General features: G+C 58.7%; 53 protein-coding genes, 1 other RNA gene and 2 pseudogenes (1 of these 56 running past the window's edge). 33 read left to right on the top strand and 23 right to left on the bottom strand.

The window, feature by feature from the left end:
* From AACY18_RS15420 to AACY18_RS15405, 4 genes are all read right to left on the bottom strand, one after another.
* Window positions 1–252, bottom strand: partial view of a BON domain-containing protein gene (locus AACY18_RS15420; protein ID WP_166221262.1) — the beginning only. Its footprint begins 327 nt before the window's first position; the window shows 252 of its 579 coding nt (coding positions 1–252); it begins with the start codon at window positions 250–252; the stop codon falls past the left edge of the window.
* A complete protein-coding gene (locus tag AACY18_RS15415; protein WP_008082788.1) occupies window positions 249–842 on the bottom strand; it encodes a phosphoheptose isomerase in 594 nt (197 codons plus the stop codon). The genes AACY18_RS15420 and AACY18_RS15415 overlap by 4 nt, the downstream gene beginning before the upstream one ends.
* Before the next feature lie 101 nt (window positions 843–943).
* Window positions 944–1306, bottom strand: coding sequence for a YraN family protein (locus AACY18_RS15410; protein ID WP_150592666.1), 363 nt, complete (start codon window positions 1304–1306; stop codon window positions 944–946).
* Complete coding sequence (locus AACY18_RS15405) at window positions 1306–3117, bottom strand: penicillin-binding protein activator (protein ID WP_339465305.1); 1812 nt, start codon at window positions 3115–3117, stop codon at window positions 1306–1308. Before AACY18_RS15405 ends, AACY18_RS15410 begins: the two co-directional genes overlap by 1 nt.
* Window positions 3118–3294: 177 nt before the next feature.
* Here AACY18_RS15405 and rsmI point away from each other — a divergent pair, with 177 nt between their 5' ends.
* The 18 genes from rsmI (at window position 3295) to lpxC (ending at window position 22832) form a co-directional block, all read left to right on the top strand.
* Entirely contained in the window at window positions 3295–4200 is a 906-nt protein-coding gene (gene rsmI, locus AACY18_RS15400; RefSeq protein WP_339465304.1) for a 16S rRNA (cytidine(1402)-2'-O)-methyltransferase, read from the top strand.
* 73 nt (window positions 4201–4273) lie between these two features.
* Window positions 4274–4627: RNase P RNA component class A (gene rnpB, locus AACY18_RS15395), an RNA gene on the top strand.
* Between the two features lie 402 nt (window positions 4628–5029).
* Complete coding sequence (gene mraZ / locus AACY18_RS15390; protein WP_221731512.1) at window positions 5030–5485, top strand: division/cell wall cluster transcriptional repressor MraZ; 456 nt, start codon at window positions 5030–5032, stop codon at window positions 5483–5485.
* Window positions 5482–6429 carry a 16S rRNA (cytosine(1402)-N(4))-methyltransferase RsmH gene (gene rsmH / locus AACY18_RS15385; protein WP_445261957.1) on the top strand — a complete coding sequence of 316 codons (948 nt, stop codon included), beginning with the start codon at window positions 5482–5484 and terminating at the stop codon, window positions 6427–6429. Before mraZ ends, rsmH begins: the two co-directional genes overlap by 4 nt.
* Complete coding sequence (gene ftsL / locus AACY18_RS15380) at window positions 6426–6719, top strand: cell division protein FtsL (RefSeq protein WP_339432158.1); 294 nt, start codon at window positions 6426–6428, stop codon at window positions 6717–6719. The genes rsmH and ftsL overlap by 4 nt, the downstream gene beginning before the upstream one ends.
* The gene (locus AACY18_RS15375) at window positions 6719–8458 is read left to right on the top strand and encodes a peptidoglycan D,D-transpeptidase FtsI family protein (RefSeq protein ID WP_339465336.1); all 1740 of its coding nucleotides are present in this window, start codon (window positions 6719–6721) and stop codon (window positions 8456–8458) included. The genes ftsL and AACY18_RS15375 overlap by 1 nt, the downstream gene beginning before the upstream one ends.
* A complete protein-coding gene (locus AACY18_RS15370; RefSeq protein ID WP_339465303.1) occupies window positions 8458–9921 on the top strand; it encodes a UDP-N-acetylmuramoyl-L-alanyl-D-glutamate--2,6-diaminopimelate ligase in 1464 nt (487 codons plus the stop codon). The genes AACY18_RS15375 and AACY18_RS15370 overlap by 1 nt, the downstream gene beginning before the upstream one ends.
* Window positions 9914–11281, top strand: a complete 1368-nt coding sequence (locus tag AACY18_RS15365; protein WP_339465302.1) for a UDP-N-acetylmuramoyl-tripeptide--D-alanyl-D-alanine ligase — start codon at window positions 9914–9916, stop codon at window positions 11279–11281. Before AACY18_RS15370 ends, AACY18_RS15365 begins: the two co-directional genes overlap by 8 nt.
* Window positions 11281–12363, top strand: coding sequence for a phospho-N-acetylmuramoyl-pentapeptide-transferase (gene mraY / locus AACY18_RS15360; protein WP_103306215.1), 1083 nt, complete (start codon window positions 11281–11283; stop codon window positions 12361–12363). The genes AACY18_RS15365 and mraY overlap by 1 nt, the downstream gene beginning before the upstream one ends.
* Before the next feature lie 5 nt (window positions 12364–12368).
* Window positions 12369–13715, top strand: coding sequence for a UDP-N-acetylmuramoyl-L-alanine--D-glutamate ligase (gene murD / locus AACY18_RS15355; protein WP_339465301.1), 1347 nt, complete (start codon window positions 12369–12371; stop codon window positions 13713–13715).
* Window positions 13712–14929, top strand: a complete 1218-nt coding sequence (gene ftsW / locus AACY18_RS15350) for a putative lipid II flippase FtsW (protein ID WP_401162174.1) — start codon at window positions 13712–13714, stop codon at window positions 14927–14929. The genes murD and ftsW overlap by 4 nt, the downstream gene beginning before the upstream one ends.
* Window positions 14919–15989, top strand: a complete 1071-nt coding sequence (gene murG / locus AACY18_RS15345) for an undecaprenyldiphospho-muramoylpentapeptide beta-N-acetylglucosaminyltransferase (protein ID WP_339465300.1) — start codon at window positions 14919–14921, stop codon at window positions 15987–15989. Before ftsW ends, murG begins: the two co-directional genes overlap by 11 nt.
* The gene (gene murC / locus AACY18_RS15340; protein ID WP_339432153.1) at window positions 15982–17442 is read left to right on the top strand and encodes a UDP-N-acetylmuramate--L-alanine ligase; all 1461 of its coding nucleotides are present in this window, start codon (window positions 15982–15984) and stop codon (window positions 17440–17442) included. Before murG ends, murC begins: the two co-directional genes overlap by 8 nt.
* A complete protein-coding gene (locus AACY18_RS15335) occupies window positions 17439–18398 on the top strand; it encodes a D-alanine--D-alanine ligase (RefSeq protein ID WP_339432152.1) in 960 nt (319 codons plus the stop codon). Before murC ends, AACY18_RS15335 begins: the two co-directional genes overlap by 4 nt.
* Before the next feature lie 4 nt (window positions 18399–18402).
* The gene (locus tag AACY18_RS15330) at window positions 18403–19269 is read left to right on the top strand and encodes a cell division protein FtsQ/DivIB (protein ID WP_339432151.1); all 867 of its coding nucleotides are present in this window, start codon (window positions 18403–18405) and stop codon (window positions 19267–19269) included.
* Between the two features lie 15 nt (window positions 19270–19284).
* Window positions 19285–20544 carry a cell division protein FtsA gene (gene ftsA / locus AACY18_RS15325; protein WP_047303071.1) on the top strand — a complete coding sequence of 420 codons (1260 nt, stop codon included), beginning with the start codon at window positions 19285–19287 and terminating at the stop codon, window positions 20542–20544.
* A 67-nt stretch (window positions 20545–20611) separates the two neighbouring features.
* Window positions 20612–21808: a cell division protein FtsZ gene (gene ftsZ / locus AACY18_RS15320; protein WP_221731503.1), complete on the top strand. Its 1197-nt coding sequence runs from the start codon at window positions 20612–20614 to the stop codon at window positions 21806–21808.
* 112 nt (window positions 21809–21920) lie between these two features.
* Window positions 21921–22832: a UDP-3-O-acyl-N-acetylglucosamine deacetylase gene (gene lpxC, locus AACY18_RS15315; RefSeq protein WP_007916984.1), complete on the top strand. Its 912-nt coding sequence runs from the start codon at window positions 21921–21923 to the stop codon at window positions 22830–22832.
* Window positions 22833–22900: 68 nt separating this feature from the next.
* On the opposite strand, the gene AACY18_RS15310 is transcribed toward lpxC, so the two are convergent.
* The 3 genes from AACY18_RS15310 to AACY18_RS15300 form a co-directional block, all read right to left on the bottom strand.
* Window positions 22901–24406, bottom strand: coding sequence for a sensor domain-containing diguanylate cyclase (locus tag AACY18_RS15310; protein WP_339432150.1), 1506 nt, complete (start codon window positions 24404–24406; stop codon window positions 22901–22903).
* Window positions 24407–24449: 43 nt separating this feature from the next.
* Window positions 24450–25766, bottom strand: coding sequence for an OprD family porin (locus AACY18_RS15305; protein ID WP_339465298.1), 1317 nt, complete (start codon window positions 25764–25766; stop codon window positions 24450–24452).
* 195 nt (window positions 25767–25961) lie between these two features.
* Window positions 25962–26183, bottom strand: coding sequence for a hypothetical protein (locus AACY18_RS15300; protein WP_339432148.1), 222 nt, complete (start codon window positions 26181–26183; stop codon window positions 25962–25964).
* 265 nt (window positions 26184–26448) lie between these two features.
* Between AACY18_RS15300 and AACY18_RS15295 the strand changes: the two genes are divergently transcribed.
* Window positions 26449–26754 (top strand): type 1 fimbrial protein, encoded by a 306-nt coding sequence (locus AACY18_RS15295; protein WP_339465296.1) that lies wholly within the window; start codon window positions 26449–26451, stop codon window positions 26752–26754.
* Window positions 26755–26865: 111 nt separating this feature from the next.
* Window positions 26866–27105, top strand: a complete 240-nt coding sequence (locus AACY18_RS15290; RefSeq protein ID WP_339432146.1) for a hypothetical protein — start codon at window positions 26866–26868, stop codon at window positions 27103–27105.
* Window positions 27106–27179: 74 nt separating this feature from the next.
* Here AACY18_RS15290 and AACY18_RS15285 read toward each other — a convergent pair whose 3' ends face one another.
* The 5 genes from AACY18_RS15285 to norR form a co-directional block, all read right to left on the bottom strand.
* Window positions 27180–27929, bottom strand: coding sequence for a YkgJ family cysteine cluster protein (locus AACY18_RS15285; RefSeq protein WP_339432145.1), 750 nt, complete (start codon window positions 27927–27929; stop codon window positions 27180–27182).
* Between the two features lie 83 nt (window positions 27930–28012).
* On the bottom strand, window positions 28013–28339 hold the full coding sequence (locus tag AACY18_RS15280) for a hypothetical protein (protein WP_339432144.1): 327 nt from the start codon (window positions 28337–28339) through the stop codon (window positions 28013–28015).
* Between the two features lie 87 nt (window positions 28340–28426).
* On the bottom strand, window positions 28427–28885 hold the full coding sequence (locus tag AACY18_RS15275) for a GNAT family N-acetyltransferase (protein ID WP_339465335.1): 459 nt from the start codon (window positions 28883–28885) through the stop codon (window positions 28427–28429).
* A 27-nt stretch (window positions 28886–28912) separates the two neighbouring features.
* Window positions 28913–29815: a chemotaxis protein CheV gene (locus tag AACY18_RS15270; RefSeq protein WP_221731499.1), complete on the bottom strand. Its 903-nt coding sequence runs from the start codon at window positions 29813–29815 to the stop codon at window positions 28913–28915.
* A 125-nt stretch (window positions 29816–29940) separates the two neighbouring features.
* Window positions 29941–31500, bottom strand: coding sequence for a nitric oxide reductase transcriptional regulator NorR (norR, locus tag AACY18_RS15265; protein ID WP_339465294.1), 1560 nt, complete (start codon window positions 31498–31500; stop codon window positions 29941–29943).
* 163 nt (window positions 31501–31663) lie between these two features.
* On the opposite strand from norR, the gene hmpA reads away from it, so the two are divergent.
* The 9 genes from hmpA (at window position 31664) to AACY18_RS15220 (ending at window position 40482) form a co-directional block, all read left to right on the top strand.
* The gene (gene hmpA, locus AACY18_RS15260; RefSeq protein WP_339432142.1) at window positions 31664–32845 is read left to right on the top strand and encodes an NO-inducible flavohemoprotein; all 1182 of its coding nucleotides are present in this window, start codon (window positions 31664–31666) and stop codon (window positions 32843–32845) included.
* A gap of 166 nt (window positions 32846–33011) precedes the next feature.
* Entirely contained in the window at window positions 33012–33572 is a 561-nt protein-coding gene (locus tag AACY18_RS15255; RefSeq protein ID WP_221731496.1) for an ester cyclase, read from the top strand.
* Window positions 33573–33597: 25 nt separating this feature from the next.
* Window positions 33598–34107, top strand: coding sequence for a disulfide bond formation protein B (locus tag AACY18_RS15250; protein WP_277759198.1), 510 nt, complete (start codon window positions 33598–33600; stop codon window positions 34105–34107).
* 825 nt (window positions 34108–34932) lie between these two features.
* Entirely contained in the window at window positions 34933–35874 is a 942-nt protein-coding gene (gene cyoA / locus AACY18_RS15245) for a ubiquinol oxidase subunit II (RefSeq protein WP_339432141.1), read from the top strand.
* 3 nt (window positions 35875–35877) lie between these two features.
* A complete protein-coding gene (cyoB, locus tag AACY18_RS15240) occupies window positions 35878–37908 on the top strand; it encodes a cytochrome o ubiquinol oxidase subunit I (RefSeq protein WP_339465291.1) in 2031 nt (676 codons plus the stop codon).
* Window positions 37909–37911: 3 nt separating this feature from the next.
* The gene (cyoC, locus tag AACY18_RS15235) at window positions 37912–38535 is read left to right on the top strand and encodes a cytochrome o ubiquinol oxidase subunit III (RefSeq protein WP_221731492.1); all 624 of its coding nucleotides are present in this window, start codon (window positions 37912–37914) and stop codon (window positions 38533–38535) included.
* A complete protein-coding gene (gene cyoD / locus AACY18_RS15230) occupies window positions 38535–38870 on the top strand; it encodes a cytochrome o ubiquinol oxidase subunit IV (RefSeq protein WP_221731491.1) in 336 nt (111 codons plus the stop codon). The genes cyoC and cyoD overlap by 1 nt, the downstream gene beginning before the upstream one ends.
* 11 nt (window positions 38871–38881) lie before the next feature.
* Window positions 38882–39769, top strand: coding sequence for a heme o synthase (gene cyoE, locus AACY18_RS15225; RefSeq protein WP_332766113.1), 888 nt, complete (start codon window positions 38882–38884; stop codon window positions 39767–39769).
* 221 nt (window positions 39770–39990) lie between these two features.
* Entirely contained in the window at window positions 39991–40482 is a 492-nt protein-coding gene (locus AACY18_RS15220; RefSeq protein ID WP_339432139.1) for a RidA family protein, read from the top strand.
* A gap of 69 nt (window positions 40483–40551) precedes the next feature.
* Here AACY18_RS15220 and AACY18_RS15215 read toward each other — a convergent pair whose 3' ends face one another.
* The 3 genes from AACY18_RS15215 to AACY18_RS15205 form a co-directional block, all read right to left on the bottom strand.
* Window positions 40552–41256: a hypothetical protein gene (locus AACY18_RS15215; RefSeq protein WP_339432138.1), complete on the bottom strand. Its 705-nt coding sequence runs from the start codon at window positions 41254–41256 to the stop codon at window positions 40552–40554.
* A gap of 118 nt (window positions 41257–41374) precedes the next feature.
* The gene (locus AACY18_RS15210; protein ID WP_339465289.1) at window positions 41375–42895 is read right to left on the bottom strand and encodes a sensor histidine kinase; all 1521 of its coding nucleotides are present in this window, start codon (window positions 42893–42895) and stop codon (window positions 41375–41377) included.
* The gene (locus AACY18_RS15205) at window positions 42892–43602 is read right to left on the bottom strand and encodes a response regulator transcription factor (protein ID WP_339432136.1); all 711 of its coding nucleotides are present in this window, start codon (window positions 43600–43602) and stop codon (window positions 42892–42894) included. Before AACY18_RS15205 ends, AACY18_RS15210 begins: the two co-directional genes overlap by 4 nt.
* Before the next feature lie 150 nt (window positions 43603–43752).
* Between AACY18_RS15205 and msrB the strand changes: the two genes are divergently transcribed.
* From msrB to msrA, 3 genes are read left to right on the top strand one after another with little or no spacing between them, the layout of a single operon-like run.
* On the top strand, window positions 43753–44271 hold the full coding sequence (msrB, locus tag AACY18_RS15200; protein WP_339465287.1) for a peptide-methionine (R)-S-oxide reductase MsrB: 519 nt from the start codon (window positions 43753–43755) through the stop codon (window positions 44269–44271).
* A gap of 43 nt (window positions 44272–44314) precedes the next feature.
* Entirely contained in the window at window positions 44315–46123 is a 1809-nt protein-coding gene (locus AACY18_RS15195) for a cytochrome c biogenesis protein DipZ (RefSeq protein ID WP_339465285.1), read from the top strand.
* Between the two features lie 15 nt (window positions 46124–46138).
* Complete coding sequence (gene msrA, locus AACY18_RS15190; protein ID WP_339432133.1) at window positions 46139–46843, top strand: peptide-methionine (S)-S-oxide reductase MsrA; 705 nt, start codon at window positions 46139–46141, stop codon at window positions 46841–46843.
* Window position 46844: 1 nt separating this feature from the next.
* On the opposite strand, the gene AACY18_RS15185 is transcribed toward msrA, so the two are convergent.
* Both AACY18_RS15185 and AACY18_RS15180 read right to left on the bottom strand, forming a co-directional pair.
* A complete protein-coding gene (locus tag AACY18_RS15185; RefSeq protein ID WP_339465283.1) occupies window positions 46845–47360 on the bottom strand; it encodes a hypothetical protein in 516 nt (171 codons plus the stop codon).
* Between the two features lie 233 nt (window positions 47361–47593).
* Entirely contained in the window at window positions 47594–48499 is a 906-nt protein-coding gene (locus AACY18_RS15180; protein WP_339465281.1) for a LysR family transcriptional regulator, read from the bottom strand.
* Window positions 48500–48601: 102 nt separating this feature from the next.
* Here AACY18_RS15180 and AACY18_RS15175 point away from each other — a divergent pair, with 102 nt between their 5' ends.
* Complete coding sequence (locus AACY18_RS15175; RefSeq protein WP_339465280.1) at window positions 48602–49777, top strand: aspartate aminotransferase family protein; 1176 nt, start codon at window positions 48602–48604, stop codon at window positions 49775–49777.
* A 25-nt stretch (window positions 49778–49802) separates the two neighbouring features.
* Here AACY18_RS15175 and AACY18_RS15170 read toward each other — a convergent pair.
* The 6 genes and pseudogenes from AACY18_RS15170 to AACY18_RS15145 form a co-directional block, all read right to left on the bottom strand.
* Window positions 49803–50012, bottom strand: a pseudogene (locus AACY18_RS15170) (transposase); the annotation flags it as partial.
* 301 nt (window positions 50013–50313) lie between these two features.
* The gene (locus tag AACY18_RS15165) at window positions 50314–51213 is read right to left on the bottom strand and encodes a hypothetical protein (protein ID WP_339465334.1); all 900 of its coding nucleotides are present in this window, start codon (window positions 51211–51213) and stop codon (window positions 50314–50316) included.
* A gap of 164 nt (window positions 51214–51377) precedes the next feature.
* On the bottom strand, window positions 51378–53456 hold the full coding sequence (locus AACY18_RS15160) for a hypothetical protein (protein WP_339465279.1): 2079 nt from the start codon (window positions 53454–53456) through the stop codon (window positions 51378–51380).
* Between the two features lie 85 nt (window positions 53457–53541).
* Window positions 53542–55179: a hypothetical protein gene (locus AACY18_RS15155; RefSeq protein WP_339465278.1), complete on the bottom strand. Its 1638-nt coding sequence runs from the start codon at window positions 55177–55179 to the stop codon at window positions 53542–53544.
* Entirely contained in the window at window positions 55176–55970 is a 795-nt protein-coding gene (locus AACY18_RS15150; RefSeq protein WP_339465276.1) for a DUF4123 domain-containing protein, read from the bottom strand. Before AACY18_RS15150 ends, AACY18_RS15155 begins: the two co-directional genes overlap by 4 nt.
* Window positions 55967–56792 (bottom strand): annotated as a pseudogene (locus AACY18_RS15145) (type VI secretion system Vgr family protein); the annotation flags it as partial. The gene AACY18_RS15150 and the pseudogene AACY18_RS15145, both read right to left, overlap by 4 nt.

The following is a 56792-nucleotide window of genomic DNA, read 5'->3' as shown; positions in this document are numbered from 1 at the left end:
GCCGGCCAGCAACACGACGCCGTTGAAGCTGGTGACGACGATGTGCGAATCGTTATCCAGGGCCGGGTCGGCCTTGGCGACGTTCACGCCCACTTTGGTTTCGATCAGCGAGTCGTCGATCTTGCTGCCGAAGGTGCGGGTGCCGCGGTCGTCTTCAATCGGCGCTTCACGGCTGGCATTCACCACTGAGGTGCAGCCGCTGATGCCGAGGCATAGAGTCAAGGCCAGAAGGCCAAGGCGATTAGGGGTCATTCTTCACTCCCGAACAGTTGGCTGTCGATCAGATCGCAAAGGCAATGGATCGCCAGCAAGTGGACTTCTTGAATGCGTGCAGTGACATTGGCCGGTACGCGAATCTCTACGTCCTCGGGCAACAGCAGCGACGCCATGCCGCCGCCATCGCGTCCGGTCAAAGCTACGACAATCATTTCGCGATCATGTGCGGCCTGAATCGCTTGAATAATGTTCGCCGAGTTACCGCTCGTCGAAATCGCCAGCAATACATCGCCTGGTTGACCGAGCGCACGGATCTGCTTGGAGAACACTTCGTTGTAGCTGTAGTCGTTGGCAATCGAGGTGATCGTCGAGGTGTCGGTGGTCAGGGCTATGGCTGGCAAGCTCGGGCGCTCGCGCTCGAAGCGGTTAAGCAGCTCCGAGGAAAAGTGCTGGGCGTCGCCCGCAGAGCCGCCATTGCCGCACGAAAGCATTTTGCCTTCGTTGAGCAGGGCATTGACCATGATCTGGCTGGCTTGCTCGATGTGCGGTGCAAGTACGTCCATCGCCTGTTGCTTGGTGTCGATACTGGCCTGGAAAAGCTGGCGAATTCGGGATTGCATGTCCATCTGTGTGACCTTAAGTAGCGCGGCTGTTCGGCACATGAATGTGCAGCCCGCAAAGCAAAGAGCAAAATGTGTCGGGTGAAAAACGGGTCGGGTGCAGGTGATCAACTGTCGAAAGCATTCTGCAACCAGTTCAGCTGACTCGGATGGCTGTCGATGGCCACCACGTCGAAGCGGCAGGGGGAGTTGGCCCAACGCGACTCGCGCTGAAGAAAATACTGCGCAGCGAAAATCAGTTTCTGCTGCTTGCGCCCATCGATACTAGCGAGCGCTCCACCCCATTGAGTGTTTTTTCTGTAGCGAACTTCAACGAATACTACTGTATCGCCATCAAGCATGACCAGATCAAGCTCGCCGCGTTTACATAACCAGTTCTGCGCCAGCAGGCGCAGACCTTGGTTCTGTAGATGCTCGAGCGCTTGGCGCTCGGCATCTTTACCGCTTTGCGAGCGTGACCTGTCGGGCATCAGCGCGGGGTATCCGGCAGACGTTGGACCTGACCATTGACGAACTGCGCCCAAGGCAACTGACGCACAACGCGTTGAGTCTGGGTCATGCCGAGGCTGCCCGACTGGCCTTCGATGCGGCTGTCCGGCAGGGCTTTGAGCTGGCTCAGGCGCGGAGCCAGGCGATAAGCGTCAACGCCCATGGCGTACAGACGCCCCAGACTGCCGGCCGCTTGCGGCCACTGTGCGGTGACTTGTTGGCGCAGCGGATCGCTGGTTTCCAGCAGCCATGGGGTTTCGCAGAAGCGAATGCCGTTCATGTCGTTGTACTGGTTCACATCGCCGCTGGCGCTGTACACATGGGAGGTCGCATAGACCGGAACGTCACCGGCGTACTGGAAGTTCAGGGTCGGCTTGATCTGCTGTGCCTGTTGTGGTGTCGAGGCGAGGAAGATGAATTCGATGTCCTGACTGCGCGACGGTTGTGCGGCTACGTTGGTGCCGGCAGCATTTTGCAGGCTCTTGGCGCGGGCTTCGCTCTGGCGCAGCCGGAACATATCAGCGATCTGCTGAGCCAGTTGCACAGGTTGATCAATGTGCTCGATGGCGACAACGCTGCCGCCATTGGCTTGCCAGTCCTGGCTGAACGCGCGCATTACGCGGTCGCCCCATTCGCCTTTCGGCACCATGATCGCAGCGCGGTGCAGGCCGTCGGCGCGTGCGCGGCGGGACACTTCGCGGGCTTCGTCTTCAGCCGCCAGACCAAACTGAAACAGCTGTGCCGGACCTTGATCGCCTTCGCTGTAGTTCAGTGCCAGGGTGGTGATAGGCAGTTGTGGGCGAGTGCTCAGTTGTTTGACCAGTGGTTTTTCCAGCGGTCCGACCACCAGTTGCACGCCATTGGCTTGAGCCTTGCGATAGAACTCATCCATCGAGGTCAGCTTCGTGCTGTCGTAAAACTCGATGGCTGGCGGCTTCTGCCCGGCCTGTTGAGCCTGATAGTGCGCAGCCATGAAGCCTTCGCGTAGCGCTTTGCCGACAGCAGCCAGTTGACCATCTTGTGGCAGCAGCAGGGCAATCTTGCTCAGGGGCTGGCTGGTCAGCTCCTTGAGTTTGGCCAATGGCAATGGCAGCTTGATGGCGGCCGGATGCTTTGGATTTTGTGCACGCCAGGTGTCGATGGCGGCTTGCTGTTGTTCCAGGGTGCCGGCGGTTTTTACGGCCAGTGCCAGGCCCATCCAGCCACCGAGATCGTCGGTGGTGTTGGGTTGCAGTTGATCGGTCGGCAGCGAGGCGATCAGGCTCCAGATGGCTTCGTGGTTCTTGCTGGCGGCTTCACCTTGCAGCATCGGGGCGATGAAGACGCGCTCACGGGCAGCGGCGAGCGTCTGGCCATCGGCTTCCAGGGCGCGGGCGTGCACGGTGCCGGTGCGTATCTGCTGATCTTCCGGCATTTCACCCAAGTGTTGCAGGCTCGGATGGCTCAGCGCGGTCAGCGCCGCTTTTGGCTGATTGCGCGTCATGGCCAGTTCCGCTGCCAAGGTGCTGGCGAAAATCTGCTGGCCTGGCTTGAGTTGCTCCAGTGGCACTTGTTGCAGGATCTGTGCGGACTGTCCGGCATTGCCCTGGCGATAAGCCAGATCTGCGGCGCTCAGGCGCAACAGGGCAGCTTTTTCCGGGGTTTTAGCTTGGGTAGCCTGTTCGAGCATTTGCTCGATGCTGGCATCCGGAGTCCGTGGAAGTTCGCCAAGGCTGGAGGAAGGGGAGCTGGCGCAAGCCGCCAACAAGGCAGCGAGGCAAAGGGCAGTGAACAGCCGCAGGCAAGCGATCATGTAAATGTTCCTGATACTCGATCAAATTAGCGTGGAATTGTACCCAAGCGCTGGCCGGGGCGCGATGTTACTGGCATGAATCAGTCAATTTAGCTGAAGGAAATGTTGCCGCAGCGCACAGTTACGCACAAAACCCAAGGATGCCTGAACGCATCGCGAGCCTCGTGACGCGTTACAATGCCGGCTTTTACCGATCATGAGGTGTGCGCTTTGACTGCTCCAGGTCCTTTGAATTCCGCTGCTGGCTCGCTTTATGTGGTGGCGACGCCCATCGGCAACCTGGACGACATCAGCGCCCGGGCACTGAAAATTCTCCGTGAAGTGGCACTGATCGCGGCGGAAGACACGCGTCACTCGCAACGATTGATGCAGCACTTTGGTATTTCCACACCGCTGGCCGCCTGCCACGAACATAACGAACGAGATGAAGGTAGCCGCTTTATTACCCGTTTGCTGGCGGGTGACAACGTGGCGTTGATCTCTGATGCAGGAACACCGCTGATTTCCGATCCGGGGTATCACTTGGTGCGTCAGGCACGGGCCGCCGGGATCAATGTGGTGCCGGTGCCAGGCGCCTGTGCGCTCATTGCTGCGCTATCGGCGGCGGGGCTGCCGTCTGACCGGTTCATCTTCGAAGGTTTTCTGCCGGCCAAGTCAGTCGGACGCAAGGCGCGCCTGGAAGCCGTCAAGGAAGAGCCGCGCACGTTGATTTTCTATGAGGCGCCGCACCGTATCCTTGAATGTTTGCAGGACATGGAGGCGGTTTTCGGTGGCGAGCGTCAGGCGTTGCTGGCCCGTGAAATCACCAAGACGTTCGAAACCCTTAAAGGTTTGCCGTTGGCTGAGCTGCGCGCATTTGTGGAGTCCGACAGCAATCAGCAGCGCGGCGAGTGTGTGGTGTTGGTGGCAGGCTGGACCGCGCCGGAGTCCGAAGACGCTGTCAGCAGCGAGGCGATGCGCATCCTTGATTTGTTGCTCGAAGAGATGCCGCTCAAGCGTGCGGCGGCGCTTGCAGCGCAAATCACTGGTGAGCGTAAAAACGTGTTGTATCAAGTCGCGCTGGATAAACAGAAGGGTGAGTAACCCATCGCACAGAGCGGGTTTGCGGCTATTAAGGCTTGTTCTTCAGTCGCTCTGCCGTTAACCTTCGCGGCGGAGAGTCGATCGGACAGTCGCTGCCCTCTATGAAAATTAGGGGGGGGAGGAAAGTCCGGGCTCCATAGGGCGAAGTGCCAGGTAATGCCTGGGAGGCGTGAGCCTACGGAAAGTGCCACAGAAAATAACCGCCTAAGTGCTTCGGCACCGGTAAGGGTGAAAAGGTGCGGTAAGAGCGCACCGCACGTCTGGCAACAGTTCGTGGCTAGGTAAACCCCACTTGGAGCAAGACCAAATAGGGTCCCAAGGCGTGGCCCGCGCTGGGACCGGGTAGGTTGCTAAAGATGTCCAGTGATGGCCATCGTAGACGAATGACTGTTCAAGACAGAACCCGGCTTACAGATCGACTCTCCACCTTTTTCTTTCCCTGCTTGAATCAATGGCATCAGGGCTGTGTATTATCAGCAGGCCCTGGCTGAACGTTCGGCAGCGGCAAATGCAGTAATAGCCATTTCCCACCTTGCTTCAATCAACAGCAGAAGCGCATTTGTAATACCGAAAAAATCTTACTCTTAACAAATTACTTTAACTTTCGATCGCAGCTTTCAGTGCGGCATCAAGTTATGGGTCAAAAGTAGTCGCCAGATTCTCGTTGCACCTCCTTTTATGCTCCTAAATCTCCGTTCTGTAAGGGTTTTCCTTTAATCCGCGCCTTGACGGTGTGGTGGGCGCATTCCTATAGTGTGCGCAAGTGGCGGAAAGTGGCATGAAGTGGGTTTTTTGAGCTCAAAACGATAAAAATTGGAGAAACGCAGACGTGTTTCGCGGAGCTAACGCTATCAGTCTCGACGCAAAGGGCCGTCTCGCTATGCCGAGCCGGTACCGTGACGAGCTCGAATCGCGTAGTTCCGGCCAGTTGATTGTCACGATCGATGCCGTTGATCCATGTCTGTGTGTTTACCCGCTCGATGAGTGGGAAATCATTGAAACCAAGTTGCGCGCGCTCCCTTCGCTTCGCGAAGAGAACCGTCGCCTGCAGCGTTTATTGATTGGTAATGCCGTCGACCTCGAGCTCGATGGCAGTGGTCGTTTTCTGGTTCCGCCGCGTCTGCGCGAATACGCCAAATTGGATAAGCGCGCAATGCTGGTAGGCCAACTGAACAAGTTCCAATTGTGGGACGAGGATGCATGGAACGCGGTATCTGCCGCCGACCTTGCTGCCATTCAACAACCGGGCGCGATGCCTGATGAACTGCGTGATTTGATCCTGTGACTATTGATAGCGGCTTTAACCACATCACCGTACTGCTTGACGAAGCCGTCGAGGCTCTCGCCGTACGTCCTGATGGCTGCTATCTGGACGGCACGTTCGGGCGCGGCGGGCACAGTCGGTTGATCCTCAGTCAGCTCGGGCGGGACGGTCGACTCATCGGGTTCGACAAGGATCCCCAAGCGATTGCCACCGGGCAAGCGCTAGCGGCCGAAGACGGCCGCTTTGTCGTTGTGCAGCGCAGCTTTGCCGAGCTCGGTTCAGTCGTCGCCGAACGGGGGCTGGACGGCAAGGTCAGCGGTATTCTGCTCGATCTGGGCGTGTCGTCGCCGCAACTCGACGACGCAGAACGCGGCTTCAGCTTTCTCAATGACGGCCCGCTGGACATGCGCATGGATCCGTCCCGAGGCATCAGCGCCGCCGAGTTCGTCAATACCGCACCGGTTGAAGAAATCGCCCGAGTGTTCAAGGAGTACGGCGAAGAGCGTTTCTCCGGGCGCATGGCCCGTGCCGTCGCCGAGCGTCGCGATATCAAACCGTTCGAGCGCACCGCTGATCTGGCCGAAGTGTTGAAAGTCGCCAACCCGGCATGGGAGAAGGGCAAGAACCCGGCTACCCGTGCATTCCAGGGTTTGCGCATTCACGTCAACAACGAATTGGGTGACCTGGAAGCTGGCCTCGAAGCGGCGCTGCAAGCTCTGGAAGTGGGCGGCCGTCTGGTCGTGATCAGTTTTCATTCGCTCGAAGACCGTATCGTCAAGCTGTTCATGCGCAAACTGGTGAAAGGCGAAGCCGACAACCTGCCGCGCAACCTGCCGGTTCGCCACGTTGCGTTCGAACCGAAAATCAAAATCCATGGCAAAGCGCAGGCGGCCTCCGACGCCGAACTCAAAGCCAACCCACGTTCCCGTAGCGCCGTCATGCGTGTCGCGGAGAAGTTGCGGTGAGCAAGCTTTTCGCCAAGCCACTGCCTGGCGGCAGCTTTTTCATGCTGCTGCTGTTTGTCGGCGTGCTCGTGTCGGCCATCGGCGTGTCTTACAGCGCGCACTGGAACCGTCAGTTGCTCAACAACCTTTATAGCGAGCTGAGCGTGCGCGACAAGGCGCAAGCCGAATGGGGTCGTCTGATTCTCGAGCAAAGCACCTGGACCGCACACAGCCGGATCGAAGTACTGGCCACTGAACAACTGAAAATGCACATCCCGGGCGCGGCTGACGTGCAGATGGTGGCGCCATGATGAAGCTTGAAGGCGCACTCTTTCCGTGGCGCTTCCGCCTGATGCTGGCGCTCCTCGGCGTGATGGTCGCAGCGATCTGCTGGCGCATTATCGACCTGCAAGTGGTTGACCGTGACTTCCTCAAAGGTCAGGGCGATGCCCGCAGTCTTCGTCACATTCCGATTCCTGCACACCGTGGTTTGATCACCGACCGCAACGGCGAACCTTTGGCGGTCAGTACCCCGGTGACCACCCTGTGGGCCAACCCCAAGGAAATGCAATCGGCCAAAGAGAAGTGGCCTGCATTGGCGACAGCGCTGGGGCAGGATCCGAAAGCACTGACCGAGCGCCTGGAAGCCCAGGCCAACAAAGAATTCATTTATCTGGTGCGCGGGCTGACTCCCGAGCAGGGTCAGGCTGTGCTCGACCTTAAAGTGCCGGGCGTCTATGGCATCGAAGAATTCCGGCGTTTCTATCCGGCCGGTGAAGTGACGGCGCACATGGTCGGATTCACCGACATCGATGACCACGGTCGTGAGGGTATCGAACTGGCTTATGACGAATGGCTGGCCGGGGTGCCGGGCAAACGACAGGTCATCAAGGATCGGCGCGGGCGGCTGATCAAGGATGTCCAGGTCACCAAAAACGCCAAGGCCGGTAAGCCCTTGGCGTTGTCCATTGACCTGCGTCTGCAATATCTGGCTAACCGCGAACTGCGTAACGCGATCATCGAGAACGGCGCCAAGGCCGGCAGCCTGGTGATCATGGATGTGAAGACCGGCGAGATCCTTGCCATGGTCAACCAGCCGACCTACAACCCGAACAACCGCCGCAACCTGCAGCCGGCGATGATGCGTAACCGCGCGATGATTGACGTGTTCGAGCCCGGTTCGACCATGAAAGCGATCTCGATGAGTGCTGCGATCGAGTCCGGCCGGTGGAAACCGACCGACACCGTCGAGGTGTATCCGGGAACCTTGCAGATTGGTAAATACACCATCAAGGACGTCTCCCGAAGCGAAGGCCCGGTGCTGGACATGACCGGCATTCTGATCAATTCCAGTAACGTCGGCATGAGTAAGGTCGCCTTCGATATTGGTGGTGAAACCATTTACCGTCTCGCGCAGAAAGTCGGCCTGGGCCAGGACACCGGCCTCGGTTTCCCGGGGGAGCGCGTTGGCAACCTGCCTAACTACCGTGAATGGCGCAAGGCCGAAACTGCGACACTGTCCTACGGCTACGGTATTTCCGTGACCGCGATCCAGTTGGTCCACGCCTTTTCGGCGCTGGCCAACAACGGTCGTCTGGCACCGCTGACGCTGATCAAAACCGACAAGCCGCCGCAAACCACGCAAGTGCTGCCTGAAGCCGTCGCGAAAACCATGCAAGGCATGCTGCAGCAAGTGATCGAGGCGCCTCGTGGCGTGTTCCGTGCGAAGGTGCCGGCGTATCACGTGGCTGGCAAGTCGGGGACGGCGCGCAAGACATCGACGGGCACCAAGGGCTACGCCGAAAATTCCTACCGCTCGCTGTTCGCCGGTTTCGGCCCGATGAGCGACCCGCGTTACGCAATCGTTGTGGTGATCGATGAGCCGTCCAAGGCCGGTTACTTCGGTGGCCTGGTATCGGCGCCGGTGTTCAGCCGTGTGATGTCCGGCACCCTGCGTCTGATGAACGTAACCCCGGACAACCTGCCGACGACACAACAGGCCAACGCCACCCCGGTTATTCCGCTGAAAGCCAATGGAGGGCGCGGCTGATGTCTCTGAGTCTGAACAAGATATTCCCTCACGCCGGCCACGATCTGTTGATCCGTGAACTGGCGCTGGATAGCCGCAACGTGCGCGCGGGTGACCTGTTCCTCGCGGTGCCTGGCGGCAAGTTCGATGGCCGTGCGCACATTGCCGATGCGCTCGCGCGCGGCGCAGCAGCGGTGGCTTATGAGGTGGAAGGCGCCACGGTGCTGCCGATCACTGATGTTCCGCTGATCCCGGTCAAGGGTCTGGCCGCACAGTTGTCGGACATCGCCGGGCGCTTTTACGGTGAGCCAAGCCACCATCTGAAGCTGATCGGCGTGACCGGCACTAACGGCAAAACCAGCGTGACCCAATTGGTGGCGCAAGCGCTGGATCTGCTCGGACAGCATTGCGGCATCGTCGGCACGCTGGGTTCCGGCTTCTATGGCGCACTGCAAAGCGGCCTGCACACCACGCCCAATCCAATTGCCGTGCAAGCGACTTTGGGCGACCTGAAACAGGCCGGCGCCAAAGCTGTCGCCATGGAGGTGTCGTCCCACGGTCTGGATCAGGGGCGGGTGACCGCATTGGCATTTGACGTGGCGGTGATGACCAATTTGTCCCGCGACCATCTGGACTACCACGGCACGATGCAGGCTTACGCCGAGGCCAAGGCCAAGCTGTTCGCCTGGAGCGATCTGAAGTGCCGTGTGGTCAATCTCGACGATGATTTCGGCCGGCAACTGGCGGCCGAAAAACGCGATTCGCGTCTGATTACCTACAGCCTGCTCGACAGCAGTGCCTATCTGTATTGCCGCGAAGCCCAGTTCGATGACCACGGCGTGCTCGCCACCCTGGTGACGCCGCAAGGTGAACATCATTTGCGCAGCACGTTGTTGGGGCGTTTCAACCTGAGCAATATACTGGCCGCGGTCGGTGCCTTGCTGGGGCTGGATTACGCACTGGACGAAATTCTTAAAGTACTGCCAAAACTCGAAGGCCCGGCCGGTCGCATGCAGCGTCTGGGCGGTGGCACGCAACCGTTGGTGGTGGTCGATTATGCCCATACCCCGGATGCCCTGGAAAAAGTGCTGACGGCATTGCGCCCCCACGTCAAAGGTCGGTTGCTGTGCCTGTTCGGCTGCGGCGGTGATCGCGATCGCGGCAAGCGTCCGCTGATGGCCGAAGTGGTCGAGCGTCTGGCCGATCAAGTGCTGGTCACTGACGACAACCCGCGCACCGAAGACCCGGCAGTGATTTTCGATGACATCCGCGCCGGTTTCACCGCTGTGGATAAAGTCACGTTCGTTGCCGGCCGTGGTCAGGCAATTGCCCAACTGATCGCCGGCGCTTCGGCGGATGACGTGATCGTGCTGGCGGGTAAAGGTCACGAGGACTATCAGGAAATCAACGGCGAGCGCCATGCCTTCTCTGATCTGGTCGAGGCCGATCACGCCCTGACCGCGTGGGAGGTGGCCCATGCTTAAGGCCCTCACGCTCAGCGAATTGACCAACGCGCTCGACGCACGCCTGATCAGCGCCGATGCCAGGTTCGACGGCGTCAGCATCGACAGCCGCGCGATCCATCCCGGCCAACTGTTTATTGCCCTGACCGGCCCGCGTTTCGATGGTCATGACTATTTGAACGACGTCGCCGCCAAAGGCGCCGTTGCCGCGCTGGTCGAGCGTGAAGTCGCCGACAGCACGCTGGCGCAACTGCTGGTCAAAGACACCCGCCAGGCCTTGGGCCAGTTGGGTGCCTTGAACCGTGCCGCCTTCACTCAGCCAGTCGCTGCCATCACTGGCTCCAGCGGCAAAACCACCGTCAAGGAAATGCTCGCGAGCATCCTGCGTACTCGCGGTCCGGTATTGGCCACCCGTGGCAACCTGAACAACGACCTCGGCGCGCCACTGACCCTGCTCGAACTGGCACCGGAACACACGTCGGCCGTGATCGAACTGGGCGCTTCGCGTCTGGGTGAAATTGCTTACACCGTTGGGCTGACCAAGCCCCATGTGGCGATCTTGAACAATGCGGGCACCGCTCACGTCGGCGAATTCGGCGGGCCGGAAAAAATCGTCGAAGCCAAAGGCGAGATCATCGACGGTCTGGCAGCGGATGGCGTTGCCGTGCTCAATCTCGACGACAAGGCCTTCGGTATCTGGAAGACCCGCGCTGCCGGGCGCAAAGTGCTGACCTTCGCCCTCAGCAATTCGCAGGCTGACTTCTATGCCAGCGACTTGAGCACCGATGCGCGTGGCTGCCCGGCCTTCAATCTGCACACGCCTGAAGGTGTCGAGTACGTTCAACTGAACCTGCTCGGCACGCATAACGTCGCCAATGCCATGGCCGCCGCCGCCGCCGCACACGCCTTGGGTGTGTCGCTCTTCGGCATCGCCACCGGGCTTGGCGCGGTGCAACCGGTCAAGGGTCGCACCGTTGCGCAACTGGCGAAGAACGGCATGCGCGTGATCGATGACACTTACAACGCAAACCCCACCTCAATGTGCGCGGCCGTTGATATACTCGCCGGCTTTTCCGGCCGCACCGTCCTGGTGCTCGGAGACATCGGCGAGTTGGGCGATTGGGCGGAGCAGGGGCACCGCGACGTGGGCGAGTACGCCCGGGGCAAGGTTTGCGCGCTTTATGCCGTTGGGCCGAACATGGTCCACGCCGTAACCGCTTTCGGTGAACAGGCGCATCACTTCGGCACGCAAGCCGAACTGATCCAGGCCCTCGACGCCGAGCAGGACACAAACACCACCATTTTGATCAAGGGTTCGCGCAGTGCAGCGATGGAAAACATCGTGGCGGCTCTGTGCGGGTCCAGTCTGGAGAAACATTAATGCTGCTGCTGCTAGCGGAGTATCTGCAACAGTTCTACAAAGGCTTCGCGGTCTTCCAGTACCTGACCCTGCGCGGGATTCTCGGTGTGCTGACCGCGCTGGTTTTGTCGCTGTGCTATGGCCCGTGGATGATCCGCACTTTGCAGAACCGTCAGATCGGTCAATCCGTTCGTAACGACGGCCCGCAATCGCACCTGTCCAAGTCGGGCACACCGACCATGGGCGGCGCCTTGATTCTGTCCTCGATTGGCGTCAGCACCCTGCTGTGGGCTGACCTGAGCAATCGTTATGTCTGGACCGTGCTGCTGGTGACCCTGTTGTTCGGCGCCATCGGCTGGGTCGACGACTACCGCAAAGTCATCGAGAAAAACTCCCGTGGCCTGCCGAGCCGCTGGAAGTATTTCTGGCAGTCGGTGTTCGGCCTGGGCGCAGCGATCTTCCTTTATATGACCGCTTCCACGCCGGTGGAAACTACGCTGATCCTGCCGATGCTCAAGGATTACAGCATCCCGCTGGGCGCCGGTTTCATCGTGCTGACCTACTTTGTGATCGTCGGTTCGAGCAACGCGGTCAACCTGACTGACGGCCTCGACGGTCTGGCGATCATGCCAACCGTGATGGTCGGCGGCGGCCTCGGTATTTTCTGCTACCTGTCGGGTAACGTGAAATTCGCCGAATACCTGCTGATCCCATATGTGCCCGGCGCGGGGGAACTGATCGTGTTCTGCGGTGCGCTGATCGGTGCCGGTCTGGGCTTCCTCTGGTTCAACACCTATCCGGCGCAAGTGTTCATGGGTGACGTCGGCGCACTGGCGCTGGGCGCAGCCCTGGGCACCATCGCGGTGATCGTCCGTCAGGAAATCGTCCTGTTCATCATGGGCGGCGTGTTCGTGATGGAAACCCTGTCAGTCGTCATTCAGGTGGCGTCCTTCAAGCTGACCGGTCGCCGTGTATTCCGCATGGCACCGATACACCACCACTTTGAACTCAAAGGCTGGCCCGAGCCACGCGTGATCGTCCGTTTCTGGATCATCACCGTGATTCTCGTGCTGATCGGCCTTGCCACCCTGAAGCTGAGGTAGAACGAGTGTCTCTGATCGCTTCTGACCACTTCCGCATCGTTGTCGGCCTCGGCAAGAGCGGCATGTCCCTGGTTCGCTTCCTGGCGAACCGGGGCGTGTCGTTTGCCGTCGCCGATACGCGGGACAATCCACCGGAACTGGCCACGCTCAAGCGTGACTATCCGCACGTGGAAGTGCGTTGTGGCGAGCTGGACGTCGAATTCCTGTGCCGTGCCGACGAGCTCTACGTGAGCCCCGGCCTGGCGTTGGCGACCCCGGCCCTGCAAGCCGCTGCCGCCCGTGGCGTGAAACTGTCCGGCGACATCGAGTTGTTCGCGCGTAACGCACAGGCGCCAATCGTGGCCATCAGCGGTTCCAACGCGAAAAGCACGGTCACCACCCTGGTTGGCGAGATGGCGGCTGCGGCCGGCAAACGCGTCGCGGTGGGCGGCAACCTCGGGACGCCGGCGCTGGACTTGCTCAGCGACGACATCGAGCTGTACGTGATGGAACTGTCGAGTTTCCAGCTGGAAACCACCGACCAGCTCAACGCCGAAGTGGCGACCGTACTCAACATCAGCGAAGACCACATGGACCGCTACAGCGGTCTGCCGGCCTATCACCTGGCCAAGCACCGGATCTTCCGTGGTGCCAGGCAATTTGTGGTCAACCGTCAGGATGCACTGACGCGGCCATTGATCGGCGAGGGCCAGCCGTGCTGGACCTTCGGTCTGAGCAAACCGGATTTCAAGGCGTTCGGTATCCGGGAAGAAGACGGCGAGAAATACCTGGCCTTTGAATTCCAGAACCTGATGCCGGTGCGCGAGCTGAAAGTTCGCGGCGCACACAACCAGTCCAACGCTCTGGCGGCCCTGGCGCTCGGGCATGCGGTCGGTCTGCCGTTCGACGCGATGCTCGCAGCGCTGCGCAACTTCGCCGGCCTCGAACACCGCTGCCAGTGGGTGCGCGATCTGGACGGCGTTGCTTATTACAACGACTCCAAAGCCACCAACGTTGGCGCCGCGCTGGCGGCCATTGAGGGCTTGGGTGCGGACATCGACGGCAAGATCGTGCTGATCGCCGGTGGCGATGGCAAGGGGGCCGAATTCAACGATCTGCGTGATCCGGTCGCCGCCCACTGCCGTGCCGTGATTCTGATGGGCCGCGACAGCGACAGGATCGGCGCCGCCCTCGGCGACGCCGTTCCACTGATCCGCGTAACGTCATTGGTTGAGGCCGTCGAGCAATGCCGCGCCGCTGCCCAACCGGGCGATGTCGTGCTGCTGTCGCCAGCCTGCGCCAGTTTCGACATGTTCAAGCATTACGAAGACCGTGGTCACCAGTTCGTCCGCGCCGTGGAGGAACTGACATGAGCCTGAGAAACATCATCAAACCGTATCCGTCGCCGATCATCACCGGGCGCGGGATCGACCTCGATTTCCCGATGCTCGCCGGGTGCCTGGCGCTGCTCGGTCTCGGCCTGGTCATGATCGCGTCGGCGTCCACCGAAGTGGCCGCCGCGCAGTCGGGCAGTGCGCTGTACTACATGATTCGCCACCTGATCTATGTGGCGCTGGGCCTTGGCGCCTGCATCATCACCATGATGATTCCAATCGCCACCTGGCAACGGTTGGGCTGGCTGATGCTGCTCGGTGCGTTCGGTCTACTGGTGATGGTGATCATTCCGGGCATCGGCCGGGAAGTGAACGGTTCGATGCGCTGGATCGGTTTCAGCTTCTTCAACGTTCAGCCATCCGAAATCGCCAAAGTGTTCGTGGTGATCTACCTCGCGGGTTACCTGGTGCGGCGCCAGAAAGAAGTGCGCGAGAGCTGGATGGGCTTTTTCAAGCCGTTCATCGTGCTGCTGCCGATGGCGGGGCTGTTGCTGATGGAGCCGGACTTCGGCGCCACCGTCGTGATGATGGGCGCGGCCGCGGCCATGCTGTTCCTTGGCGGAGTCGGCTTGTTCCGCTTTTCGCTGATGGTGGTGCTGGCGGTCGGGGCCGTGGTTTTGCTGATTCAGATGCAGCCGTACCGGATGGCACGTCTGACCAACTTCGCCGACCCGTGGGCCGACCAGTTCGGCGCCGGTTATCAATTGTCGCAAGCCTTGATCGCGTTCGGTCGTGGCGAATGGCTGGGCGTTGGCCTGGGCAACAGCGTGCAGAAGCAGTTCTACCTGCCGGAAGCGCACACCGACTTCGTGTTCTCCGTACTGGCTGAGGAGCTGGGCGCGGTGGGTTCGCTGTGCACCGTGGCGCTGTTCGTATTCGTGTGTATCCGTGGCATGTACATCGGTCTGTGGGCCGAGAAGGCCAAACAGTACTTCGCCGCTTACGTGGCTTACGGTCTGTCGTTCCTGTGGATTGGTCAGTTCCTGATCAACATCGGTGTGAACGTCGGCCTGCTGCCAACCAAGGGCCTGACCTTGCCGTTCCTCAGTTATGGCGGCAGTTCGTTGGTGATCTGCTGTGCCTGCCTGGGTTTGTTGTTGAGGATCGAGTGGGAGAGTCGAACCCACCTGGGCAGCGAAGAGATGGAATTCCATGAGAGCGACTTCGCCGAGGAGCCGAATCATGGGCGCTAACGTATTGATCATGGCCGGCGGAACCGGCGGCCACGTGTTCCCGGCGCTGGCCTGTGCCCGCGAGTTTCAGGCGCGCGGCTACACCGTGCACTGGCTCGGCACGCCACGCGGGATCGAGAACGAACTGGTCCCGGCGGCCGGGCTGGAACTGTATCGGATCAACGCCACTGGCCTGCGCGGCAAGGGCAAGCTGTCGCTGCTCAAGGCGCCGTTCATGCTGCTCAAGTCGGTCTGGCAGGCGCGGGCGATCATTCGCAAGCTGCGTCCGGTGTGCGTGGTCGGCTTCGGTGGTTATGTGACTGGCCCCGGTGGTCTTGCCGCGAAGCTGGCCGGCGTGCCGGTGATCGTTCACGAACAAAACGCCGTGGCCGGCACCGCCAATCGGTTGCTGGTGCCGTTCGCCGCCCGGGTGTGTGAAGCCTTCCCCGACACCTTTACTCTGTCGGACACCCGCCGTACCACCGGAAACCCGGTGCGCAGCGAGCTGTTCCTCGAAACACCGCGACCTGCTCTGGCGGGTCGCAAAGCGCGTTTGCTGATCCTGGGCGGAAGCCTTGGTGCAGAGCCGTTGAATAAATTGCTGCCTGAAGCCCTGGCCCAAGTTGCTGCCGATTTGCGCCCGGAAGTGTTTCATCAGGCCGGCAAAAACCACGATGAAGTGACTGCAGAGCGCTACCGCGCTGCCGGCGTGGATGCGCAGGTGCAGCCGTTCATCAAAGACATGGCCCAAGCCTATGGCTGGGCCGACCTGGTGGTGTGCCGCGCAGGCGCGTTGACCATCAGTGAGCTGGCTGCCGCCGGTCTGCCCTCGATGCTGGTGCCTTTGCCCCACGCGATCGACGATCACCAGACCCGCAACGCCGAATATTTGGCCCGTGAAGGCGCAGCCTTCCTGATGCCGCAAAGAACGACTGGTGCCGCGGACCTTGCCGCGCGCCTGACAGAGGTCTTGATGCAACCGCAACGACTTGAAGAAATGGCCCAAGCGGCCCGCCGTCTGGCGAAACCCGATGCCACCCGTAGTGTGGTCGATTCCTGTCTGGAGGTGTCCCATGGTTGAGAATCAGAAAGCCATGCCACAACCGGAAATGCGCCGCATCCGTCGCATCCACTTCGTCGGTATCGGCGGCGTGGGCATGTGCGGCATTGCCGAAGTGTTGTTGAACCTGGGTTATGAAGTGTCCGGTTCCGACCTGAAAGCTTCGCCGGTCACCGAGCGTCTGGAATCGTTCGGCGCCCACATTTTTATCGGCCACCGTGCCGAGAATGCCGCTGCCGCCGACGTGCTGGTGGTGTCGAGCGCCGTCAACACCTCCAACCCGGAAGTGGCGACCGCGCTGGAACGCCGCATCCCGGTGGTGCCGCGTGCCGAAATGCTCGCCGAGCTGATGCGCTACCGCCACGGCATCGCCGTGGCCGGCACCCATGGCAAAACCACCACCACCAGCCTGATCGCTTCGGTGTTCGCCGCCGGTGGCCTGGACCCGACGTTCGTCATCGGTGGTCGTCTGAATGCCGCGGGCACCAATGCCCAGCTCGGCACCAGCCGTTACCTGATCGCCGAAGCGGATGAAAGCGATGCCAGCTTCCTGCACCTGCAACCGCTGGTGGCTGTGGTCACCAACATCGACGCCGACCACATGGCGACCTATGACGGTGACTTCAACAAACTGAAGAAAACCTTCGTTGAGTTCCTGCACAACCTGCCGTTCTACGGTTTGGCAGTGATGTGCCTGGACGATCCGGTGGTGCGCGAAATTCTGCCGCAGGTCAAACGTCCGACCGTGACCTACGGCTTCAGCGAAGACGCCGACGTGCGCGCGATCAATGTGCGCCAGCAAGGCATGCAAACCTTCTTCACCGTGCTGCGTCCAGACCGTGAGCCGCTGGAAGTGTCGGTCAACATGCCGGGCAATCACAACGTGCTGAACTCGCTGGCGACCATCTGCATCGCCACCGACGAAGGCGTCAGCGATGAAGCCATCGTCCAGGGCCTGTCGGGCTTCCAGGGTGTCGGTCGACGCTTCCAGGTCTACGGCGAACTGCCCGTGGACGGCGGCAATGTGATGCTGGTCGACGACTACGGTCACCACCCGACCGAAGTCGCCGCGGTTATTAAAGCCGTACGCGGTGGCTGGCCGGAGCGCCGCCTGGTGATGGTCTATCAGCCGCACCGCTACAGCCGCACCCGTGACCTGTACGACGATTTCGTCAATGTACTGGCCGACGCCAACGTGCTGCTGCTGATGGAAGTCTATCCGGCCGGTGAAGAGCCGATCCCGGGCGCTGACAGCCGCAAGCTGTGCAACAGCATCCGCCAGCGCGGTCAGCTCGACCCGATCTACATCGAACGCGGTGTTGACCTCGCACCGCTGGTCAAGCCGTTGCTGCGTGCCGGCGACATTCTGCTGTGCCAGGGCGCCGGCGATATCGGCGGTCTTGCACCCAAACTGTTGAAAAGTGAGTTGTTCGCTGGCGCCGTGGCGGCGTCGGTCGAGGGGAAGTTGAAATGACTGCTGCCTACGCCAAGCTGTTCTCTACTATTGCGCCGAAAGACTTCGGCCGCGTCGCCGTGCTCTTCGGTGGCTTGAGTGCCGAGCGTGAGGTTTCGCTGAAATCGGGTAATGCCGTGCTCGAGGCGCTGCAAAGCGCGGGTGTGGACGCGTTCGGGATCGACGTCGGCGAAGACTTTCTGCAGCGTCTGCTGAGCGAAAAAATCGACCGTGCCTTCATCATTCTTCACGGCCGTGGCGGTGAAGACGGCAGCATGCAGGGCTTGCTCGAATGCGCCGGCATTCCGTACACCGGCAGCGGCATTCTGGCCTCGGCACTGGCAATGGACAAACTGCGCACCAAGCAGGTCTGGCACAGCCTCGGGATTCCGACGCCGCGTCACGCCGTGCTGTGCAGCGAAGCCGATTGTATTTCTGCTGCGACGGAACTGGGCTTGCCTTTGATCGTCAAACCGGCCCATGAAGGTTCAAGTATCGGGATGGCCAAAGTGAGTTCTGCGTCCGAGTTGATCGACGCATGGAAAGCGGCCAGTACCTACGATTCGCAAGTGTTGGTTGAGCAATGGATTCAAGGTCCGGAGTTCACCATCGCCACCCTGCGTGACCAGGTGTTGCCTCCTATCGCCCTGGGTACACCGCACACGTTCTACGACTACGACGCCAAGTACATCGCCAACGATACCCAGTACCGCATTCCGTGCGGGCTGGATGCCGCCAAGGAACAGGAACTCATGGAACTCACGGCCAAGGCCTGTGAGGCGCTGGGTATTGCCGGTTGGGGCAGGGCGGACGTGATGCAGGACGCCGACGGGCAATTCTGGTTTCTGGAAGTGAACACCGCACCGGGCATGACCGATCACAGTCTGGTGCCGATGGCAGCCCGTGCTGCCGGTCTGGATTTCCAGCAACTGGTTCTGGCCATTCTGGCCGCCAGTGTTGAAGACGCTCGAGGTTAAGACGATGCAAGGCGCTCAGCTCAGACATCAGCCACCCGCACCCGGTCGCAAGCCGGTGCCGCGGGGTGCCAGCCGAATGGTGGCCAAAGAGCCGATGTCCGCGCGCCTGCCAAAAGCCAATTTCGGCTTTCTGAGAAGTCTGTTCTGGCCGGTGCTGCTGTTGGTGCTCGGTTTCGGTACTTACGAAGGCGCCCAGCGTCTGCTGCCTTACGCCGACCGGCCGATCAGCAAGATCGCTGTCCAGGGCGACCTGAGTTACATCAGTCAGCAAGCGGTGCAGCAGCGAATCGCTCCGTATGTGGCGGCAAGCTTCTTCACCATCGACCTGGAGGGCATGCGCAAAGAACTGGAGCAAATGCCCTGGATCGCCCACGCCGAAGTGCGCCGCGTGTGGCCGGATCAAGTGGTGATCCGCCTCGAAGAGCAACTGCCGGTGGCCCGTTGGGGCGACGAGTCGTTGCTCAACAACCAGGGCCAGGCGTTTACGCCCAGAGAGCTGGCGAACTACGAACACTTGCCACAGCTGTTCGGTCCTCAACGGGCCCAACAGCAAGTGATGCAGCAATACCAGGTGCTGAGCCAGATGCTGCGACCGATGGGCTTCTCGATTGCCCGCCTGGAATTGCGTGAGCGCGGTAGCTGGTTCCTGACCACCGGCGCCGGCAGTTCAGGCCCCGGCATCGAGTTGCTGCTGGGACGCGGCAACCTGGTGGAAAAGATGCGCCGCTTCATCGCCATCTATGACAAGACGCTTAAAGACCAGATTACGAACATTGCGCGCATCGATCTGCGCTACGCCAACGGCCTTGCTGTTGGCTGGCGGGAACCTGTAGCGCCGACGACAGCCCAACCGGCTGTCGCGAAGAATTAAGAAGAGGCAGGACCCATGGCAAACGTGCAAAGCGGCAAAATGATCGTCGGTCTGGATATCGGCACCTCCAAGGTGGTGGCGCTGGTAGGCGAGGTCTCGGACGACGGCACGCTGGAAATCGTCGGTATCGGTACGCACCCGTCCCGCGGCCTGAAAAAAGGCGTGGTGGTGAACATCGAGTCCACCGTGCAATCGATCCAGCGTGCGATCGAAGAAGCCCAATTGATGGCGGGCTGCCGCATTCACTCGGCGTTCGTAGGCGTGGCCGGCAATCACATCCGCAGCCTGAACTCCCACGGCATCGTCGCGATTCGTGACCGTGAGGTGAGCTCTGCTGACCTTGAGCGTGTCCTGGACGCTGCGCAGGCCGTGGCGATCCCGGCTGACCAGCGCGTGCTGCACACCCTGCCGCAAGATTACGTGATCGATAACCAGGAAGGTGTCCGCGAGCCTTTGGGCATGTCCGGCGTGCGTCTGGAAGCCAAGGTTCACGTCGTCACCTGCGCCGTCAACGCCGCACAGAACATTGAAAAATGCGTGCGCCGTTGTGGCCTGGAAATCGACGACATCATTCTCGAACAACTGGCTTCGGCCTATTCGGTCCTGACCGACGACGAAAAAGAGCTGGGCGTGTGCCTGGTCGACATCGGCGGCGGTACCACCGACATCGCGATCTTTACCGAAGGTGCGATTCGCCACACGGCGGTGATCCCGATTGCCGGTGACCAGGTGACCAACGACATCGCCATGGCGTTGCGCACCCCGACCCAGTACGCCGAAGAAATCAAGATCCGTTACGCCTGCGCCCTGGCCAAACTGGCCGGTGCCGGCGAAACCATCAAAGTGCCGAGCGTCGGCGACCGTCCACCGCGCGAGCTGTCGCGTCAGGCCCTGGCCGAAGTGGTCGAGCCGCGTTACGACGAACTGTTCACCCTGATCCAGGCCGAGCTGCGTCGCAGCGGCTATGAGGACCTGATCCCGGCCGGCATCGTCCTGACCGGCGGTACTTCGAAGATGGAAGGCGCCACCGAACTGGCCGAAGAAATCTTCCACATGCCGGTTCGTCTGGGCGTGCCGCATGGCGTCAAAGGTCTGGATGACGTGGTGCGCAATCCGATTTATTCCACGGGCGTTGGCTTGTTGATGTACGGCCTGCAAAAGCAGTCCGACGGGGTTTCGTTCTCCGGCATCGGCAGCCGCGACAGCTACAGCAGCGAGGAGCCACAGGCGCCGTTGCTCGATCGATTGAAGAAGTGGGTTCAAGGCAACTTCTAAAGCTTTACCGCAACACCGCAACAAAATGCAGTAGGCGAAAAAACTAGAGAACGTAAGGAGAGGGAAAATGTTCGAACTCGTAGACAACATCCCCGCAAGCCCGGTAATTAAAGTTATCGGTGTTGGCGGTGGCGGCGGCAACGCTGTCAATCACATGGTCAAGAGCAACATCGAAGGCGTCGAATTCATCTGCGCCAACACTGATGCTCAAGCGCTGAAAAACATCGGCGCGCGTACCATCCTGCAACTGGGCACAGGTGTCACCAAAGGCCTGGGCGCCGGCGCGAATCCGGAAGTCGGCCGTCAGGCTGCTCTGGAAGACCGCGAGCGCATTGCTGAAGTGCTGGCCGGCACCAACATGGTGTTCATCACCACGGGCATGGGCGGTGGTACCGGTACCGGTGCTGCGCCGATCATTGCCGAAGTGGCCAAGGAAATGGGCATCCTGACCGTTGCTGTCGTAACGCGTCCGTTCCCGTTCGAAGGCCGCAAGCGTATGCAGATCGCCGACGAAGGCATCCGCATGCTGTCCGAAAGCGTCGACTCGTTGATCACCATTCCTAACGAGAAGCTGCTGACCATCCTCGGTAAAGACGCAAGCCTCCTGTCGGCTTTTGCCAAGGCTGACGATGTACTGGCCGGTGCCGTTCGCGGTATTTCCGACATCATCAAGCGTCCGGGCATGATCAACGTCGACTTTGCCGACGTGCGTACCGTGATGAGCGAAATGGGCATGGCGATGATGGGCACTGGCTGCGCCAGCGGTCCGAACCGTGCACGTGAAGCCACTGAAGCGGCCATTCGCAACCCGCTGCTGGAAGACGTGAACCTGCAAGGCGCACGCGGCATTCTGGTGAACATCACCGCCGGTCCTGACCTGTCTCTGGGTGAGTACTCCGACGTGGGTAGCATCATCGAAGCCTTCGCTTCCGAGCACGCCATGGTCAAGGTCGGTACCGTTATCGATCCGGACATGCGCGATGAACTGCACGTCACCGTGGTTGCCACCGGTCTGGGCGCGAAGATCGAGAAGCCTGTGAAGGTTATCGACAATACCGTTCACACCTCGATGGCGGCTTCTCAGGTGCAGCAACCGGCTCCGGCCCGTCAGGAAGCGCCAGCGGTGAACTACCGTGATCTGGACCGTCCGACCGTCATGCGCAACCAGGCTCAGGCCGGTGCTGCGGCTGCCGCGAAGATGAATCCGCAAGATGACCTGGACTACCTGGATATCCCGGCATTCCTGCGTCGTCAGGCCGATTGATGGAATGTATCAGGCCTATGAAGGTGATTGGTGTTCAGCAAAGGTTCGGTCTGCTATCATCGCCAGCCTTTGTTGATACCAGTTCGCAATTTGCGCTGAAGCGGCCCAAGCCATGATTAAACAACGCACACTGAAAAATATTATCCGTGCCACAGGTGTAGGCCTGCATTCCGGGGAGAAGGTCTACCTGACCCTCAAGCCTGCGCCTGTCGACACTGGCATTGTGTTTTGTCGCGCTGACCTCGACCCTGTGGTGCAGATTCCTGCCCGCGCGGAAAACGTCGGTGAAACCACTATGTCGACGACGCTGATAAACGGCGACGTCAAAGTGGACACGGTAGAGCACTTGCTCTCGGCCATGGCTGGCCTGGGCATCGATAACGCCTACGTCGAGCTCTCCGCGTCCGAAGTCCCGATCATGGATGGCAGCGCTGGACCCTTCGTATTCCTGATTCAATCGGCTGGCCTGGAAGAACAGGACGCCGCCAAGAAATTCATCCGCATCCTGCGTGAAGTGACAGTGGAAGACGGCGACAAGCGCGCCACTTTCGTTCCTTTCGAAGGGTTCAAGGTGAGCTTCGAGATCGATTTCGATCACCCGGTTTTCCGGGACCGCACCCAAAGTGCAAGCGTGGACTTTTCCAGCACTTCTTTCGTAAAAGAAGTCAGCCGCGCCCGTACCTTTGGTTTCATGAGTGACATCGAGTACCTGCGCAAGCACAACCTCGCACTCGGCGGCAGCGTTGAAAACGCAATCGTGGTCGATGCCGATGGCGTACTGAACGAAGACGGCCTTCGCTATGAAGACGAATTCGTGAAGCACAAGATCCTCGATGCCATTGGCGATCTGTACCTGCTGGGCAATAGCCTGATTGGTGAGTTCAAAGGCTTCAAGTCCGGTCATGCACTGAACAACCAGTTGCTGCGCAAGTTGATTGAGCAGACAGATGCTTGGGAAGTGGTGACGTTCGAAGACGCCAGCACCGCACCCATCTCTTACATGCGCCCTGTTGCGGCGGTGTAAGTAAAAAACCTCTCTAGTTTTTTGAAGGCCACCTTTGGGTGGCCTTTTTTTATTGTTTGAAACAGAACTCAGCCCGCCAGCACTCGGTTGCGTCCACCTTCCTTGGCCTGATACAACGCCTTGTCCGCCGCAAACAGCAACTGCTCCAGCGTCATCTCGCTCGCTGCCGTCCAGGTGCTGATACCGATACTCACCGTCATCGGCACCTGTGCCCCGTCGACCAGCGGCAATTGTTCCACCGCCTCACGAATATGTTCGGCAATCTGCTGCGCGCCATGACTGTCGGTCTCGGCAAGAATCACCGAAAACTCCTCGCCGCCATAACGCGCCACCAAGTCTGCCGGCCGTCGCACGTTCGCCGTGATGACTTTGGCCAGCTCGCGTAATGCCTGGTCACCCGCCTGGTGCCCATGCCGGTCGTTAAAGGCCTTGAAGTGATCGGCATCGATCATCATTACCGACAATGGTTTGCCCGCACGCTGGGCGCGGAACCACTCGTGGCGCAGCGATTGATCGAGCATCCGCCGATTGGCCAGACCGGTCAGTGCGTCCGTGGCAGCCAGTTGCGCCAGATCCCGTTCGGCCCGTTGGCGCAGGCGCAGTTCGCGGGCGAGCAGCCAGGTCAGCCACAACAACCCCAGACACAACACCCCCGTGGCGCCGCTGATCAGCATCGCCGTACGCCGCCAAGTGGCGAAGACTTCATCGCCGGACAGCGCAACGATGACCACCAGGGGCAAATTGCCGACCCGCGAATAGGTGTAGAGCCGCTGCTGTTGATCCATGCTCGATGTGCTGCTGAAACTCCCACTGCCGTCCCTGTCGCGCAGTATGCGCAGCACGTTGGGCCGGTTGCCGAAGCTTTTGCCGATAGAGTCGCTTTGCAGGTAAGGTTTCTGCGCCAGCAACACGCCATCGTTATTGATGATGTTGAGTGTGCTGTCGTTGCCGATATTCAGGCTGTTGAACAACTGCTCGAAGTAATCGAGCTTCATCGACGCCACAGCCACGCCGATGAACTCACCAGTGTCCGAAGACACCCGCCGACTGAAGCTGATCCGCCATTGGTTGGCCTCATCGCAATCACAACGGGTCTTGAACGGACGGCTGATAAACATGCCGACGTCGCGGTTGAACGCATGGGCCAGGAAGTAATCACGGTCGGCGAAATTGCCGGGTTTAGGTTCGACTCTTGAAGAGTCGGCGATCACATCGCCGTGTTTGTCGAGCAACAGAATGTCGCCCTTGAAGCGTGCAGTGGTCGAGCGGTCGAACAGCGCCAGATGGCGGATTTGAGGCGAGACCGCTTGCAAGTCGTCGCGCTGTGCAGCGGCAATCAGACCTTGCAGCGTCAGGTCGTACAGCTCGACGGTACGCAGCACGTCGGCGTCGATCAACTGGGCAATGGTCGTGGCACTGCGGGTGGCCGTTTCCTGAGCGTTGGCGTGCTCACGGATCAGTAGAAAAGTGACGATGCACAAAATCGCGAACACGGTCAGCGAACTGCCGCAGATCAGCAGCAGCTCGGGGCGTCCGGTCTTGCCCGCAACAGGTGGGGTAAGGCTCGCGATCATGATGCGCTTTCGGTTAAGAGGTCCTTTGAGCGTAGCGCCGATCCTAGAAGACGTTGATCGGGTAGTCGAAGATTACGCGGTATTCATCAGTGTCTGTATCAATCGCGCCGTAACCGTTGCTGCCACGGTGGGTTGCCCATTGCAGACGCACGGCCAGATCTTTGGCCTGACCGCTTTGCACCACGTACTTTAGATCGATGTCGCGTTCCCAGTGCTTGGCGTTTCGCCCTTCGGCGCTGTACCAATTGGAGTAACCCTGACTGTCCGGGTCCACTTTGCTCAGATCAAGCGTTCCGCGCGAGTAGGACACCGCCCAATTCAGGCCCGGCACACCGACACCCGCGAAGTCATAGGCGTATTTGAGCTTCCACGAGCGTTCGTTCGGGCCGTTGAAGTCCGAGTATTGCTGCGAGTTGTCCAGGTAAACGCTGTCGCCCTGACTGATGTAATCGAACGGCGTGTTGCCGTTGACCCGCTGATACGCGGCGGTGACGCTGTGGCCGCCGACACCGACCGTGACGTGCAAGCTGTAGGTGTTGTTGTCGATGTTGCCCAGCAGCGCATCGCCCGTGTCTTGGGTGTGATAGACGTGCAGGCCCGGATTGAGGCTGATCACATCGTTCAATTGCCAGGTGTAGTCGAGGTCGTAGTAGTACTGGTTCCAGATGTCTTTGAGTTCGGAGGCGTAAAGGTTGCTGGTCAGGCCCTCGACACCGCTCCAGGCCACGCCCGCCCAGTTCAGGTGACGGCTGTCATCGCCATCGGCCAGGGCGCCATAGGAGGTGCCGATGCGTGTGTGGCCGCTCTGGTTGTAAGGCTTGGTGAAACTGGCCTGACCGCCTTCGATCAACCAGCCGTCGAAGCTGTGGTTGGTCAGGCTGACGCCTCGGAACGTCTGCGGCAGCATACGGCTGTCACCACCAGCAATCACCGGGTTGGTGAGAAACAGATCGCCGGCCTTCAGCTCGGTATCGAACGCGCGCATTTTCAAGGTGCCGCCGGCCGTCGAGAATGCGCCCGGCGCTTTGCCGTGGCCATCACTGATCGGCAGGATGCTGGAGCCATCCGTACCGCCACCGCCGTCGAGTTTCAGCCCGAGCATGGCGTGTGCATCAACGCCAAAGCCGACCGTGCCTTCGGTATAGCCGGACTGAAAGATGCCGAGAAAGCCCTGGCCCCACTCGATGTTGTCGTCTGTGCGCTGGAGACGATTGCGATTGATGTAGTAATTGCGGGCGTTGAGGTTGAGGTTTGAGCCCTCGACGAAACCTTCTTTGGCCGGCTCATCGGCGTGGGCGGAGGATGCCATCGTTGCGGCAACTGCAATGAACAACGGAGTAAAACGGACTGGGTAACGCACGTGCTGGGGAGCTCCTTGGGGTCGATTGGCACTTCAATGTATCGAGGTGCTCAACGTTTCTTATTGGGGAAGACGCACCAAACGGCTTTCAGACCACAACGAAAAAAGGCCGCTGAAAGGCAGCGGCCTGCAATGACGACGGTTGAACGGGAAGAGCCAAACAACCGCGTCGAGGGAAGCGGAACAGGGCGTGACTCAGCTGTCTTTCTCTGGCGATTGAGCCGCGCCGGCGGCGGCCTGTGGGGCTTGCGTGGCGTCTTTGGCCTTGGCCACCATTTCAGCCTGGTGCTGATCGTACGCTTGGGCTCGTGCAATTTTTTGCGCCACGAACGCTTGGGATTCTTCAGCCATCGCCATCGGCGACAGGATCAATGAGGACAAAACGAAAGCGCTGGCAATACCCATACTGTTGGACATTCTGAAAACCTTCTTGCTTGGCAAGTGCTGTTTGGTGCGGGCAAAGATAAGGTCGCTTTGCGCCTGGAAACAGCGTGATTTTCATAAATGACTGTTACAGCAACAGCAAATATCGGCGGGCCCTGGTGTATTGATCTTCCGGTCTATGGAAGACAGCGCTGAGAGCCGACCCGCCACTGCGCGCCTAAAGATCCGCTCTCGCCAGCGGATACACCTTATATAGCCCAAGCATTAACGGCGTGGGTCTCTACGGGAGTGTCCTGTCATGAAACCCAGAACCGTCATTTCGAGTGTGTTGGTTTTGCTTGCGCTCACGGTCTCTGCTGCCCCGCAAGGCACTGCCGGGGAGATCCGTTTCACCGGTCAAATCGTCGATTCCGGCTGTGAAGTCGGGCGAGCGGGAACATTGGCTTTCAGTGAATCGCGCCAGGTCGAGCTCAAGCCCGGCATGCGCTTCGATGTCGATACCTACCGCAACGCGTGCAGCCATGAGACGTTGCCGTTTGCCATGACCTATGAGTCGCTGAAGACCTCGGCCGACAAAGGCATTGTGACCATCACTTACCTGTAAACCGTTCGGCGTGCGCCGCAAATCTTCAGGTGCTGACCCACGGCGCACAGGTATACTGCGCGCCTTTGTGGCTCACTGATCGGGCCCGATTTTTTGCTTTGCGGAGCTTTTATGACTTCCCCGACCCTACCGCCGGTTGACGACGCCGTGAGCGATGTCCCGGCTGACCTGGCCGACGCCAACGAAACCAAAACCGAGATCCCGGCTTTCAAATTCCCGTTCAAACCGGGCGAGTTGGCGGGCGCCAAAGGTTCGAACCAGCCGTGGTACAAGAACGGCGCCAAGAATGGCCACACCAAGACCCCGGGCATGGCGCCGCCGGGCACCCGTCGTTCGATGGGCAAGCGCTGAGTTTCATTCCCCTCTCAGGCCTGGCTGTGATGTTCGATCACGGTCAGGTCATCAGCCTCAGCGAAAATGCTGGATCATGCCGCCCGTAGCGAGATGAACGCATACGTCTGCGCCGGCTCAGTCACCACCTGCCCTCCGGCCGCCAGCACTTGCCCGGCAATGTCATCCCCGGACACATGAAACAGCCATTCACTCAGGGCTTCGTTCGGCGGTTGCGCGCTCACTTGGTCTATCACGGTGGCAAACGCCGCCATATTCGGCAAATACGCGGTAAAGCCATCGCCCTTGAGCGCCGTGGTGCGAATGCCGAGCCTGGCGCAAATCGCCTCTTTGATCTGGATGTCATCGCGATCCGCCTGACGTGAACGCTGTATCAGCTCCACCAATTGCTGATCAACCAGTTCACCGCCGACGATCAGCGCCGGGCCCTGTTCCCAAGACTCCGGCGGGCAATCCTTGGCGGCAGGATTGAGCGGAATATGCGGGTTGATTTCCGCTGGATAAATCCGGCACACCAGGGGGCGACGTTCATAAATCCGACAGCGCTTGTCTTCGTCAAGATTCCGGCAGGGGCCGACGTTGTATGCGGCAAAGGTGATGGCTACGTGGGCATCGGCCATACCGCTGCGCACCACCACCGACCGCCGTTCGGCGTGCTCGCGCTGCTGCGCCGGTAAGCCCAGGCCGTTGCCGAGGAATGCTTCGACCAGCACGATCACCTGGCCGCCATCCGCTGCCCACATGCGGGCCTCGGAGAGGGTCAGGGGGACATGGTGGTCAGTGCAGCATTTGCCGCAACCTACGCAGGAAAACGTCGTATTCATTGAACGATCAATCTTCAATCAGGGTGTGAAACGGCGACGTAAAGTCGCCGTGCAGGCTCCTGTCGAAGCAAGTTGTGCGCCATTTACTGCGCTTTGGCGGTGGGGCGGATCGAGTCCCATTCGGTGACGAAGGCGCTTTTTGACTTTTTGTTGAACAGGCACAGCTCTGTACCTTGCTGGCCCTTCATGTGTTTTTGCGGGTATTGACCTTGCAGCAGAACGGCGGTGTAACCGACTCGGCGATCGAATTGCGCGGGGTTGCCAACCGGTTTGACGTTTTTCAGGCCACTGGCCTTGGTGCAACTGGCGAGTACGCTTTTGTCGTAGGCCGCCCAGGCTTCGGGGCTGGAGGCGTGGGCCAGGGAGGTGAGCGCGGTGAGGCAGAGCAGGCTTAAGGTGAGGGTCTTCATGGTGGGCATCCTTGTTATGGCCAAGGTTGGAGTATGCCTGAGTGTGAGACGTTGTCTGTGCCGACGTCGTCGCGGGGAAGCAGTGGATCAGTGCGGGACGATTTCCCGGCGAACCACATACATCCCGGCACTCTCATACAACCGCTGCGCCCGAACGTTATCTTCCAGCACCTTCAAATCGACGAACCCCTCGCGTCGTTGCTGAAACACCTTGAATGCATTGAGCAGCAACGCCCGACCGAGACCTCGGCCTCGAGCACGCGGATGTACCACCAGATTCTTGATGTAGGCACTGGTCCAGCATTGCGCTACACCGACGACGCCCTCGGTATCGTGGGCAATAAAACACAGGGTCGGATCGTATTCGGGATCGGTTTCAAACCGTTGCTGCCATTGCTCCAGCGCTGGCACCCGGCCGCCACCGTCGCGATAGCCCAGTTGCATCAGGTGGTGCACGGTCGGGGCCAGTTCGGCGTTATAAAGGCTGACCTCGATACCCTGCGGCCAGACAATTGGCGGCGCCTCCGCGCGCAGATCGCGGCGCATCAGCAAGCAGTGCGTCTGGCCCAAGGCTCAGTGTCCGCTGGCGGCAACGTGTTTGGCCGCTTCGATCAGGCGTTGGGTCAACTCCGGCGAGGAGAACTTGGTCAGCACCGCGTTGGCCCCGGCCAGACGGGCTTTTTCGCTGTTCATCGCGCTGTCGAGCGAGGTGTGCAGCAGCACGTAGAGGTGAGCGAAGTCCGGGGTCTCGCGCAGGGTCCGGGTGAAGGCGTAGCCGTCCATCTCGGACATTTCGATGTCCGAGACGATCAGGTTGATCTGCCGCGCCGTGCCCTGCAGGTCGAGCAGGCAGTCGATGGCTTCCTTGGCGCTGCGGGCGGTGTGGCATTGCAGGCCGAGGTTACGCAGGGTATGCACCGATTGCTGCAGCGCTACCTGGCTGTCGTCGACCACCAGAATCCTTGCGTTGCCGAGGACTTCGGCGTCTTCCATGGTCAGGTCGGTGGGGGCCATTTCAATCTGCGCCGGGGCGATGCTGTGGATAACTTTTTCGATGTCCAGCACTTGCACCAGCGTGCCTTCGACCGAGGTCACGCCGGTAATGTAGGCGCGCACACCGCCGGAGCCGAACGGCGGCGGTTTGATGTCGGTGGTCAGGCAATGGATGATTTTGCTCACGGCCTGTACATGCAGGCCTTGTTTCGAGCGGCTGACGTCAGTGACGATCAGGCAGCCGCCGTTCGGGTCTTCCAGCGGTCGCTCGCCGATGGCGCGGCTCAGGTCGATCACCGACAGCGAGGCGCCGCGCAGGGTGGCGATGCCTTTGACGTGCGGGTGCGACTCCGGCAGCTTGGTCAGCGGCGGGCAGGGGATGATTTCACTGACTTTCAGCAGGTTGATCGCCATCAGCTTGCCGCTGCGCAAGGTAAACAGCAGAAGCGAAAGTGAATCTGCGCGGGCTTTGTTGGAGGACATAAAAACCTTCTGTGGAAAAAGGTGATGGGCGAAGGTGGAATCGCCAAAAACGATCGATGCCGGGTTATCGGCGTTTAAAGGATGGGCTTTAGGTCAGTTGTCAGGTGAGGGGCTTCTCAAGCTTTTCAGTTTTTCATGCCGAGGCGCTTGGCCATCCGCCCCAGATTTGCCCGATCCAACCCTAACTCGCGCGCCGCACTTGCCCAGTTATCCTGATTGCGCGCCAGCGCCGCACTGATCAACTGGCGCTGATACGCCTCGGTCGCCGCGCGCAAGTCCCCGCTGATGAGCGATACAGGCGCCACAACAGCGGCCGCCGGCAAAGGCGAGTTATCCACAACCTCATGCGGTAAATCCAGGTCCGCGGCACTCAGGCTGAGTATTTTCGGCCTTACTTTGCTGTTGCCCAGCGCTTTGAGGGCACTGCGACCGATCAGGTGTTCAAGCTCTCGCACGTTACCCGGCCAAGTGTAGGCGAGCAGGGCCTCTTGGGCGTCGCTGTTGAGCCGCAGGCTGTTGAGGCCCATGCGCGAACGGTTCTGTTCGAGGAAGAATCCGCTGAGCAGCAGCACGTCACGCCCGCGATCACGCAACGCCGGCACCCGCAGCGGGTACACGCTCAGGCGGTGGTAGAAGTCGGCGCGATAACGGCCGCTGCGCACTTCTTCGGCCAGGTCGCGGTTGGTCGCGGCGATCAAGCGCACATCGACCTGATGCTCCTTGTCCGAGCCCAGGCGCTGCAATTGGCCGCTCTGCAGAACCCGTAGCAACTTGGCCTGCACCGTTAGCGACAACTCGCCGACCTCGTCGAGAAACAGCGTGCCGCCATTGGCCAGCTCGAATTTGCCGCGCCGGTCACTGGTGGCGCCGGTAAACGCGCCGCGTACATGGCCGAACAACTCGCTTTCCACCAGCGTGTCGGGCAGGGCGGCGCAGTTGAGGCTGATGATCGGTTTATCAGCGCGAGGGGAGGCGGCGTGAATGGCTTGGGCGACCAGTTCTTTGCCGACCCCGGTTTCGCCGGTGATCAACACGGTCAGATCACTGCCACCCACCAGATTGATTTCTTCTACCAGCCGTTTAAGGGCTTTGCTCTGGCCGATCATTTCGCGGTGCTGCTGGCCGCTGGCCTGGCGGTAGACCTCCGCGCGCTGGTGTTCGTCTTCGGCGCGAGTCGCCAGACGTTCGATGCGCTCGGCGGCGTTGACCGTGGCCGAGGCGAGGCTGGCGAAGGCTTGCAGCGCATCCAGTTCGATCGGTTCGAAACGCTCGGGATCCAGGGCGTCGAGGGTGATCAGGCCCCAAAGCTTTTCATCGACGAACAACGGGCAACCGAGGCAGTCGTGGACTTGGAGATGATCGTCCAGGCCCTCGACCAAGCCGTCGTAAGGATCGGGCAAGTCACTGTCAGCAGCGAATCGGGTCGGCCCTTTGCCTGCCAGCAACACTCCGAAGCGCGGATGCTCGCTGACTTTGAAACGTCGGCCGAGGGTGTCGGTGCTCAAGCCGTCCACCGCCAGCGGCACCAGCGCTTCGCCGTCCAGGCGCAGTAGTGCGGCAGCGTCACAGGGCAGCAGGGCGCGCATGGCTTCGAGCAGGCGTCGGTAACGCTCGCCCTCGGGCAGTTCACGGGAGAGGTCGGAGACCAGAGGCAGCAGGGCGGTGAGCAGGGATTTGGCGGACATGGTTTTGTAGGCAAAGAGACAAGATGTAGTCGTGTTGACTATAAATAGCTTGGTGTCGATATGACTACTTAAATTTTAAGTGATTGTTTTTTATAGGAAATAAAGTTGGCACGGAAGCTGATAAGCCTAAGGTAACTTTCAAGAAAACGTAGGAGTCACCCTTATGCTTAGCGTCCAGGATCGTGCCATCGTCAAATCCACCGTGCCTCTGCTGGAAAGCGGCGGTGAAGCGCTGATCACCCACTTCTATCGCATGATGCTCTCTGAATACCCGCAAGTGCGTCCGTTGTTCAACCAGGCCCACCAGGCCAGCGGCGATCAACCGCGGGCCCTGGCCAACGGCGTGCTGATGTATGCGCGGCACATCGATCAACTCGACCAGTTGGGCGACCTGGTGGCGAAGATCATCAACAAACACGTCGCCCTGCAGATTCTGCCGGAACATTACCCGATCGTCGGTACATGCCTGCTGCGCGCCATCTCTGAAGTGCTCGGCGAAGAGATCGCTACGCCTGAGGTGATGAGTGCCTGGGGCGCGGCCTATGGGCAACTGGCCGACATTCTGATCGGCGCCGAAACCGCCATCTATGATCAGAAAGAACACGCCGTCGGCGGCTGGCGCGGCGCGCGCGAGTTCATTGTGGCGGCCAAGGTCGAGGAGAGCGCGGAAATCATTTCGTTCTACTTTGAACCTGCGGACAAAGGCCCGATTCTCGCGGCCGAGCCGGGTCAGTACATCGGAATGAAGCTGATCCTCGATGGCGAAGAAATCCGTCGCAACTACTCGCTGTCGGCGTTGGCGAACAAAGGCCAGTACCGCATCAGCGTCAAGCGCGAGCCGGGTGGCCGTGCGTCCAATCATCTGCACGATCAATTGCAGGTGGGGGCGAGCATTCTGCTGTTTCCGCCATCGGGTGAGTTCACCCTGACGGCCAGCGACAAACCGCTGGTACTGATCAGCGGTGGCGTCGGGATCACGCCGACCCTGGCGATGCTTGAAGCGGCGCTGCAGACCAAGCGCCCGGTGCACTTTATCCACTGCGCACGCAACGGCGGCGTCCATGCGTTCCGCGACTGGATCGATGGTTTGGCTGAGCGTCATCCGCAACTCAAGCGTTTCTATTGCTACGCCGAAGATGACGGTGTGAGCCCGGCGGCGGACAACGTCGGGATGTTGAACCAGCAATTGCTCGGCGAATGGCTGCCGGCGCAGCGTGATGTCGATGCTTATTTCTTGGGGCCGAAAGGTTTCATGGCGGCGATCAAGCGCCATCTCAAAGCGCTGGGCGTGCCGGAGAAGCAGAGCCGGTATGAGTTCTTTGGCCCGGCATCCGCTTTGGAATAATCCTTCGGACCGAGTCGTTTGCATCGCGGGCTTGCCCGCGATGGCATCACTACGGTCTCGATTCTTAAAAAGTGTTTAAAGGTTAATCGTTTCTTAACCGGTTTATCGTTTATTCCCCGATGCTGATGATAGGCGCTCGTTCGTTTACCTGATCAGGATCGCTCCCATGTCGCACATCATCTTCTCCCCTCGTTTCAGCCTCGCTGCGCTGAGCCTGTCGGCTTCGCTGTTGGCCAGCCCATTTGCTTGTGCCGAATCGGCCTTGATCACACCGCAGACCCTGATCGTCGATCAGAGCCTGCCCAAGGCACAGGTTGAGGCCATGGAACTGGCAGCGCGGCGTTATGGCAGTTTCTGGAATTCGGGTGAGGAGGCATTGGCCATCGCCGCCTTGTCGCCGCAGTTTGTCGACAAGACTCCGCCTGAAGGTCGGGTGCAAGGGCCGACCGGGCCATTGCTGGCGTCGAAGTTCTTTCGCACAGCGGTGCCGGACCTGCGTTGCGACATTGAGCAAATGATCGTCGCCGGTGATCGCGTGGTGGTGCATCTGCACTTTCACGGGCACTTCAGCGGCACGTTCAAGGCTCTCAAAGGGCAGGGCCAGCGTGTAGACTTCCGGGCAACCGATATCTATCAGATCGACAACGGTCGCATCGCGGCCAATTGGCATATCGAAGACAACATCAGCCTGATGGCGCAACTGCACGCGCAGCCGCCAGCTAGCTGAACCATGGACATACAAGGGAAACGCGATGAGCGAGGAAACGATTCGATTGGGACGTGAGCGGCGCTTTCTGGTGCTGCTGGGCATCATCTGCCTGGCGCTGATCGGTGGGGCGCTGTACATGCAGATCGTACTGGGCGAGGCGCCATGCCCGCTGTGCATCTTGCAGCGTTATGCGTTGTTGCTGATTGCGCTGTTCGCGTTCATTGGCGCAGGCATGCGCACCCGGCGCAGCATCACGGTGTTTGAAGTGCTGGTGGTGATTTGCGCGATTGCTGGCGCAGGTGTGGCCGGGCATCACGTTTACACGCAGTTCTATCCGGCGGTGAGCTGCGGCATCGATGTGCTGCAGCCGATTGTCGATGACCTGCCGCTGGCGAAGATCTTCCCGCTGGGCTTCCAGGTCGACGGTTTCTGCTCGACGCCATACCCGCCGATCCTCGGTCTGTCGCTGGCGCAATGGGCGCTGGTGGCGTTCGTGCTGGTGGTGATTCTGGTGCCACTGCTGACCTCGCGTAACCGGAAAGCACTGCGCTGAGTCAACTTTTCAACGCTTTGGCCGATACAGAAAGCGCCCCGATTTGCGGATCAGCAAATCGGGGCGTTTTGCATTTCAGAGTGTTTGTCAGATCACCGTGACGAACGGCAATGGAGCGTGCGACAGGTGTGCGACATGTTGTCACACGAGCGGCGTCGCCAGCGGTTTCACAGACACGGATTGGTGTGCTGTTACAAAAAAGGATTGGTATGTTTCGGCGTTTTTCGTGTTTTGAACGCGAGTGCCAGATCAGGCATTTTTAACAAGCGTCGGGATATGGCCAAAAGCCTTTGAATATCAGGCTTTGCGCAGTTCTGGTCTTCGGAAAAAGCCTTCAGAGCTGTCTGAGCTGACGCGGATACACCTACTATTTTTGGTGTTTTTGTTGAGAATCGATTTCGATAACATGCGGCACTTTTGCAAAAATGGCGATGGATTGTTGCTCGAACGGATAAAAATTATTTCGGGATAAGACATGGTGTATAGGGCGCTACCTATCTACAATCGCCCGCAATGAATTTCCGGCACTGTTCAGCCTTTATTAAGGAACTGAGCAGGAAGTCGGGTGTCGAGCAGGCCGGATGGCTGGCGAGACACCCAGGTGTCGGTGCCTTCCAACTTTCCGCACCAAATGGAATTGGTCTGTAACAAGGCCTTTGACCACGAATTCGAATAAGAACTTAACGCTGCTCCGGGATTTGTCGAGCGTCTGACGCGCGACGGGCGGCCCTTATTCAATCCAAAGAAAATGCCAACCCTTGGCAGGGTGAAGTGTTGGCGATCAAAACCCAACTGCATTGCGCAAGCTGCTTTAGAGGTCGTGAGATGAGTAAAAACAGGTACCCCAGATTACTAGGCCTAGTGCCGCTGCTCGGCACGTTGTTGCTGGGAGGCTGCAACATGACCTTGCTCAATCCAACGGGCCAGATCGGCCTGGAACAGCGCAACCTGATCATCACCGCGACCTTGCTGATGCTGTTGGTCGTGGTGCCGGTTATCGTCATGACCTTCCTGTTTGCCTGGAAGTACCGCGCGTCCAACAAGAACGCCGTCTACACCCCGAAGTGGTCGCACTCGACCAAAATCGAAGTGGCGGTCTGGACCATCCCGGTGCTGATCATTATTGCCCTGGGTTACATCACCTACATTTCGACCCACGAATTGGACCCGTATCGTCCGATTGAATCCGACGTCAAGCCTGTGACCATCGAAGTGGTCGCGCTGGACTGGAAGTGGCTGTTCATCTACCCGGAACAAGGCATTGCCACGGTCAACAAGATCGTGTTCCCGGCGCACACGCCCATCAACTTCAAGATCACCTCCGACGCTGTGATGAACTCGTTCTTCATCCCGGGTCTGGGCGGCCAGATCTACGCGATGGCGGGCATGCAGACCAAGCTGCACCTGATCGCTGACCGCAACGCTGAAATGGACGGTATCTCCGCCAACTACAGCGGCGCGGGTTTCACCGGCATGAAGTTCAAAGCCATCTCGACGACTCAGGAAGATTTCGACGCCTGGGTAAGCGAAGTCAAGAAGTCACCTAAACAGCTTGATCAAGCTGAATACGCAGCCCTTGCCAAACCGAGCCAGAACAACCCAGTCGAGCTCTACTCGTCGGTCACGCCCAACCAGTTCCAGATCATCGTCGACAAGTACGAAGGTATGAAGCCGGGCAAGCCGCTGAAGCACGAGAAGAAAGAGAAAGAAGTGGCGGCCACGGATATTGACTCGAGTTCGCATTCAGCTGCCGGGGCAGAGGAGTAAACGATGTTTGGTAAATTAAGTTGGGAAGCAGTCCCATTCCACGAGCCGATCGTGATGGTGACCATCGCCATGATCGCCCTCGGTGGTCTGGCGCTGTTCGCTGCAATCACCTACTTCAAGAAGTGGACGTACTTGTGGACCGAGTGGCTGACGTCGGTCGACCACAAGAAAATCGGCGTGATGTACATCGTCGTTGCCATGGTCATGCTGCTGCGCGGCTTTGCCGACGCGATCATGATGCGTACCCAGTTGGCCATGGCCACCGAGGGTTCGCCTGGCTACCTGCCGCCTGAACACTATGACCAGATCTTCACCGCTCACGGTGTGATCATGATCATCTTCATGGCGATGCCATTCTTCACCGGCCTGATGAACCTTGCAGTGCCGCTGCAGATCGGCGCGCGTGACGTTGCCTTCCCGTTCCTGAACTCCCTGAGCTTCTGGCTGCTGGTATCGGGCGTTGTGTTGATCAACCTGTCCCTGGGCGTCGGCGAATTCGCCAAGACCGGTTGGGTTGCCTATCCGCCGCTGTCGGGCTTGCAATACAGTCCTGGCGTGGGGATGGACTACTACATCTGGGCGCTACAGTTATCCGGGTTGGGTACGACGCTAACGGGGGTCAACTTCCTGGCCACCGTGCTGAAAATGCGTACCCCTGGCATGAAACTGATGGACATGCCGATCTTCACCTGGACCTGCACCTGGGCAAACGTTCTGATCGTGGCTTCGTTCCCGATCCTGACCGCTACGCTGGCACTGCTGACACTTGACCGTTACATGGATTTCCACATTTTCACCAATGAACTTGGTGGCAATCCAATGATGTACGTCAACCTGTTCTGGGCGTGGGGCCACCCTGAGGTATACATCCTGATCCTGCCGGCATTCGGCATCTTCTCGGAAGTGATCTCGGCGTTCACCGGCAAGAAACTGTTCGGCCACCACTCGATGATCTACGCCTCGGGCGCGATCTCGGTACTGGGCTTCATGGTTTGGCTGCACCACTTCTTCACCATGGGTTCGGGTGCGAGCGTCAACGCCTTCTTCGGTCTGGCGACGATGCTGATTTCCATCCCGACGGGTGTGAAGCTATTCAACTGGCTGTTTACCATCTACCAGGGCCGTCTGCGCTTCACCAGCCAGGTTCTGTGGACCCTGGGCTTCATGGTGACCTTCGCCATCGGCGGCATGACCGGCGTACTGCTGGCCATCCCGGGTGCTGACTTCGTTCTGCACAACAGCCTGTTCGTGATCGCGCACTTCCACAACGTGATCATCGGCGGTGCGGTATTCGGTTACATCGCCGGTTTCGGCTTCTACTTCCCGAAAGCGTTCGGCTTCAAGCTGCACGAAGGCTGGGGTAAAGCAGCGTTCTGGTTCTGGATCTCGGGCTTCTTCGTCGCGTTCATGCCGCTCTATGCACTGGGCTTCATGGGCATGACCCGTCGTCTGAACGCCACCACCAACCCTGAGTGGGTGCCGTACCTGTACGTTGCCATGTTCGGCGCGGTGATGATCGCTGTCGGTATCGCCTGTCAACTGATCCAGCTGTACGTCAGTGTGCGTGACCGTAACAAGCCAGAGAACGTGTGCGATCACGGTGACCCGTGGAATGGCCACACGCTGGAATGGTCGACCTCGTCGCCACCGCCGTTCTACAACTTCGCTGTGCTGCCTAAGGCTGACTGCATCGACCCGTTCACCGAAGCCAAGGAAAACGGTACCGCGTACCAGGCTCCGGCCAAGTACGAGCCGATCCACATGCCGAACAACACCGCCACTGGCGTGGTGATGGGCGCACTGCTGACCGTGTTCGGTTTCGCGATGATCTGGCACATCTGGTGGCTGGCGATCGCAAGTCTGGTCGGCACTGTCGTGTACTTCGTGATCCACGCTGCGCGTGACGACCAGGGCTATATGGTTCCGGTTGAAACGATCGAGCGCATCGAAGCCGAGCAGCACAAGCGTCTGGTTGCGGCAGGGAAAATCCCGGCTTCCGCCACCCGTGTTGAAACCTCGTTGGAACAGGCTTAAACCATGTCGAATTTAGTGACCAATGCTGGACACGCCCATGGTGACCATGGGCACGATGACCATCACCACGATTCGGGCGAGATGACCGTATACGGTTTCTGGCTCTACCTGATGACCGACTGCATTCTGTTTGCGTCGATCTTCGCGGTGTACGCGGTACTGGTAAACAACGTTGCCGGTGGCCCAGCCGGCCACGACATCTTCGAACTGCCCTACGTGCTGGGCGAAACCGCTCTGCTGTTGTTCAGTTCGATCACCTACGGCTTCGCCATGCTGGCGTTGTACAAAGGTAAAAAGCAGCAGGTTCTGGGTTGGCTGTTCATGACCTTCCTGCTCGGCGCTGGCTTTATCGCCATGGAGATCAACGAGTTCCACCTGCTGATCTCCGAGGGCTTCGGTCCTAGCCGTTCGGGCTTCCTGTCCGCGTTCTTCACCCTGGTCGGTACTCACGGTCTGCACGTTTCCGCGGGTCTGATCTGGATGGGCATCATGATGTACCAGGTCAACAAGCACGGCCTGACGGCGACCAACAAGACCCGTCTGAGCTGCCTGAGCCTGTTCTGGCACTTCCTGGACGTGGTGTGGATCTGCGTATTCACCGTTGTTTACCTGATGGGGACCCTGTAATGGCTAACGCACACTCCCATGACAGCCACGACGACAGCCACGGCAGCGTCAAGTCCTACGCAATCGGCTTTATCCTGTCGGTGATCCTGACGGCGATTCCGTTTGCGCTGGTGATGTACCCGTCGCTGCCGAAGTCGATCACGCTGATGATCGTTCTGGCTTTCGCCGTGATTCAAGTGGTTGTCCACCTCGTGTACTTCCTGCACCTGGATCGTTCGGCTGCGCAACGTAACAACGTGATTGCCTTCGTGTTCGCCGCGATCGTGATCGTGCTGCTGGTTGGCCTGTCGCTGTGGATCATGTTCAGCATCCACACCTACATGATGGCGAAGTGAGGTAAGACCCGATGTCGCTCAAGCACTTTATCCAAATCACCAAACCGGGGATCATTTTCGGTAACGTGCTTTCTGTGGCAGGCGGGTTCTTCCTGGCCTCGAAAGGGCATGTAGATCTGGCGGTGTTTCTGGCCGCCATGATCGGCACTTCCCTGGTTGTCGCCTCCGGTTGCGTGTTCAACAACTGCATCGACCGCGACATCGACCTGAAGATGGAACGCACCAAGAACCGGGTGCTGGTCCAGGGCTTGATCTCCCTGAAACTGGCCCTTGTCTACGCGACCATCCTGGGTGTTCTCGGCGTTGCATTGTTGTACAAGGTGGCCAACCCGTTGGCCGCTTTGTTCGCGGTCATCGGCTTCGTGATCTACGTCGGCTTCTACAGCCTGTACCTCAAGCGCAAGTCGGTTCACGGCACGCTGGTGGGCAGTCTGTCGGGCGCGATGCCGCCGGTGATTGGCTATGTTGCTGTGACCAACAGCTTCGACATGGCCGCACTGACGCTGCTGGTGATGTTCAGCCTGTGGCAGATGCCGCATTCCTACGCCATCGCGATCTTCCGCTTCAACGATTACCTGGCCGCATCGATTCCGGTGTTGCCGGTCAAGCGCGGGATTCAAGTGGCCAAGAAGCACATCCTGCTCTACATCCTGGCGTTCCTCGTGGCGACCTTGATGCTGACCTTCAGCGGCTATGCCGGCATGAGCTACCTCGCCGTTGCCGCGGCCATGGGCATGTACTGGTTGTACATGGCCTGGACCGGCTACAAAGCGGTGGATGACACGGTCTGGGCACGCAAGCTGTTTGTGTTCTCGATCTTCACCATCACCGCGTTGAGCGTCATGATGTCCCTGGACTTCAAGGTGCCGAGCGAGCTGTTGCTGACGTACGCGCCGTAAGGTTTACAGGTTGTACAAGAAACCCCGCCATCGAGAGATGTGCGGGGTTTTTTGTTGCTCGTCGTAAGGTCCCCTCACCCAACCCATTACTTCCGGGAGAGAGTGAGGGTTGCGACTGGAGTCCAAAACCCCTAGATTTGGATCCAACCATGACAGTGATAGCGCCATGCCATGCGCAGGTCTCGACTGTTATTCACGCATCAATCAAAAGGCTGGGCGAAATGACCGAGAGGATGACCTGCGACGAACGCTTCATTGGCCTGGCACAAGCGCTCAACTACGACATCTACGGCGAGAACACTGCCGGCGGCAATTACGCGCCGCTGATCCGTCATCATGATGAGCTGTACATCAGCGGCATGGTGCCGCGCACTAACGGCAAGATTCAGTACCCCGGTCGGGTTGGCCTGGAGTTGACGCTCGAGGATGCGCAGGCCGCCGCGAGCATCAGTGCGATGCGTTGCCTGGCACTGATCGTCGATGCGGTAGGGTCGCTGGACAAGATCAAGGCGTTGTTGCGGGTCACGGTGTACGTGAAGTCCACGGCGGACTTTGTTGACCTGAGCGAAGTGGCCAACGGTGCATCCGATGTGTTCAGTCACGTGCTCGGTGATGCCGGCCGGCATACACGCACCACGGTCGGTGTCTATCAGTTGCCCAAGAACGCGGCGATTGAGGTCGACATGATTGCCGCGTTGCACTCGGACGCATAACCTGCGCGCCGGACAACAAAAAGCCCCGCCTGAATCTCAGTGCGGGGCTTTTTCGCAAGCGTTGCCGTATTACTGCGCGGCGATGCTGTAGCCATCGAACGCGGTCTGCTGTTGCAGAGCGGTGATGATGTTCTTGCGGTTGACGGCGTGTTCGGTGCCGGCGTTGTCGACGAAGGTTTCGCCATCGAGTTCGGCTTCTTCACCTTCACCGACGAAGGTGAAACCCAGGAACTCCAGCGCTTCACGGTCAACGTTCAGGCGCGAGCGCGGTGTGCGCAGCGGCAGGGTCACACTGATGCCGTCCTTGCTGATGGTGAAGATTTCGACTTCTTTCCTGGCGCGCGCGGCTTTGCTCTTGCCGCCACTCGGGTTGCTGATGGCCTGATGCGTCTGGTTCAGCACTTTGAGGGCGAGGCCGTAGACGATTTCCTGAAACGCCGGATCGTCCTTGAAGCTGGACAGGATGCGGCTGATCGAAAACTGGCTGCTCAGGTCTTCGAGGGCGGCGATGTCGGCGGCCTCGGCGTCCTTCAGGCGCTTGAGTTCGCCCATCAGCTCGTAGGCCTTGTCGTCATCGAAGCTGTCGTGAGCCTGACGGATCGCGGTGCGCAGCTCGCGGATCTGGTCGCTCTCGCGGCTCGACTGAAACGCGTCCAGCACCATCTCGCTGATGATTTTGGCTTGTGGAAGGTGTTGTGAAAGATTGATGGAGTTTTCGTATTCCGCTTTGGACGATTCGGTGACTACGGATTCAGCGGTGTTGAAATCGGACATTGAAATTTCACTACTTTTTAACTTGAGTTGAGATGAGAAAGCGCGAGGTCTTTTTCAGGCCGCCTAATTTAGGGGAGCAGGGCGGCGTTGTCACGGAGCAACGGGCCGATGGTCTCAACTATTTGTCCGCGTGGTTACGATTCATCGACTGCGCCAGCCATTGCTCGGCGGTTTGCTGATCGACCGGCAAGGAAAAGTGGAACGTCGCACCGCGTCCGGTGACGTCCACCAACTGAATCTGGCGGCCATGCAGTTGCAGGATGCGGTGCACGATGCGCAGTCCCAAGCCACCGTCGCGTCGTGAGCCGCCGATATTGAACGGGCGCAGGAACAAACCTTCGCGCAGTTCGGGCGCGATGCCGGGGCCGGTGTCGCTCACGGTCACGTCGACGCCTGAGCCCTGGAACTTCAGGTCGAGTTCGATCTCGCCACCCTGAGGGGTATGGCGCAAAGCGTTGTCCACCAGATTGGTCAGCACCCGTTCGATCAGTCCCAGGTCAGCCCAGACGGTGGGCAGGTTCGGTACGAAACCGGCCTTGAGTTCGACCTGCCGCGCTTCGGCGCTGAGTTCGAATTTCTGGAAGATGTCCTGCACCAGATCGATCAGGGAAAAGCGCTCCAGCACCGGCTGCACAAAACCGTGTTCCAGGCGCACCAGTTCCAGCAGCGATTGCGCCAGCCCGCCGACCTTGCGGCTTTGATCGAGGGCGATGCCCAGGTAACGCCGCCGATCTTCGGGGGACAGCGTGGCGTCCTTGAGCGACAGGGTTTCCAGATAGCCATGCAGCGAGGCCAATGGTGTGCGCAGGTCGTGGGAAATATTGGCCACCAGTTCGCGGCGCTCCTGATCCTGACGAGTCAATGAACGCCACTGCTCACCGAGACGGTTTTGCATGTGCCGGAAGGTGGCATCGAGTATGGCGATCTCATCCGCATCAGTGCTTTTGTCCACCGGTGTCGACGTGGCGGGCAAGGGGGGCGGCGCACCGTCGATGTCGAAGCGGCTGACGGTATCGGTCAACCGTCGCAGTGGCCGGGTGATCAGGTTGAACGCGGTGAGACCGGCAATCAGGCACAGCAACGCGACCACGGCGATGGACAGCAACGCCGTGTTCAGCGCGGCGCTGGTGGCGCCGCGTTCGGCGTAACGGTCGTGTTCCTCGCTGAGCAACACCACGTACAGATAGCCGGCGGCTTTGCCATTGACCTGCAATGGCGCGGCGCTGAAGACCTTGCGCCCATCGACGCTGCGCGGGTCATCGCCGAGGATTGGCAGTGGCTGGCCGTTGAGCAGTTGGCGGATCGGCGCGAGGTCGACGTTGTCTCGCCGCATCCGGCCCTCGGGCGCCGCGTTACCGACAATGCGTCCCTCGGTATCGAGCAGATACACCTCGACACTCGGGTTGACCAGCATCAGTTGGCTGAACAGTTCCCGCACGGCGCCAGGCATCAAACCGTTGCTGTCCATGAGTACAGTGTCATGGGCGATGTGGCGCGCCAGATCCCGCGACAGCCCTTGCACCACCTCCAGCTCATGCATCTGGCTGGAACGCACTTGCAGCCATGCCGATGTACCACCGCACACCAGCAACAACACGGCGAATACCAGCGAGAGGCGCTGCGTCAGGGTCAGTTTCATGGCTGCTCGATACCGAATTTATAGCCGCGGCCCCACACGGTGAGGATGCGCGAGGGTTGCGCCGGGTCTTTTTCGATCTTCGCCCGCAGGCGATTGATGTGGGTGTTGACGGTGTGTTCGTAACCTTCGTGGCTGTAACCCCACACGGCGTTGAGCAGGTCCATGCGCGAAAACACTTTGCCCGGTTGCCGGGCGAAGAAATACAGCAAATCGAACTCCCGTGGCGTGAGGTCCAGTCGCTGAGCATCGAGGGTGACTTCGCGGGTGATCGGGTCGATGCTCAGGCCGTCGAGGCTCAGGCGACCGGCATCCATTTTCAGGTTGCGCGCCATGGCATCGACCCGGCGCAGCAGGGCTTTGACCCGCGCGACCAGCTCCAGCATCGAGAACGGTTTGGCGAGGTAGTCGTCGGCGCCCAGTTCCAGGCCAAGAATGCGGTGCAATTCGCTGGAGCGGGCGCTGGTGATGATGATCGGTGTGTAGCGCGCCATGGCACGGGCGCGGCGGCAGATTTCCAGACCGTCGACGCCCGGCAGCATCAGGTCGAGGACCAGCGCATCCCAGTGCCCTCGCTCCAGCAGGCGCATGCCCTCATCGCCGTCGGCGCTGTGTACAACGTCGTATTGCTCATCGCGCAGATGCAGGCAGATCAGGTCGGCGATGTGTTGGTCATCCTCGACCACCAGGATGCGTTTGGTTTGTTCCATGGAGCTCAATCCTTCGGCGCAATGAGCGCATTGTGCGGGTTTTCCTCAAGGCGAGTTATCACGAATTCGTTAACTTCCCGTGAGGATTTGGCGATCAACCCAAGCCTAGGCTGTGTTCCAAGATAGGTACCTGAAATTTTGGAGACGGCCATGTTTTCACGGCGGCAGATTCTCGTAGCGGGCGGCGGGCTGGGGCTTGCAGCCCTGGTAATCGGTGTATTGCCAAAATTGTCGACTGACGTACCGCTGATCAGCGAGGCACAGGCTGATGAAGCCTTTGAAGTGACTCACAGCGACAGCGAATGGCACTCGATCCTGACTGACGAGCAGTACCGGATCCTGCGTGAAGACGGCACCGAACGCGCCTACACCAGCCCTCTGAACAATGAACATCGCGCGGGCACCTTTGCCTGTGCCGGGTGCGATCTGGCGCTGTTTTCATCCGCGACCAAGTTCGACAGCCACACCGGTTGGCCCAGTTTCTGGGCACCGCTTGAACAGGCCGTGGCCACGCGCCAGGACCGCTCCTTCGGGATGGCTCGCGAAGAGGTTCACTGTCGACGCTGTGGCGGTCATTTGGGACATGTTTTCGATGACGGGCCGCAACCCACCGGGCTGCGTTACTGCATGAATGGCCTGGCGATGACCTTCAACGCTGTGGCGGCCTGAGCCATGGCACGTTTGCGCTCTTCACTTCAAACAGGACGACACTATGTGGCTCTTGGTTCTCGCTTATCTCGGTGGTGTGCTGACGATCGTCAGCCCTTGCATCCTGCCGGTTCTGCCTTTTGTCTTCGCTCGCACCGGGCAGCCGTTTATCAAGAGTGGCTTGCCGCTGCTGGCGGGGATGGCGGTCACCTTTGCGCTCGTCGCCTCGTTGGCGGCGGTGGGCGGCGGTTGGGTGGTGCAAGTCAATCAGTACGGTCGCTGGCTCGCGTTGCTGTTCGTTGCACTGTTCGGACTGACGTTGCTGCTGCCGCGAGTGACCGAACGTCTGACCCGTCCGCTGGTTTCGGCCGGCAGTCGTCTGTCAGAGGCTGCCGGCCAGGACAATCGCCCGCGTCCCGGCGCTTCGTTTCTGATCGGCGTTGCCACGGGGCTGCTCTGGGCACCCTGCGCAGGCCCCATTCTGGGGCTGATTCTGACCGGCGCCGCGCTGCAAGGGGCAAGCATCGCCACCACGCTGTTGTTGCTCGCCTACGCGGCGGGGGCCGCCACCTCGCTGGCGGCCGCTCTCCTGCTGGGCGCTAAGGTGTTTGCGCTGATGAAGCGCTCGATCGGCACCGGTGAGTGGATCCGTCGAGGCCTGGGCGCGCTGATGCTGGCCGGCGTGGCGGCGATTGCGCTGGGGCTGGATACCGGAATTCTCGCGCGGCTTTCAACGGCATCCACTGGCGGATTGGAACAGGCTTTGGTCGGCAAACTGTCGGGCAAACCTGCAAGCCCGAACGGCACGATGATGGCGCAGATTCCGGCGCAAGATGACGCGGCCAACGGCAGCATGATGGCCACCGGTGGCGCGATGAAAATGGCCGCAAAGGCCCCGGCAACCTTGCCGGTCGAAGGCCGGTTGCCGCCGCTCGATGGCGCAGTGCAATGGCTCAACTCGCCGCCCTTGGACGCTCAGGCATTGAAGGGCAAAGTGGTGCTGGTGGATTTCTGGACCTACTCCTGCATCAACTGCCTGCGCACGCTGCCCTACGTCAAAGCCTGGGCTGAAAAGTATCGCGATCAAGGCTTGGTGGTCATCGGCGTACACGCGCCGGAATTCGCCTTCGAGCGCGATGTCGGCAATGTCACCAAAGCCATGAAGGAACTGGGCATCAACTACCCGGTGGCCATCGATAACGACTACAAGATCTGGCGCGCCTTCAATAACGAATACTGGCCCGCACATTACTTTGCTGACGCTCAGGGACGGATTCGTTACCACCACTTTGGCGAAGGGGCTTACGCCGAGTCGGAACGCGTCATTCAGCAACTGTTGCGTGAAGCCGGTTCGAAAACCGTCGCCGATGGTTTGATCAATGCCGACGCCAAAGGCGTGCAACAGGCGCCGGACATGAACGAAGTGCAATCGCCGGAAACGTATATCGGCTACCAGCGTGCAGAACATTTCGTGCCGCAACTCAGCGTTGTTCCAGACAAAGTTTCGGCCTACACCCCACCGCCCCATCTGGCCCTGAATGACTGGAGTCTCGGCGGCCAATGGAACGTCGGTGCCGAACGCGCCACTGCCGGTGCAACGGCCAGCCGCATCGTTTACCGCTTCCATGCCCGCGACCTGCATCTGGTGCTCGGGCCGGGTGCGGATGGCAAACCGGTGCGTTTCAAAGTGTCGATTGATGGTCAGGCACCGGGTCAAGCGCACGGCGTCGATGTCTCCCCGGATGGCTCTGGCCAGGTCACTGAACAGCGCTTGTATCAGTTGGTGCGCCAGTCCGGCGGCGTGAAGGATCGAACTTTCAGCATCGAATTTCTCGACCCCGGCGTGTCGGCCTACGCCTTTACCTTCGGTTGATCAGGAGTCACGGACATGAAAAATCAAATGAGCTGGCGTCGAGTGTTGTTGGGTGTCGCGGTGGCCGGGGTGATCGGCCAATGTTCAGCCTTCTCCTTTGGCGGCGAAGACGCGGTGGTCATTCCACCGCCCACCCTCGACGAAGTCACACAGGCTCACAGTGAAACCGCTGTATTCGCGGGCGGTTGTTTCTGGGGCGTTCAGGGTGTTTTTCAGCATGTAAAAGGCGTGCAGAAAGCGGTTTCGGGATACGCCGGTGGCGCGGCCAATACCGCTGAATACGAGCGAGTCAGCGGCGGCGATACCGGCCACGCAGAATCGGTGCAAGTCACCTTCGACCCGACGCAGGTCAGCTATGGCAATCTGTTGCAGATCTACTTCTCGGTGGCGCACAACCCGACCGAACTCAATCGCCAAGGCCCGGACAGCGGCACTCAATACCGTTCGGCACTGTTCCCGGTCAACGCTGATCAGCAAAAGGTCGCGCAGGCCTACATCACTCAACTCGACGCGGCCCATGTCTTCAGCAAACCCATCGTCACCAGGCTTGAAAGCTACAACGGCTTCTACCCGGCGGAGGACTATCACCAGGACTTCCTGACCGAGCACCCGAGCTACCCGTACATCGTGATCAACGACATGCCGAAAGTGGCGCAGTTGAAGCAGTTGTTCGGGGAGCGATATCAGGAGAAACCGGTGTTGGTAAAGAGCGGTTCCTGAATCATTGAGCGCCCAAAGACGGGCGTTGTGCCTGAAGCGTTCGCAGCAGCCAATAGAACTTCAGCGAGCGGGTGCTGATCAGTCCGCAGACAAAACCGGACGCTGCGGCCTTGAGCAACAACATGTCCGCAGCCGTGCTGTGTTCCGGGTGCACGTCATCCTGATAGCCGAAGTAGTAGTTCACCGCAAAAAACAGCAGCAACAACATCAGCGCTTTCCAGGTGCCCGGCACAACCAATCCGGTTTCCGGGTCGTCGAGCTTCACGCCCTCGCGGGAAAAAATCAGCCATGCCGACAGGGCGCCGAGGGTCAAAGCGATAAACCAGCCGCCCAGCGTAAAACCGGGATCAACTGACAGGTTCAGCGAAAACAGCGACCAGACCAGCAGCGCCAATGGAGTCGACAGTAGAGATAACCGGCTCTCGTGCTGAGGCTTGCGAGCCTTCAGGCCGTAATACATCAGGATCACAAAAACCACGTAAACCCACAGCGGGGTGTTTTGCAAAATGGCGAGCATCGCGCAGCGTCCGTGCTGGAAAAAGGAGGATCATAGCCGTTGTCATCGTGCTTGACGGTTATTTCAATCGCGGGCGCTCCATGACAATCAGCGACGTTTCCCCCCCCAAACTGTCGGTAATGCCTCGCGCGAAGCCGATGATCTGCCCGTAGTACAGCGCGACAGCGGTGCATTGAGAGTTTTCGATCAGCTGCGCAAAGGACCCGCGGGAATCTGTTTGATGGTGCCGGGAGTCAGGGTCTGCCCCATGCCCGCATCGCGAATTCGACGAAGCGCCGCAGCTTGGGCAGGCGATAGCGATCCGGGGCATACAGCAGATGTAACGGGCGGCTGGGCGGTTGGTAGTCGGGGATTACCGTGATCAGTCTGCCATCGCGCAGATCCTGCTCCACCAACGCATCGGGCAGCATCACGATGCCCATGCCGTTGCGCGCCGCCTGATGCAGGCCGGCGGAGCTGTTGATCAGCATCGGCCCGCTGACGTCGACCATGATTTCGCCGTCCGGGCCGCTGAGGCGCCAACGTTTTTCCACCGATTGCCAGTCATCCCCGGTGGGGTAGGCGAAGGACAGACAGTCATGCTGTTGCAGGTCTTGCGGCGTCAGCGGCATGCCGCGCCGTGCCACATAGTCGGGCGACGCGCAGACCGTCAGGGTGTAATCGATCAATGGCCGCGCAATCAGGTTGGACTGCTCGAAGTTGCCCAGCCGGAAAGCGACGTCGAGGCCGTTTTCCAGCAGATCCGGGCGGCTGTTGGTCAGCACCACGTCGAGTTTGACCTTTGGCCATTGCAGGGAAAACTCACTGAGCGCCGGGGCCATGCGTTCAACGCCGAAGGTCAGCGGAGCTGTGATGCGCAAGATGCCGCGGGGTTCGTCCAGAGCCTGCTCGGCGAGACGCTCAGAGTCCGCCACCAGCCCCAACACATCCAGGCAACGCTGGTAGTAAACGCTGCCGAACTCGGTCAGTCGCTGGCGCCGGGTGGTGCGTTGCAGCAGTTGTACGCCGAGCCGTTGCTCCAGTGCTCGCAGATGATTGCCGACCATCGTCGTCGACATGTCGCACTGCAACGCGGCTGCCGTCATGCTCCCCGCTTCGACGACTTTGACGTAGACGCTCATCGACTGGAACAGATCCATTATCAAGCTCTGCTTTTAAATGATTTAAGTTTTACCGAGTTTATCCAGTTCTGGTGGCTAACCATACTGCAAACACACCGACCTTCACTGGAGTTTGAAGTCATGACCGCCGCCCTGATGAACACCTACCAACCACTGGCCCTGAGTTTCACTAAAGGACTGGGCACCCGACTGTGGGATCAGGCCGGCCGCGAGTATCTGGATGCGGTCGCTGGTGTGGCGGTGACCAATGTCGGCCACTCGCATCCACGAATCGTTTCGGCGATCAGCGAGCAGGCCGGTCTGCTGCTGCACACCTCCAACCTGTACAGCATCGACTGGCAGCAACAGCTTGCAAAACGGCTGACGGAGCTGTCGGGAATGGAGCGGGCGTTCTTCAATAACTCTGGCGCCGAGGCCAACGAGACGGCGTTGAAACTCGCGCGGTTGTATGGCTGGCGCAAAGGTATCGAGCAGCCGCTGGTGGTGGTGATGGCCAACGCTTTCCATGGCCGCACTCTCGGCACGTTGTCCGCCAGCGATGGCCCGGCAGTGCGCCTGGGCTTCAATGAATTGCCGGGGGACTTCGTCAAAGTGCCGTTCGGTGATCTGGCGGCACTGGAGCACATTCAGCGCAAGCACGGCGAGCGGATCGTGGCGATTCTGGTCGAGCCGATTCAAGGCGAAAGCGGCGTACAACTCGCGCCACCCGGTTACCTCAAGGCCCTGCGCGAAATCTGTAATAACCACGCCTGGCTGCTGATGCTCGATGAGATTCAGACAGGCATCGGCCGCACCGCCCAGTGGTTTGCTTTTCAGCATGAGGGCATCGTTCCGGACGTCATGACGCTGGCAAAAGGCTTGGGCAATGGCGTGCCGATTGGCGCTTGCCTGGCCCGGGGCCGGGCGGCAGATCTATTCACCCCGGGCAGCCATGGCAGCACGTTTGGCGGTAATCCGTTGGCTTGCCGTGTTGCTTGCACGGTGCTGGATATCATCGAAGAACAGGGGTTACTGGAGAACGCCCGTATTCAGGGCGAGCGGCTGTTAACTCGGTTACGCGCAGAGCTGGCGGACAACCCCAATGTGCTGGCCATTCGTGGGCAGGGCTTGATGATCGGTATCGAACTGAAACAGCCGATTCGCGATCTGACATTGATCGCTGCGCGCGATCACGGGCTGCTGATCAACGTCACGCGCGGCAAGACCATACGGCTGCTGCCGCCGCTGACGATTGATGAGCGGGAGGTGGATATGATTGTCAGAGGTGTGGGGCAGGCGGTGGGGCTTGATTCTTAGTAGTGATATCTGCACATGACGATACAAATTTGGCCTTCCGCGATTGTATACCGTTCTCGGTCAACGGCTTGTTTTCAGACACTGCATTTCCTTCAGAACTGAGCTGCTTGCGCCAGTTGGACAAAGACATTTCGCTGACCCCTTCTCGCCGGGAAACCTCGGCCATCGACAGGTTCAGCGGGGGAAGCAGCATCTTAAGTAATGCGGCTCTGCGTTCAGGTGAATAGTACGGCACGACCAGTCTCTTTCCGCCCCCGATATGCTTTTTTTGGAGAAACCGGAGAGGCGAAAACTATCCTGACACCGGGGGGTAAGCCCAGAAAGGCCGGTTGGTCTTTACGAAGTCCGCTTTCGCATACTCCGGACCATAACGTGTGGGGTTTTTTACGCCGGGGGCCGGGAAGTAGCGTGTTTCCGAGGCGGTTTTAAGAACGAATTGTGCTCGAACGGCCAGATCGTCCCTATTTGAATTTGGAGCGACTTGAATTCTTTATAGGCTGCCTTTCGTCCAAGGCCTTTCCCCGACCAAACACCGTTTAATCAACGTATTTAACTGCTTTTGCCATAAGGTTCGGGCGATCCAAGGTGTCTATAGCGTCGATTTTGCCAAGCATTTCCTTAACCTTTGCTTTAAAGGTATCGTTGTCCATATCGATCCAATAACGTGCTGGTCGACCATTTTTTACATCATGTTCAGAAGTGGTCGGATCCAGATTTCGGTAGGGCTCATACAGCGGGATTTCAGGCAGTGGACGTTGGGTGTCCATAAAGTTTTGCAAGAAGTCCCAGAGTGCACAGGGTCTTTGTGTCGTATTGTCAGGGGTTATCAGGGCGCTTAGATTAATGGTGGCATCACTATAGCGATGAGCGAGTTGTAATCCATTCGTGGGCAACCCTTGGCGATCCGGTGAAGTTACGATATAGGCATCGAATTCGTGAAATGGTGCAACCATGTCAGCGGTTTGACTTTGTATTTTTGGACGCGCGCTATTGAAAATAGTCACCTGTCCTGTGACACGATTCAACTCCCATAGTGGCGCTTTGGGAGGTCGAAACCAGACTTTCGGAAAATAATTGACAATGATGCTACTAATTAACCAGGGTGGGAGTAGTGTTTTTATAATGAGTAATGTGATGGAGTTGTTTGTGAGTTCTCTTATGTGGAATTCAGATGAATCCATTTCAAATAGCAAGTCAATCAAAAAACACAGTGGGAGGAGAATGATCAATCCCCATTTGCAAAAAGTTCTGAGCGAGAGCCAGAATTGAGATCGAAAGGGCAATTGAGCGAACCGGAATCGCACATGATCATATTTACAGTGCAGTTCCACATCTTCGAATGGGCGTGGCACGTATTTCCCATTCGCTTTCATCTCTGCCTTTTCTTTCTCCCATTGCTCCCAAAAACGCATACTTTCTGGTTTTGGATCTTCCATTATGTTTTCTGGAACCACATCTTGCGTGTAACCCCAAGGCAAGCGCGTGCCGGTAAGTTTGTGAAGGGGGCTACGCTTCGCTGAATCTGCTTGCACGGGTATGAGGTCCGCCCGGTAAGCGTCTTTAGAGTAGTAAAGCTGCAGTTCAGCGTCTTTTGACATGTTCAGGCCTTGTTCGTCTGCTCGTCGGCCCAGAACGGGCGGTTGGTTTTGTTAAAGTCTGCCTTGGCATACGCTGCGCTAAAACGAGTAGGGTCTTTTACACCGGGTGCTGGAAAGTAACGTGTTTCAGACTGGTTTTTTAAAACGAACTGCGCACGTACAGCCCATTCGAACCCCGTTGACTTTTTGGGTGTGATGATCATTTTTGGAGTATCAACGTACAGCTCCAGCGCATCCATGTATATACGCTGTGCTTTGTAAACTGGAGGGCTTCCAGATACGTTTTTCTGAGTTGATATTGGCGAACCGCGAAAATTAGTAGTCACCACTTCACGCATTCGACACTCGGCCTGAATTCCAATACTGCCTATGCTTCCAATAAGCCCGGGCAGTCTGCTTTCGATACGAATCAGAGTGTTGGCGCTCCGGACTTCAAAAGGGTTTTCCGAATGTATGTCAAGTTTTGCGTTGGGATCATAAAGCGTGTTTTGTTTCACCGAAATTCCGATGCCGGAAAGCAACCCGATCAATCGATAAAAAGCCTCTTGCGGATCTTTAAGATGCTTGGCGTTGTCCTCACCCTCCGATGCAAAAGGGCCGTTCAGGAGCCAATCCTCCAATGGAGTGCTACTGAGCCAAAGTACTAAGCTTGCTCCAGTGCCGATGAGCAAGAGCGCCAGCCAACCCAAAGGGGTCAATCCGAGCACCGGACCAGCACTCGCCGCACCCGTTGCCATTCCGGCAACCACACCAGCTGCGGCACCGCCAGCCATCAGCAAGTATCCATACATCGCATTGTCATTCCATTGCCAAGCATACCAGGCATCGTAAAGGCTTATGCCAGCAAAAATGATTCCTGAGAATGATTGTGTGATCAATCGAGCCGTGATTTTTTGTGTTAGTCGTTCAGTCAGGGCTTTGCCGATCCACCTTTTTACATTGCTGTCTGCCAAGTCGTAAATCGGTTTTCGGGCTAACGCTAGCGCGGATTGGGTCCCCACCAGTTTTATAGTCAATGACTCCATTGCGATTATCAGGTCTATTCCAGCAGCCAAAACCCCCAATCGGACTCGGTTTTTGTTTTTCTCTCTGCTAGCAGCCTCCCTTCCTTGAAACTCTGCATTCACATTCCACATTTCAAGCATCAGTACTGCTATTGAGAACGGGCGGGAATTTAAAATTCGGAATGTGGGGGCGTTATTGCGAGTTCTGTGCTGATCCACTGCATCAGTGAGAGCGGATCCGGTCTGTACGACTCGTGCATTCGCTGCATCGGATGCCGCATTGGAAAGTTGGGCCGCCTTAAGTTGCTGGTTCATGTTTCTGACTAACTGCGCAGTACTATGATTGCGCGGGATTGCCAGCACCAAATGTTCGGAGCTTACGACGCCGGCTTCAGGCAAACGCGTTCGATCTGTGCTGCCTAAAAGTTTCCCCTTATTGTCCAGAAACTCTCCGTAGTACGTTACGGGTACAGATTCACGGGTGGGAAGATCTTCCAGACCAAAGAGATAGTAGTTTTGTGTGACGGCTCCTCGACGCATGAAGTAGGCGGGGCCGAATGTGTTCGGCATCATACTGCGAAGCTGCTCCACTCCTCGTGCGTGCAGTTTCACATTGACGGGACGCGCGCGTTCCGCAAGTCGATCACGTGTCTTTTGCATCCGATCATTTGCCCGGTTTCGGGCATCATTACTTGCACCGGCATCGGCTGACGCCTGATTGAATGCCACCCGCGACGGCAGGGTGGCAGCTAGCGCATTTTCCACCGCCGATTGAAGCGTGTCGTAGATGCCGAGAAGAGCGCTACTCATATTCTTGCCGCTAGTTATTAGAAAACTATCGAGGCTGGCGCCAGCCAGAAGGTTGGCCACGATATCAGCATCCATAGTGGTTAGCTGGGCAGCAGCGGGTGGTTCTTTGTTCTCGAGTTTCGCTAGCTCAGAAGCGCGGTACTTTCCATCCCCTTTGTTTTTTTCCGGCTGCGGCACTTGATAGGGTTTGCAGGCGCGTTCCATATCGCATTCAGGCCAGAACATAAGATGTAACGGCGTTTCGGCGCTATTGGCCAAAGTGGCCAACCACTGCTGTCCCGGTGTGGCTTTAGGGCTGTACAGGGTGACACCGCTCACAGCATCGACTACGTCACCGCTTGGCGCCAGAGGATCAAGACGCGAGGGGGGGGGCCGCAAGCGCAGCTATTGTTTGGCTGATGACGAACAGGGCAGACAAGTAGTCAAAGCCATCAAGACTCAGATGATCGGCCAGGGTTTGTTGCGTGATGTCCTGTTGCAAGCTTTCAGTCAGTAGATTCTGAGCACTATTCATGTGGTGCCACACCATCGTTCGTTCCAGAACGGCGGTGCACTGATTGATTCGCTGCTTTCCTGTACCGCCAACTTTTTCAAGGCTTGCATGCAACGGGTTAGATTTACCTTGTAGATTACTGGGTACTACCAACTGTTGTATGAGCAAGGCACTGGCATGGTTGGCTTGTTGGGTCGCATGACGTGCGCAAAGTTTTAGCAGTTCCTGATGGGTTTCCAAACGACTCTTCAGATGTCTGAGTCGGTAGCGTGGATCCTCAAGCAGTACACCACAGATTTGCCGTTGCCTTGCCTTGGCAAGCGTATCTGCAACGCTGGCTTGGGCTATCCATACGTCGGTAGGCGCCTCCCTGTTGTCAGAGGCGGCTGGTGCCGGCATTGACGCAGCCAATGCGTCAGTTACCGCACTCAACTCGAGCAATTCGGTACGCTGCACTGGATCGTTATTTTCTGATGTGCCTTTGGTACACGCCTGGAGGAACGCTTTGGCTTTTTGACTGGCTGTAACGGGGAATTGTCCGGAGAGATCACACAGATAGCGGCCTGGATGATCGAGTAGTCCTTCATAGCCTGGCTCGCGCGATCGTTGAGGTGCTACCACGCTGACTGGAAAGAAACCGCTTTCGAGATTGCGTTTGACGACGGTGGCCTTCGCCGCTGCGGTGCTATTGGCGTAGTTGTGAACATTGAAATTTGAAAATGCCTCAAGCATGGCCTTGCCATCGGGCTTACCGGTGTACAGATCTTTAAAGCTCTTGTTGGAGCAAGTCAGATTTTGCGGGTTCCTGCAGCGTTGGCTGCGCAAGCGGCTGTCTTCTTCAAAGCGTTGTAGGCGAGCCGCGTGCAGTTGTATTTCAGAAAAGCACATCTGTAGGTCGCGCACTTTCTGATTGTTCCAGAGAGAAGGTATCCAAATATCTTCCAGCGCCACCCCAGTGACTTTTCGGTCATCTGTTTTAAATATCTTTCCTTGCCGGTAGTGAGCAATGTCCACGTCGTGATACGTCGTTTTTCCTTCAAGGATTCGAACTTCCAGTTCACGCCATAGTTTGCCCTTGTAAAAGACATAGATGAACCCTGCCCGAGCCAGCACTGGGGTACCGTAGTCATACGCACTTTTTGAGCCGGGAAGCGAAACGAAAGGTAGAACGGGTACGAGTTGGTTCCACTGAACGTCGGATTCGCGTGGTGTTGATCGAACATCAGAAAGCAGGGGCAACCGGATGGGTTTACCCTGCGTTGAGTCGATTTCCAGCCAAAGTTTACGTTTGGCTTCACCGGTGCAATTCCATACATGCAAAACGCTGCTGCAAATTTCTTTTTCCGGCGGCTCCGTCTGTGCCTTCTGAACTTTGTCGGCAGGATCACACAACACTACTTTCTGGGTTGCAGGATGGTCCTTGCCAATGACTTGGACGATCACCTTGGAGGCTTCGCAAGCAGGGCCAGAGCTTAAGCTCCCAACGGGTTTACTCATGTCAGGGACTCCTTGTTCTCGAAATTGCTACTTAGATACTGCCGCAGAAGTTCCAGGCGTTCTTCGCCACCACCACACTTGGGAACCATTGGAGTTTGTGTGTTCGGGTAACTGGCACGTAGCGACAAGTATTCGTTCAACTCTTGCGGCTCTAAGAAACCATCCGCGATGCCTTCATCCAGGAATTGGGCTGCATCAGCCAGCGACGCATTGCTCTGCTTGTGCCACCATAAATAGACAAAATGTTCTTTCTGTTGCCGCTGCAAGGCTTGTTCATGAAGCACATCTAGATGCAGAGAGTTCAGCCCGTCGTTTTCTTTCCAGTCACGCGTATTCCCATTCTCTACACTGAACCAGCGAAGTGAATTGTTTGCCAAGTCGAACCATGTACCGCCATACCAGTTCATCCGGTTAATAGGACCCATCCAGGTGCCGGAAGTCGTCTCGTCCTTAACTGTAAAGAAGTAGCTCGCTGTCCTTGGATTGGAATAACGAAGCACCCCTTTGCGCTCGGTGTCGAAACGTATAAACAGAATATACCGAAGGTGTGCCAACAGATTTTCATTGGATGCCTGGCTTTCTATGATCAGCCCTGGCCATGCTGAAGGTATCTCGCGCATTTGTTCGATAATAAAAGCGCTGGATGCCGACTCAAGCCAGATTGGACTTTGCTCCGTGTACTCTTGCAGTTCGGTCGATTCGAACAAGAGCGTTGGATTGGGATCGGGCACGCGTTGGTACAGTTTTTCCAATAGATCGTCCGTGCGCTCCAGCAATACCGAAATACTCATGTATTTGCTCCCGCCATCAATGCTTTCCGGCAGGGGCAATCTGTCAATGGGCACTCCATTGGCGTCCCACCTTTGGGTTTTTGGCAAAGCTCCACAATGGGTACATTTTCACGCAGACGCTGCTGCAGGAGCATGCCTGGCTTATCCGCATCCGCCTGCTTCAACGGCCCCGGCAACAACGGGGCAGCGCCCGTGCCGCTACCCGGACCACCGCCTGAGTTCATGTTGATTACCGGCCCGCTCATGGTCACGCCGCCGGCATCAATCTTGATAAAGCTGCCGCCACCGACCAGGGTCAATTCGGCGCCGGCTTCCATCACCACTTTCATGCCGCTGCTTAGGTGGATTTCCTGGCCGGCATCGATGAACTGCCCAGTCCCAATTTTGATGTGCTGGTTCACGCCCACGGTCAGGTGATCGTTGGCCCGAGCTTCAACTTTTCGGTCTTCGTAAACCGTGTGGTGTTCTTCGGCCTTGAATTCCGTGTAGCTGTTCTGCTCGACGGTGTCGTGGCGTTCGTTACCGACACGGATCTTCTGGTCATGCTCGATGTTTTCGTCCCAGTCGCGCTGGGCGTGCAGGAAGATCTGTTCCTGGCCTTTTTGTCTTCGATGCGCAGTTCGTTGAAGCCGCCACCGCCCATCGAGCTCAGGGTTTTGAAGGTGCTGCGCGTCTTGTTCGCCGGCAGGGCGTAGGGGACGGTGTTTTCCTTGTGGTACAGGCAGCCGCTGATCAGCGGTTGATCGGGGTCGCCTTCGAGGAAGGTGACGAGCACTTCCATGCCGATGCGCGGGATGGCGATGCCGCCGTACTGGGCGCCGG

Origin of the sequence: Pseudomonas sp. EA_65y_Pfl2_P74 (assembly GCF_963970575.1) — a bacterium.
Taxonomy (GTDB): domain Bacteria; phylum Pseudomonadota; class Gammaproteobacteria; order Pseudomonadales; family Pseudomonadaceae; genus Aquipseudomonas; species Aquipseudomonas baetica_A.
Note: the sequence above shows the minus strand (reverse complement) of the source record. Positions and strands in the feature narration are given on the sequence as shown.

Bases quoted from the DNA above. Each gene is read 5' to 3' on its own strand.
- AACY18_RS15415 (WP_008082788.1), bottom strand. From the start codon at position 842: ATGGACATGCAATCCCGAATTCGCCAGCTTTTCCAGGCCAGTATCGAC.
- AACY18_RS15335 (WP_339432152.1), top strand. From the start codon at position 17,439: ATGACTGCTGCCTACGCCAAGCTGTTCTCTACTATTGCGCCGAAAGAC.
- AACY18_RS15250 (WP_277759198.1), top strand. From the start codon at position 33,598: ATGAGCGAGGAAACGATTCGATTGGGACGTGAGCGGCGCTTTCTGGTG.
- AACY18_RS15405 (WP_339465305.1), bottom strand. From the start codon at position 3,117: ATGATCGCTTGCCTGCGGCTGTTCACTGCCCTTTGCCTCGCTGCCTTG.
- AACY18_RS15150 (WP_339465276.1), bottom strand. From the start codon at position 55,970: ATGAGTATTTCGGTATTGCTGGAGCGCACGGACGATCTATTGGAAAAA.
- AACY18_RS15220 (WP_339432139.1), top strand. From the start codon at position 39,991: ATGACCGAGAGGATGACCTGCGACGAACGCTTCATTGGCCTGGCACAA.
- AACY18_RS15180 (WP_339465281.1), bottom strand. From the start codon at position 48,499: ATGGATCTGTTCCAGTCGATGAGCGTCTACGTCAAAGTCGTCGAAGCG.
- AACY18_RS15155 (WP_339465278.1), bottom strand. From the start codon at position 55,179: ATGAGTAAACCCGTTGGGAGCTTAAGCTCTGGCCCTGCTTGCGAAGCC.
- msrA (WP_339432133.1), top strand. From the start codon at position 46,139: ATGAAAAATCAAATGAGCTGGCGTCGAGTGTTGTTGGGTGTCGCGGTG.
- AACY18_RS15410 (WP_150592666.1), bottom strand. From the start codon at position 1,306: ATGCCCGACAGGTCACGCTCGCAAAGCGGTAAAGATGCCGAGCGCCAA.
- hmpA (WP_339432142.1), top strand. From the start codon at position 31,664: ATGCTTAGCGTCCAGGATCGTGCCATCGTCAAATCCACCGTGCCTCTG.
- ftsW (WP_401162174.1), top strand. From the start codon at position 13,712: ATGAGCCTGAGAAACATCATCAAACCGTATCCGTCGCCGATCATCACC.
- cyoC (WP_221731492.1), top strand. From the start codon at position 37,912: ATGTCGAATTTAGTGACCAATGCTGGACACGCCCATGGTGACCATGGG.
- AACY18_RS15370 (WP_339465303.1), top strand. From the start codon at position 8,458: ATGTCTCTGAGTCTGAACAAGATATTCCCTCACGCCGGCCACGATCTG.
- AACY18_RS15195 (WP_339465285.1), top strand. From the start codon at position 44,315: ATGTGGCTCTTGGTTCTCGCTTATCTCGGTGGTGTGCTGACGATCGTC.
- AACY18_RS15185 (WP_339465283.1), bottom strand. From the start codon at position 47,360: ATGCTCGCCATTTTGCAAAACACCCCGCTGTGGGTTTACGTGGTTTTT.
- norR (WP_339465294.1), bottom strand. From the start codon at position 31,500: ATGTCCGCCAAATCCCTGCTCACCGCCCTGCTGCCTCTGGTCTCCGAC.
- ftsA (WP_047303071.1), top strand. From the start codon at position 19,285: ATGGCAAACGTGCAAAGCGGCAAAATGATCGTCGGTCTGGATATCGGC.
- lpxC (WP_007916984.1), top strand. From the start codon at position 21,921: ATGATTAAACAACGCACACTGAAAAATATTATCCGTGCCACAGGTGTA.
- AACY18_RS15280 (WP_339432144.1), bottom strand. From the start codon at position 28,339: ATGAAGACCCTCACCTTAAGCCTGCTCTGCCTCACCGCGCTCACCTCC.
- AACY18_RS15270 (WP_221731499.1), bottom strand. From the start codon at position 29,815: ATGTCCTCCAACAAAGCCCGCGCAGATTCACTTTCGCTTCTGCTGTTT.
- msrB (WP_339465287.1), top strand. From the start codon at position 43,753: ATGTTTTCACGGCGGCAGATTCTCGTAGCGGGCGGCGGGCTGGGGCTT.
- AACY18_RS15255 (WP_221731496.1), top strand. From the start codon at position 33,012: ATGTCGCACATCATCTTCTCCCCTCGTTTCAGCCTCGCTGCGCTGAGC.
- AACY18_RS15300 (WP_339432148.1), bottom strand. From the start codon at position 26,183: ATGTCCAACAGTATGGGTATTGCCAGCGCTTTCGTTTTGTCCTCATTG.
- AACY18_RS15165 (WP_339465334.1), bottom strand. From the start codon at position 51,213: ATGGAAGATCCAAAACCAGAAAGTATGCGTTTTTGGGAGCAATGGGAG.
- ftsZ (WP_221731503.1), top strand. From the start codon at position 20,612: ATGTTCGAACTCGTAGACAACATCCCCGCAAGCCCGGTAATTAAAGTT.
- AACY18_RS15210 (WP_339465289.1), bottom strand. From the start codon at position 42,895: ATGAAACTGACCCTGACGCAGCGCCTCTCGCTGGTATTCGCCGTGTTG.
- cyoA (WP_339432141.1), top strand. From the start codon at position 34,933: ATGAGTAAAAACAGGTACCCCAGATTACTAGGCCTAGTGCCGCTGCTC.
- cyoE (WP_332766113.1), top strand. From the start codon at position 38,882: ATGTCGCTCAAGCACTTTATCCAAATCACCAAACCGGGGATCATTTTC.
- cyoB (WP_339465291.1), top strand. From the start codon at position 35,878: ATGTTTGGTAAATTAAGTTGGGAAGCAGTCCCATTCCACGAGCCGATC.
- cyoD (WP_221731491.1), top strand. From the start codon at position 38,535: ATGGCTAACGCACACTCCCATGACAGCCACGACGACAGCCACGGCAGC.
- murC (WP_339432153.1), top strand. From the start codon at position 15,982: ATGGTTGAGAATCAGAAAGCCATGCCACAACCGGAAATGCGCCGCATC.
- AACY18_RS15375 (WP_339465336.1), top strand. From the start codon at position 6,719: ATGAAGCTTGAAGGCGCACTCTTTCCGTGGCGCTTCCGCCTGATGCTG.
- AACY18_RS15215 (WP_339432138.1), bottom strand. From the start codon at position 41,256: ATGTCCGATTTCAACACCGCTGAATCCGTAGTCACCGAATCGTCCAAA.
- AACY18_RS15365 (WP_339465302.1), top strand. From the start codon at position 9,914: ATGCTTAAGGCCCTCACGCTCAGCGAATTGACCAACGCGCTCGACGCA.
- rsmI (WP_339465304.1), top strand. From the start codon at position 3,295: ATGCCGGCTTTTACCGATCATGAGGTGTGCGCTTTGACTGCTCCAGGT.
- AACY18_RS15275 (WP_339465335.1), bottom strand. From the start codon at position 28,885: ATGCGCCGCGATCTGCGCGCGGAGGCGCCGCCAATTGTCTGGCCGCAG.
- mraY (WP_103306215.1), top strand. From the start codon at position 11,281: ATGCTGCTGCTGCTAGCGGAGTATCTGCAACAGTTCTACAAAGGCTTC.
- AACY18_RS15295 (WP_339465296.1), top strand. From the start codon at position 26,449: ATGAAACCCAGAACCGTCATTTCGAGTGTGTTGGTTTTGCTTGCGCTC.
- AACY18_RS15175 (WP_339465280.1), top strand. From the start codon at position 48,602: ATGACCGCCGCCCTGATGAACACCTACCAACCACTGGCCCTGAGTTTC.
- AACY18_RS15310 (WP_339432150.1), bottom strand. From the start codon at position 24,406: ATGATCGCGAGCCTTACCCCACCTGTTGCGGGCAAGACCGGACGCCCC.
- murG (WP_339465300.1), top strand. From the start codon at position 14,919: ATGGGCGCTAACGTATTGATCATGGCCGGCGGAACCGGCGGCCACGTG.
- AACY18_RS15205 (WP_339432136.1), bottom strand. From the start codon at position 43,602: ATGGAACAAACCAAACGCATCCTGGTGGTCGAGGATGACCAACACATC.
- AACY18_RS15290 (WP_339432146.1), top strand. From the start codon at position 26,866: ATGACTTCCCCGACCCTACCGCCGGTTGACGACGCCGTGAGCGATGTC.
- AACY18_RS15285 (WP_339432145.1), bottom strand. From the start codon at position 27,929: ATGAATACGACGTTTTCCTGCGTAGGTTGCGGCAAATGCTGCACTGAC.
- AACY18_RS15330 (WP_339432151.1), top strand. From the start codon at position 18,403: ATGCAAGGCGCTCAGCTCAGACATCAGCCACCCGCACCCGGTCGCAAG.